At 72.2% G+C, this 57,671-nt stretch carries 49 protein-coding genes (1 of these 49 cut by a window edge); 11 read left to right on the top strand and 38 right to left on the bottom strand.

Translation table 11 applies throughout. From position 1 onward, the window contains the following. The 8 genes in view from ACZ6SA_RS33740 to ACZ6SA_RS33705 are tightly spaced (at most 8 nt apart) and all read right to left on the bottom strand, a layout consistent with a single transcriptional unit that may run on beyond the window. Positions 1–6,828, bottom strand: partial view of a non-ribosomal peptide synthase/polyketide synthase gene (locus tag ACZ6SA_RS33740; protein WP_465832751.1) — the 5' portion only. The gene continues 15,735 nt to the left of window position 1, outside the view; 6,828 of the gene's 22,563 nt are visible here — the first part of the coding sequence; the start codon lies at positions 6,826–6,828; its stop codon lies beyond the left edge, outside the window. Between the two features lie 6 nt (positions 6,829–6,834). Beyond that, positions 6,835–8,613, bottom strand: a complete 1,779-nt coding sequence (locus ACZ6SA_RS33735) for an ABC transporter ATP-binding protein (RefSeq protein WP_465832749.1) — start codon at positions 8,611–8,613, stop codon at positions 6,835–6,837. After that, on the bottom strand, positions 8,610–10,292 hold the full coding sequence (locus tag ACZ6SA_RS33730; protein ID WP_465832747.1) for an ABC transporter ATP-binding protein: 1,683 nt from the start codon (positions 10,290–10,292) through the stop codon (positions 8,610–8,612). Before ACZ6SA_RS33730 ends, ACZ6SA_RS33735 begins: the two co-directional genes overlap by 4 nt. Before the next feature lie 8 nt (positions 10,293–10,300). Continuing rightward, positions 10,301–10,528 carry an MbtH family protein gene (locus ACZ6SA_RS33725; RefSeq protein WP_347642815.1) on the bottom strand — a complete coding sequence of 76 codons (228 nt, stop codon included), beginning with the start codon at positions 10,526–10,528 and terminating at the stop codon, positions 10,301–10,303. After that, positions 10,503–11,321: an ABC transporter ATP-binding protein gene (locus ACZ6SA_RS33720; RefSeq protein WP_465832744.1), complete on the bottom strand. Its 819-nt coding sequence runs from the start codon at positions 11,319–11,321 to the stop codon at positions 10,503–10,505. Before ACZ6SA_RS33720 ends, ACZ6SA_RS33725 begins: the two co-directional genes overlap by 26 nt. After that, entirely contained in the window at positions 11,318–12,370 is a 1,053-nt protein-coding gene (locus ACZ6SA_RS33715) for a FecCD family ABC transporter permease (protein WP_347642813.1), read from the bottom strand. The genes ACZ6SA_RS33720 and ACZ6SA_RS33715 overlap by 4 nt, the downstream gene beginning before the upstream one ends. Beyond that, complete coding sequence (locus tag ACZ6SA_RS33710; protein WP_347642812.1) at positions 12,367–13,422, bottom strand: FecCD family ABC transporter permease; 1,056 nt, start codon at positions 13,420–13,422, stop codon at positions 12,367–12,369. The genes ACZ6SA_RS33715 and ACZ6SA_RS33710 overlap by 4 nt, the downstream gene beginning before the upstream one ends. Continuing rightward, positions 13,422–14,756, bottom strand: a complete 1,335-nt coding sequence (locus tag ACZ6SA_RS33705) for a lysine N(6)-hydroxylase/L-ornithine N(5)-oxygenase family protein (RefSeq protein ID WP_465832741.1) — start codon at positions 14,754–14,756, stop codon at positions 13,422–13,424. The genes ACZ6SA_RS33710 and ACZ6SA_RS33705 overlap by 1 nt, the downstream gene beginning before the upstream one ends. Positions 14,757–14,969: 213 nt before the next feature. Between ACZ6SA_RS33705 and ACZ6SA_RS33700 the strand changes: the two genes are divergently transcribed. Continuing rightward, entirely contained in the window at positions 14,970–15,392 is a 423-nt protein-coding gene (locus ACZ6SA_RS33700) for a pyridoxamine 5'-phosphate oxidase family protein (RefSeq protein WP_347642810.1), read from the top strand. Between the two features lie 22 nt (positions 15,393–15,414). After that, positions 15,415–16,377 (top strand): 2,3,4,5-tetrahydropyridine-2,6-dicarboxylate N-succinyltransferase, encoded by a 963-nt coding sequence (gene dapD / locus ACZ6SA_RS33695; protein WP_465832739.1) that lies wholly within the window; start codon positions 15,415–15,417, stop codon positions 16,375–16,377. A gap of 182 nt (positions 16,378–16,559) precedes the next feature. Here the strand turns inward: dapD and pyk are convergent, their stop codons facing one another. From pyk to gltB, 4 genes are all read right to left on the bottom strand, one after another. After that, complete coding sequence (gene pyk / locus ACZ6SA_RS33690; RefSeq protein WP_132508412.1) at positions 16,560–17,990, bottom strand: pyruvate kinase; 1,431 nt, start codon at positions 17,988–17,990, stop codon at positions 16,560–16,562. 125 nt (positions 17,991–18,115) lie between these two features. Next, on the bottom strand, positions 18,116–19,759 hold the full coding sequence (locus ACZ6SA_RS33685; RefSeq protein ID WP_347642808.1) for a S8 family peptidase: 1,644 nt from the start codon (positions 19,757–19,759) through the stop codon (positions 18,116–18,118). 243 nt (positions 19,760–20,002) lie between these two features. Next, the gene (locus ACZ6SA_RS33680) at positions 20,003–21,481 is read right to left on the bottom strand and encodes a glutamate synthase subunit beta (protein ID WP_465832736.1); all 1,479 of its coding nucleotides are present in this window, start codon (positions 21,479–21,481) and stop codon (positions 20,003–20,005) included. A gap of 77 nt (positions 21,482–21,558) precedes the next feature. Beyond that, positions 21,559–26,064, bottom strand: coding sequence for a glutamate synthase large subunit (gene gltB / locus ACZ6SA_RS33675; protein WP_465832734.1), 4,506 nt, complete (start codon positions 26,062–26,064; stop codon positions 21,559–21,561). 319 nt (positions 26,065–26,383) lie between these two features. Here gltB and ACZ6SA_RS33670 point away from each other — a divergent pair, with 319 nt between their 5' ends. After that, positions 26,384–27,958, top strand: coding sequence for a bis-aminopropyl spermidine synthase family protein (locus ACZ6SA_RS33670; protein ID WP_465832732.1), 1,575 nt, complete (start codon positions 26,384–26,386; stop codon positions 27,956–27,958). Between the two features lie 500 nt (positions 27,959–28,458). Here the strand turns inward: ACZ6SA_RS33670 and ACZ6SA_RS33665 are convergent, their stop codons facing one another. The 6 genes from ACZ6SA_RS33665 to ACZ6SA_RS33640 all read right to left on the bottom strand — a co-directional run bounded on the left by ACZ6SA_RS33665 (position 28,459) and on the right by ACZ6SA_RS33640 (position 34,141). Then, positions 28,459–29,046, bottom strand: coding sequence for a hypothetical protein (locus tag ACZ6SA_RS33665; RefSeq protein WP_465832730.1), 588 nt, complete (start codon positions 29,044–29,046; stop codon positions 28,459–28,461). Continuing rightward, the gene (locus ACZ6SA_RS33660) at positions 29,046–29,867 is read right to left on the bottom strand and encodes a hypothetical protein (RefSeq protein ID WP_347642803.1); all 822 of its coding nucleotides are present in this window, start codon (positions 29,865–29,867) and stop codon (positions 29,046–29,048) included. Before ACZ6SA_RS33660 ends, ACZ6SA_RS33665 begins: the two co-directional genes overlap by 1 nt. A 1,121-nt stretch (positions 29,868–30,988) precedes the next feature. Continuing rightward, on the bottom strand, positions 30,989–31,693 hold the full coding sequence (locus ACZ6SA_RS33655; protein WP_347642802.1) for a VIT1/CCC1 transporter family protein: 705 nt from the start codon (positions 31,691–31,693) through the stop codon (positions 30,989–30,991). Then, positions 31,690–32,880, bottom strand: a complete 1,191-nt coding sequence (lgt, locus tag ACZ6SA_RS33650; protein ID WP_465832728.1) for a prolipoprotein diacylglyceryl transferase — start codon at positions 32,878–32,880, stop codon at positions 31,690–31,692. Before lgt ends, ACZ6SA_RS33655 begins: the two co-directional genes overlap by 4 nt. Before the next feature lie 26 nt (positions 32,881–32,906). After that, positions 32,907–33,671 (bottom strand): DsbA family protein, encoded by a 765-nt coding sequence (locus ACZ6SA_RS33645; protein WP_347642800.1) that lies wholly within the window; start codon positions 33,669–33,671, stop codon positions 32,907–32,909. Further along, positions 33,668–34,141, bottom strand: a complete 474-nt coding sequence (locus ACZ6SA_RS33640; protein WP_132600894.1) for a MauE/DoxX family redox-associated membrane protein — start codon at positions 34,139–34,141, stop codon at positions 33,668–33,670. Before ACZ6SA_RS33640 ends, ACZ6SA_RS33645 begins: the two co-directional genes overlap by 4 nt. Positions 34,142–34,357: 216 nt before the next feature. Between ACZ6SA_RS33640 and ACZ6SA_RS33635 the strand changes: the two genes are divergently transcribed. Then, on the top strand, positions 34,358–34,939 hold the full coding sequence (locus tag ACZ6SA_RS33635) for a TetR/AcrR family transcriptional regulator (protein WP_347642799.1): 582 nt from the start codon (positions 34,358–34,360) through the stop codon (positions 34,937–34,939). A 53-nt stretch (positions 34,940–34,992) separates the two neighbouring features. On the opposite strand, the gene trpA is transcribed toward ACZ6SA_RS33635, so the two are convergent. The 9 genes from trpA to ACZ6SA_RS33590 form a co-directional block, all read right to left on the bottom strand. Next, the gene (gene trpA, locus ACZ6SA_RS33630) at positions 34,993–35,787 is read right to left on the bottom strand and encodes a tryptophan synthase subunit alpha (protein ID WP_347642798.1); all 795 of its coding nucleotides are present in this window, start codon (positions 35,785–35,787) and stop codon (positions 34,993–34,995) included. Positions 35,788–35,994: 207 nt separating this feature from the next. After that, complete coding sequence (trpB, locus tag ACZ6SA_RS33625) at positions 35,995–37,200, bottom strand: tryptophan synthase subunit beta (protein ID WP_347643135.1); 1,206 nt, start codon at positions 37,198–37,200, stop codon at positions 35,995–35,997. A 38-nt stretch (positions 37,201–37,238) separates the two neighbouring features. Beyond that, the gene (gene trpC / locus ACZ6SA_RS33620; protein ID WP_347642797.1) at positions 37,239–38,078 is read right to left on the bottom strand and encodes an indole-3-glycerol phosphate synthase TrpC; all 840 of its coding nucleotides are present in this window, start codon (positions 38,076–38,078) and stop codon (positions 37,239–37,241) included. Positions 38,079–38,196: 118 nt separating this feature from the next. Continuing rightward, entirely contained in the window at positions 38,197–38,628 is a 432-nt protein-coding gene (locus ACZ6SA_RS33615) for a DUF2752 domain-containing protein (RefSeq protein WP_347621498.1), read from the bottom strand. 46 nt (positions 38,629–38,674) lie between these two features. Next, a complete protein-coding gene (locus tag ACZ6SA_RS33610) occupies positions 38,675–39,301 on the bottom strand; it encodes a CD225/dispanin family protein (RefSeq protein WP_443151714.1) in 627 nt (208 codons plus the stop codon). A 154-nt stretch (positions 39,302–39,455) separates the two neighbouring features. Further along, complete coding sequence (locus tag ACZ6SA_RS33605; protein ID WP_465832723.1) at positions 39,456–40,082, bottom strand: DUF4190 domain-containing protein; 627 nt, start codon at positions 40,080–40,082, stop codon at positions 39,456–39,458. Positions 40,083–40,192: 110 nt separating this feature from the next. Next, a complete protein-coding gene (locus ACZ6SA_RS33600; RefSeq protein WP_347642794.1) occupies positions 40,193–40,762 on the bottom strand; it encodes a Trp biosynthesis-associated membrane protein in 570 nt (189 codons plus the stop codon). A gap of 8 nt (positions 40,763–40,770) precedes the next feature. Continuing rightward, complete coding sequence (gene hisI, locus ACZ6SA_RS33595; protein WP_347642793.1) at positions 40,771–41,118, bottom strand: phosphoribosyl-AMP cyclohydrolase; 348 nt, start codon at positions 41,116–41,118, stop codon at positions 40,771–40,773. Between the two features lie 50 nt (positions 41,119–41,168). After that, complete coding sequence (locus tag ACZ6SA_RS33590) at positions 41,169–41,489, bottom strand: STAS domain-containing protein (protein WP_347642792.1); 321 nt, start codon at positions 41,487–41,489, stop codon at positions 41,169–41,171. A 274-nt stretch (positions 41,490–41,763) separates the two neighbouring features. Between ACZ6SA_RS33590 and ACZ6SA_RS33585 the strand changes: the two genes are divergently transcribed. Beyond that, on the top strand, positions 41,764–42,141 hold the full coding sequence (locus ACZ6SA_RS33585) for an ATP-binding protein (protein ID WP_465832720.1): 378 nt from the start codon (positions 41,764–41,766) through the stop codon (positions 42,139–42,141). A 155-nt stretch (positions 42,142–42,296) separates the two neighbouring features. Here ACZ6SA_RS33585 and ACZ6SA_RS33580 read toward each other — a convergent pair whose 3' ends face one another. Beyond that, the gene (locus ACZ6SA_RS33580; RefSeq protein ID WP_347642790.1) at positions 42,297–44,078 is read right to left on the bottom strand and encodes an ABC transporter ATP-binding protein; all 1,782 of its coding nucleotides are present in this window, start codon (positions 44,076–44,078) and stop codon (positions 42,297–42,299) included. Further along, the gene (locus tag ACZ6SA_RS33575; protein ID WP_347643134.1) at positions 44,075–45,862 is read right to left on the bottom strand and encodes an ABC transporter ATP-binding protein; all 1,788 of its coding nucleotides are present in this window, start codon (positions 45,860–45,862) and stop codon (positions 44,075–44,077) included. Before ACZ6SA_RS33575 ends, ACZ6SA_RS33580 begins: the two co-directional genes overlap by 4 nt. 113 nt (positions 45,863–45,975) lie before the next feature. Between ACZ6SA_RS33575 and ACZ6SA_RS33570 the strand changes: the two genes are divergently transcribed. The 3 genes from ACZ6SA_RS33570 (at position 45,976) to ACZ6SA_RS33560 (ending at position 48,369) form a co-directional block, all read left to right on the top strand. Beyond that, the gene (locus tag ACZ6SA_RS33570) at positions 45,976–46,605 is read left to right on the top strand and encodes a TIGR03085 family metal-binding protein (protein ID WP_347642789.1); all 630 of its coding nucleotides are present in this window, start codon (positions 45,976–45,978) and stop codon (positions 46,603–46,605) included. A gap of 176 nt (positions 46,606–46,781) precedes the next feature. Beyond that, complete coding sequence (locus tag ACZ6SA_RS33565; RefSeq protein WP_165959967.1) at positions 46,782–46,946, top strand: hypothetical protein; 165 nt, start codon at positions 46,782–46,784, stop codon at positions 46,944–46,946. Between the two features lie 61 nt (positions 46,947–47,007). After that, positions 47,008–48,369, top strand: a complete 1,362-nt coding sequence (locus ACZ6SA_RS33560) for a glutamine synthetase family protein (protein WP_465832717.1) — start codon at positions 47,008–47,010, stop codon at positions 48,367–48,369. 4 nt (positions 48,370–48,373) lie between these two features. Here the strand turns inward: ACZ6SA_RS33560 and hisF are convergent, their stop codons facing one another. Genes hisF through hisD form a run of 9 tightly spaced genes read right to left on the bottom strand, consistent with a single transcriptional unit; the run spans position 48,374 to position 54,394 of the window. Continuing rightward, a complete protein-coding gene (gene hisF, locus ACZ6SA_RS33555; protein ID WP_132600939.1) occupies positions 48,374–49,135 on the bottom strand; it encodes an imidazole glycerol phosphate synthase subunit HisF in 762 nt (253 codons plus the stop codon). Beyond that, positions 49,132–49,542 carry a Rid family hydrolase gene (locus ACZ6SA_RS33550; RefSeq protein WP_347642787.1) on the bottom strand — a complete coding sequence of 137 codons (411 nt, stop codon included), beginning with the start codon at positions 49,540–49,542 and terminating at the stop codon, positions 49,132–49,134. The genes hisF and ACZ6SA_RS33550 overlap by 4 nt, the downstream gene beginning before the upstream one ends. 20 nt (positions 49,543–49,562) lie before the next feature. Then, complete coding sequence (gene priA, locus ACZ6SA_RS33545) at positions 49,563–50,285, bottom strand: bifunctional 1-(5-phosphoribosyl)-5-((5-phosphoribosylamino)methylideneamino)imidazole-4-carboxamide isomerase/phosphoribosylanthranilate isomerase PriA (RefSeq protein WP_347621512.1); 723 nt, start codon at positions 50,283–50,285, stop codon at positions 49,563–49,565. Further along, positions 50,285–50,614 (bottom strand): hypothetical protein, encoded by a 330-nt coding sequence (locus ACZ6SA_RS33540; RefSeq protein ID WP_347642786.1) that lies wholly within the window; start codon positions 50,612–50,614, stop codon positions 50,285–50,287. The genes priA and ACZ6SA_RS33540 overlap by 1 nt, the downstream gene beginning before the upstream one ends. Before the next feature lie 25 nt (positions 50,615–50,639). Then, positions 50,640–51,272, bottom strand: a complete 633-nt coding sequence (gene hisH, locus ACZ6SA_RS33535) for an imidazole glycerol phosphate synthase subunit HisH (protein ID WP_347642785.1) — start codon at positions 51,270–51,272, stop codon at positions 50,640–50,642. Beyond that, positions 51,269–51,424 (bottom strand): hypothetical protein, encoded by a 156-nt coding sequence (locus ACZ6SA_RS33530; protein WP_347621515.1) that lies wholly within the window; start codon positions 51,422–51,424, stop codon positions 51,269–51,271. Before ACZ6SA_RS33530 ends, hisH begins: the two co-directional genes overlap by 4 nt. Continuing rightward, positions 51,421–52,014 (bottom strand): imidazoleglycerol-phosphate dehydratase HisB, encoded by a 594-nt coding sequence (gene hisB / locus ACZ6SA_RS33525; protein ID WP_347621516.1) that lies wholly within the window; start codon positions 52,012–52,014, stop codon positions 51,421–51,423. The genes ACZ6SA_RS33530 and hisB overlap by 4 nt, the downstream gene beginning before the upstream one ends. After that, positions 52,011–53,081, bottom strand: a complete 1,071-nt coding sequence (locus tag ACZ6SA_RS33520) for a histidinol-phosphate transaminase (RefSeq protein WP_347642784.1) — start codon at positions 53,079–53,081, stop codon at positions 52,011–52,013. The genes hisB and ACZ6SA_RS33520 overlap by 4 nt, the downstream gene beginning before the upstream one ends. After that, a complete protein-coding gene (gene hisD, locus ACZ6SA_RS33515; RefSeq protein WP_465832711.1) occupies positions 53,078–54,394 on the bottom strand; it encodes a histidinol dehydrogenase in 1,317 nt (438 codons plus the stop codon). The genes ACZ6SA_RS33520 and hisD overlap by 4 nt, the downstream gene beginning before the upstream one ends. A 420-nt stretch (positions 54,395–54,814) precedes the next feature. Here hisD and ACZ6SA_RS33510 point away from each other — a divergent pair, with 420 nt between their 5' ends. The 3 genes from ACZ6SA_RS33510 (at position 54,815) to ACZ6SA_RS33500 (ending at position 57,649) form a co-directional block, all read left to right on the top strand. Then, a complete protein-coding gene (locus ACZ6SA_RS33510) occupies positions 54,815–55,009 on the top strand; it encodes a hypothetical protein (RefSeq protein ID WP_347621519.1) in 195 nt (64 codons plus the stop codon). 48 nt (positions 55,010–55,057) lie between these two features. Then, the gene (ligD, locus tag ACZ6SA_RS33505) at positions 55,058–56,062 is read left to right on the top strand and encodes a non-homologous end-joining DNA ligase (RefSeq protein WP_347642783.1); all 1,005 of its coding nucleotides are present in this window, start codon (positions 55,058–55,060) and stop codon (positions 56,060–56,062) included. A 90-nt stretch (positions 56,063–56,152) separates the two neighbouring features. Further along, complete coding sequence (locus ACZ6SA_RS33500; RefSeq protein WP_465832708.1) at positions 56,153–57,649, top strand: trypsin-like serine peptidase; 1,497 nt, start codon at positions 56,153–56,155, stop codon at positions 57,647–57,649. Positions 57,650–57,671: the final 22 nt, after the last annotated feature.

Here is a 57,671-nt window from a genome sequence, read left to right as displayed (position 1 = left end):
CAGGCGTACGACGGTCAGCCTCACCAGGGGCGGCCGGGCCAGGTCGAACGGCTCCTCCCGGTCGGCCCGCGTCACCGCGTCGAGCCGGCCGTCCTGCTCCGTCAGGTCGACGACCCGTACCTCGGCGGGCACGTCCGCGGCGACGAGCTGCGCGCCACCGTCGGCGGCGAACCCCGCGCGCAGGGTGGGGTGGCGGCGCAGCAGCGCCGCGAAGGCCTCCGTCATGGCGCGGACGTCGACGCGCCGGTCGAAGTCGAAGACGTTCTGCGCGATGTAGGTGCTGGTGCTGTCGGCGAAGGTCGCCTGGTAGTAGACGCCCTGCTGGAGCGGCGACAGCGGCCAGAGCTCGCCCTCCGCGCCCTCCTCGGCCGGCGGCTCCGCCTCCCGCAGGGACGCGGCGAGGGCGGCGGGCGTGCGCAGGCGGAACACGTCCCCGGTGGTGAGCTCGACGCCGTCCCTGGCGAGCAGGCTGACGAGGCGGATGGCGAGGATGCTGTCGCCGCCGACGGTGAAGAAGTCGTCGTGCACGCCGAGACCGTCGACGCCGAGCAGGCCGCCGGCGCGGGCGCAGATCATCGCCTCGTCGGCGGTCCGCGGCGGCCCGCCCCTGACGCCGGGTTCCGGGTCGGGCAGCGCGCGGCGGTCGCGCTTGCCGTTGGGCAGCACGGGCAGCCGGTCCAGCACCGTCACCGTCGCGGGCAGCAGGTAGTGCGGCAGGTCGGCGCGGAGCAGGGCGCGCAGCCCTTGGGGGTCCAGCTCCTCGCCCGGCGCGGCCACCACGTACGCGTGCAGCGCGCCTCCCCGGACCGCGACCGCCGCGTCGCAGACCCCGGCGCGGCGCATCAGCGCGGCTTCGAGCTCGCCCGGCTCGACCCGGTAACCGTTGATCTTCACCTGGTCGTCCGCCCGGCCGAGGAACTCGACCCGCCCGTCAGGCGTCCAGCGGCCGAGGTCTCCCGTCCGGTAGAGGCGGGCGCCGTCGCCGAACGGGTCCGCCACGAACCGGTCCGCGGTCGTCCCCGACCGGCCCAGGTAGCCGCGGGCGAGCTGCGCGCCGCCGACGTAGATCTCGCCGGGCGCGCCGGGCGGCACGAGCTGGAGCGCGGAGTCGAGCAGGTAGAGCCGCGTGCCCGGCACCGGCCTGCCCAGCGTCACCGGCTCTCCCGGGTCCACCTCGCCCTGGAGCACGTCCCCCGCGACCTCGGACGAGCCGTAGGAGTTGACGATCCTGGCCTCGGGCGACGCCCGGCGCAGGGAGCGTACGCAGGCCCGGCCGAGCGGTTCGCCGCTGCAGATCCAGCGGTTGAGCGCGGCGAGCCGCTCGGGCGCCGTGTCGGCGAGCGCCGCGGCCAGGCTCGGTACGGCGAGCAGCTGGGTCGCCCCCGACCGCTCCACGAGCCGGGCCAGCGCCGCCCCGTCGGTGGCCTCACCGTCGCCGGCGATGACCGTCGTCGCCCCGGCGACCAGCCCGCCGAGCAGCTCGGTCGTACCGTCGATGAAGCTCAGCGAGCTCTTGGCCAGCCGCACACGCGCATCCCAGGCGGCCGCCGCCCAGGCGAGCCGGTCGGCGAGCGCTCCGTGGGTGCCCACCACCGCCTTCGGCCGGCCGGTCGAGCCGGAGGTGTAGACGACGGAGACCGCGTCCGGCGGCGTCACGGGCGTGCCCGCCGCGGCCTGGCCCGCGGCGGCGGCCCGGACGGTGAAGGAGGGCAGGTCGTGCGGGGGCAGCGTCCTGGCGTTCGCCTCGTCGGTGAGCAGGCAGGCCGGACGCGCGTCGCCGAGCATGAACTCGATCCTGGCCGCCGGGTAGCCGGGGTCGACGGGCAGGTAGGCGGCCCCGGCCCGCATGACGCCGAGCAGGGCCGCCGCCATGTCCGCCGAACGGCTCGTCGCCACCGCGACGATGTCGCCGCGCCGTACGCCGGCCGCGGCCAGCGTGCCGCACACCCGCCGGGCCCGGTCGTCCAGCTCGGCGTAGGTGAGCGTGACCCCTGCGGACATGACGGCGGCGCGCGCGGGATGCTGCGCGACCTGGCGGGCGAACAGGTCCAGCACGGAGGCGCCACCGCCCGCAGCCCCGGCGCCGGTCCCGGCGTCGGCATCGGCATCGGCATCGGCTGCGGTCAGGACTGCCGCGGTGGTTCCGGTTCCGGCGGCCAGCAGGTGCCGGCGCTGCTCGCCGGACACCAGCTCCACCTGGCCGCACGTCAGCGTGGCGTCGTCGGCGAGGGCGGCAAGCAGCCTCTCGTACTGCCCGATCAGCAGGTCGGCCGAGGTCGCGGAGACCAGCCGCCGGTCGTGGGTCAGCGTGAGCACGATCCGGTCGCCGGGCTTGGCCATCAGCGTCACCGGATAGTGGGGCGCCTCGATCGTGTCGATCCCGGCGATCGCGAGGTCGCCCTGCTCTGCGGAGGGCTCCGGGTGGTTCTCGACGACCACCAGGGTGTCGAACAACTCGGTCACGCCCAGCCGGCGGTGCAGCGCGGCCAGCGGGACGTGCTCGTGCTCCATCACCTCGCGTTGCGTACGCGCGAAGCGGCGCAGCACCTCGGCCAGCGGGTCGGCCGGCTGCCAGCGTACCCTCGCCGGCACGGTGTTGATCAGCAGCCCGACCATCGCGTCGATGCCCGCCGGTTCGGAAGACGCGCGGCCCGACACGGCCGAGCCGAACGTCACGTCGTCGCGCCCGGTCAGCCGCCCGACGAGGATCCCCCAGGTCGCGGCGAGCACCGAGCCGGCGGTGAGCCCGTTTCCCTGCGCCCATGCCCGCAGGCGGTCGCCGAGATCGCCCGGCAGCTCCCGCCGGACCCGGCCGAACCCGCCACCCCCGGACCCGCCACCGGTCCGGCCACCGGTCTGGCCACTGGGCCCGCCGAACGCCCCAGCCGCCATGCCGGCCTGCGGGACGGCCTGCGCGCTGGTCTGCGCGCCGGCCAGCGCGCGGGCCAGCATGGTCGGTTCCCGAACGCCGGACAGGGCCTCGGCCCACGCCTCGATCGCGGTGTCGGTGTCCTGCGCCGCGAGCATCCTCAGGAACTCCCGGTAGGGCGGCGGCTCGGGCAGCGGCCTGTCCTCGTAGAGGGCCAGCAGGTCGCGCAGGAGCAGCGGCACCGACCAGCCGTCGGCCAGGATGTGGTGCACGGTGTGGACGAGGGCGTGCCGCCGCGGCCCGAGCTTCACCAGCGCGAAACGCATGGCCGGCGGCCGGGCGAGGTCGAACGGCGCCGACCGCTCGGCCGCGGCGATCTCCTCCAGGAGGGGCTGGGCGAGGTCGACGTCGCTGAGGTCCTCGCTGCGCCACGGCACCTGTGCACGGCCCGCGATCACCGACACCACCTGCCCGTCGCCGGTGGTGCGGAAGGCCGCGCGCAGGTTGGGGTGGCGGCCGAGCAGGCGTTCGGCCGCGGTGCGCAGGCGCTCGCCGTCCATCGGCCCGGTGAGCTCGATGACCTGCTGGACGACGTACGGATCGCTGCCGGGGTCGAGGGTGGCGTGGAAGTACAGGCCGGTCTGCAGCGGCGAGAGCGGCAGCACGTCCTGCAGCCCTGGCGTGTCCGCCTCGATGGCGGTCACGTCGGCCTGTTCCAGCTGGACGAGCGGGAAGTCGGACGGGGTGTGCCCGGTGACCGTGTCGCTGGTGGCGATGTCGGTGAGGGTCTGCGTCCACAGGGCGGCCAGCTCCCGTACGCGGCCGGCGTCGAGCACGCCCGCCGGCCAGCTGAACGTGGTCGCCAGGACCGGCCCGCCGGCCGTGTCGACGGCGACGGAGTTGATCTCGAGTACGCGCGGCAGCGGCATGCGCGGATCGCGCCGCTCGACCACGATCTCGCCGCCACCAGCAGGCGCCCAGTCACCGGTCCGATCGCCGGCGCTCTCCTCGGCCCGAGCGGAGGCAGGATCACCGGACCAGTCGCCGGCGCGACCGGAAGGCCGCTCGGAGGACCGGTCGCCGGCGCGATCAGAGGCCCGGTCGAGGGAACGGTCGAAGGGCGGGTCGCCGGCGCGGCCGGGGGGCCGGTCGCCGGCTGGGGTGCCGAAGCGGCCGAGATAGTGGACGAGCACCTGCGGCGCCACGGCCAGGTCAGGGCGCGGCCCGTCCCCGAGGTAGCGCAGCGCCCCGTAGCCGAGCCCGCGTTGCGGTACCTGGCGGAGCTGTTCCTTGACCGCCTTGACCGCCTCGCCCGGCGTCCCGGAGCCGGGGTCGATCACGGCGGGGAAGAGGGTGGTGAACCAGCCGAAGGTACGCGACAGGTCGGCGTCGCCGGCGGCCTCCTCCTCCCGCCCGTGCCCCTCCAGTTCCAGCAGCACGGCCGGGCCGGAGCCGCGCCAGCGGACCAGGGCGCGCGCCGCGGCGGCGACCAGCACGTCGTTCACCCCGCCGTGGACGGCGGCGGGGACCGGGCCGAGCAGGCGGCCGGCGATCGCGGCGGGGATCTCGACCGTGAGCGACCGCTCCGTGGCGACCACGTCGCGCCGCGGATCGAGCGGCCGCTCGCCGATCATCGGGTCGGGCGCCGCCGCGGTACGCCGCCAGTGGTCCTCGCCGGCGCTGAAGTCGCACTCCCGCAGCCGGGTCGCCCACTGCCGGAACGAGGTGGGCGCCTGGGGCAGTTCGACGGGACGGCCCGCCCGCGCCGCCTGCCAGGCCTGGGCGAGGTCCTCCAGGAGGATGCGCAGCGACACGCCGTCCACGACCACGTGGTGGACCACGATCGCGAGCCGCCCCTGGGCGCGCGCTCCGGCGTCGAGCCACACGAGGTCGAGCATGCGCCCGCCGGCCGGGTCGAGCCGTCCGGGGGCGGCGGCGACCTGCCGTTCCAGGTCGGCCGCGGTCTCGACGCGGGTGATCACCTCGGCGGCCCTGGGCTGCCCCGGTGGCCGCACCGTGAGCGTCCAGCGGCCGGCGCCGGTCGTCCGCGCCCGCAGCAGGTCGTGGGTGGCGAGCACCGCGTCGATCATGCTCTCCAGCTGGTCGCCGGTCAGCCCGGCGGGCGTGCGTACGGTCATCGACTGGAAGAAGCCGTCCATCGACGGCCCGAGGTCCTGGAGCCACTCGGTGATCGGCGTCGGCGGCACCTCGCCGACCCCGCTCACCGGGGGCGGCGAGGCGGTGCCGACGCCGGTGAGCGTGGCCGCCAGAGCGGCCGGGGTGGGGTGGGCGAACAGGTCGCGCGGGCGTACCGCGAGCCCGGCACGCCGCGCCTGCCTGACCACGCCGATCGCGACGATGCTGTCGCCGCCCAGGGCGAAGAAGTCGTCCTCGGCCCCCACCTCGGCCACACCCAGGACCTGCGCGAAGACCTCACACAGGACGCGCTCGCGCTCGGTGCGGGGCGCGCGCGTGCCGGCCGCGGGTTCGGCCGGCCGGGGCAGTGCCTGCCGGTCCACCTTCCCGTTGGCGGTGACGGGGAAGCGGTCGAGGACGACGTACGCGTCCGGCACCATGTACGCCGGCAGCCGGCCGGCGCACCAGTCACGCAGCTCGGCGGCCGGGACGGCGTCGTTCGACCTCGCGTACCCGACGAGCCGCCGCCCGTTCTCGCTCACCACGACGGCGGCCTGCCGCACGTCCGGGTGGGTGGCGAGCGCGGCCTCGACCTCCTCCAGCTCCAGCCGCATGCCGCGGATCTTCACCTGGTGGTCGGCGCGGCCGACGAACTCCAGCGAGCCGTCGGGGGCCTGCCTGGCGAGGTCGCCGGTCCGGTACATCCGGGAGCCGTCCGCGGCGAACGGGTCGGCGACGAACCGGCCGCCGGTGAGCGCGGGCGCGTTGATGTAGCCGCGGCCGAGCAGGAACCCGGCGGCGTACAGCTCGCCGGCCGTGCCCGGGGGCACCTGTTCCAGGCGTTCGTCGAGCACGTACAGCCGCGTGTGCGGATTCGGGCGGCCGATGGAGGTCGCGATGCGCTCGGCGGTGTCGCGGTAGATGACGTGCGAGACGCCGATGGTGGCCTCGGCCGGGCCGTACCCGTGGTAAAGGGTCGTCGAGAGCTGGCCGCGGAAGCGGTCGAACAGCTCCGGGGTGAGCACCTCGCCACCGCACCAGACGTGCTTCAGCCCGGACAGCAGCGAGGTCCCGCGGGCCATCTCGAGCAGGACGTCGAGCATCGACGACACGAGGTAGACGAACGTCACGCCCTCGCGGGCGATCAGGTCCAGCAGGTACTGGGGGTCGCGTTCGCCGCCGGGCTCCGCGATCACCACGTAGCCGCCGGACACGAGCGGCAGCAGGATCTCGTTGACGGAGATGTCGAACGACAGCGGCGCCTTGAACAGGGACGCGTCGCCAGGACCGAAGCCGAGGATCTCCTCCACCTGCCAGAGCAGGCGGTGGCTGATCGCCTCGTGGCGGATCATGGCGCCCTTGGGGGTGCCGGTCGAGCCGGAGGTGAACATCACGTACGCCAGCCGGCCGCCCTGGACGGACACGGGCGGCGGCTCGGCGGGCTCGTGGGCGTACCCCCAGGAGCCCAGATCCACCTCCCGCACGCCCAGCGTGCGGGCCGCCCCCGCCTCGGCGCTGACCTGGCGGCGGCGCGCCGGCGGCCAGGCCGGGTCGACGGGCACGAACGCGCCGCCCGCCACCATGATCGCCAGGACGGAGACGACCATCTCGGCGGAGCGCGGTGTCGAGACGGCGACGACCTCCTCCGGGCGCAGCCCCTGCCTGTGCAGGTGCTGCGCCAGCTGGAAGACGCTGGCGCCGAGTTCCGCGTACGTCAGCCGCACGCCGGGCGCGACGACGGCCGGCGCCTGCGGGGTCCGGCGCACCTGGTCGATGAACAGGTCCGCGATCGTGGTGATCCTGGCGGGAGAGTTCGCTTCCATGGCTGCCTAACGTGATGACGACGTGGGGGTGCGCGCCTCCCAGGCACGCCAGAGCTGCGCGTACCGGCCGCCCGCGGCGACCAGTTCCTCGTGCCGGCCCTGCTCCGCGATCCGGCCGTGCTCCAGGACGACGACCCGGTCGGCGGCGGCGGCCTGGGTCAGCCGGTGGGCGACGATCAGGGTGGTGCGTCCCCGGGTGGCCGCGGCGGCGGACTCCTCCAAGGTGCGCGCGCCGAGGCTGCCCGCCTCCGCGGTGGCCTCGTCGAGGATGGCGATCGCCGGGTCGACGAGGATCAGGCGGGCGAGGGCGAGTTGCTGGGCCTGGGCGGTGGTCAGCTCGTGGCCGCCCTCGCCGACCACCGTGTCGAGACCGTCGGGCAGGGCCGTCGCCCAGTCCAGCGCGCCGACGGCGGACAGCGCGGAGGCGATCTCGCCCGGCGACGCCTCCTGCCTGGCCAGGCGCAGGTCCTCGATGAGAGGGCCGGCGAAGACGTGCACCTCCTGGGTGATGATCGCGACGTGCGCGCGCAGCCGGTCGGGCGGCAGCGCCACGCCGCCGACGGACACGGTGCCGCTGCCGGGGCGCAGGATGCCCGCGGCGATCGCCGCGAGCGTGGACTTGCCCGCGCCCGTGGATCCGACCAGCGCGACGCGGGCGCCGGCGGGCAGGCTGATGGAGACGCCGTGCAGCACCTCCGGCCCGCCGTCGTAGCCGAAGCGCACGCCTGACAGCTCCAGCCCGGCGCCGGCCGGCCCGCCCGCGCCCCCGCCGGGGCGGTCAGGGTCGTCGCCGGGGTCCGGCGCGAGGTCCACCACGCCGACCAGCCGGGCGAGGCTCGCCGCCGCCGCCTGCAACTCGTCGAACGTGAACAGCAGCATGCCGATGGGGTTGAACAGGCGGTGGAACAGCACGGCCGCCGCGGCGCTCTGGCCGACGGTGACGGCTCCCGATCTGACGAGGAGGAAACCGACCACGAGGATCGCGGCCAGGCCGAAGAACTCCGCCCGGTTGACCCGGCCGACAAAACGGGTGAACAGCGTGAAAACCGACAGGGAGATGTCGTGCACCTGGTGCGAGGCGTCGCCGATGTCGCGCAGCCGGCGCTGCTCCAGCCGGTAGGCGTGCACCGTGCGCGCACCTTGCATGTTCTCCACCAGCAGTTGCGAGTTGCCGGCCACGGCGTGCCGCTCGGCGGCGTACTTCGGCGCCGCCCGCGGCAGGTACCACCGCAGCGCCGCCACGTAGAGCGGGACGGCGACCGCGCCGGCGAGCCCGAGCCGCCAGTCCATCCCGGCCATCGCCGCGATGCTCAGCACGCCCAGCAGGAAGGCGGAGATCATCGTGGGGACCACGCTGGTGGCGGCCTTGCCGATCGAGGCGGCGTCGGTGCTGACCCGTGACAGCAGATCTCCCTTGCCGACCCGCTCCAGGGTGGTGACGGGCAGGCTGAGCGCCCGGGCCACCGTACGTTCCCGCAGGTCCGCGAGCATGTGCCCGCACACCCGGCCGATCAGGTACGTGGCCGTGCCGGTGGCCGCGCCGCCGGCGACGGCCGCGGCCACGATGACGACCGCGATGGGCACGATCGCCGAGACCGGCGCGTGCTCCCTGACGCGGTCCACGAGGGTGCCCAGGGCGTACGCGGGCACCACCGACGCGGCGGCGCCCACGACGCCCACCAGCACGGCGAGCGTGCCGCCGATCCATCGCGCACGGAGTTCGAGCCGCAGCCACGCCCACGTCCTGCGGGCGTCGGCGACGGGCAGCCTGTCTGGTCCGGTCATCGCAGCACCGCCCGGTTGTAGTCGTCGTCGGTGACGGCCAGTTCGGCGTGGGTGCCCTCCGCGGCGACCCGGCCGCCGTCGAGGACCACGACCCGATCCGTCATGGCGAGCAGGGCCGGGCTGCTCGTCACGACCAGGGTGGTGAGCCCCCCGGAGCCGGGGTGGCGCAGGGCGCGCAGGCCGCGGGCGATCTCGTGCTCGGTCACCGCGTCCACGGCGGTGGTGGGGTCGTGCATGACGAGGATCGCGGGGCGTGCCGTGAGCGCGCGGGCCAGCGCCAGCCGTTGCCGCTGCCCGCCCGAGAGGCTGGCGCCCCGCTCCGCGACGACGTGCGTGAGGCCGTCGGGGTGGGCGGAGACGACCTGGTCGGCGGCGGAGGCGGCCAGCGTGGTCTCGTCCAGCGGGCCGCCCGCGGTGACGTTCTCCTCGATGGTCCCGGTGAACAGGTCCGTGAGGTGGGGTTCCACCAGCATCGCCCGGCGGGCGTGCTCCGGGTCGAGGCGTGCCAGGTGCGTGCCTCCGACGAGGACGCCGCCTTCGTACTCTCCGGGCGCCACCCGGCCGGACAGGATCCTGACCAGCGCCTCCCCGTCGGCGGAGCGGTGGGGCACCACGCCGACGAATTCGCCGGGGCGCACGTGCAGGTCGACCCCGTCGAGCGGGCCGTACCTGAGCGCCCGCAGCTCGAGGTCGGGTGAGCCGGCGTCGAGCGTCTCCGTGCCCTCCGGCAGCAGCGCGGGCGCGTCGAGCACGGTGGCGACACGGTCGGCGGACGCCCTGGCCTCCGCGACCCAGCCGGGCACGACGGCGAGCGTGCCGATGGGCTCCATCAGGAACTGCGCGAGGCCGATGACGGTGATGAGCTCGCCGACGGTGATCCTCCCGTTGAGCGCGAACCACCCGGCCAGGATCGCGATGCCGCCGGCCAGGAGCGCGCCGCCGGCCGTGGAGGCGGACAGGTACGCGCCCTGGGTGCGCGCCGCGCGTAGCGCGGCCCGCAGGGACCGCCTGCTGACCTCGTCGTAGCGGCCGGCCGCCGCGCGCTCCGCGCCGATGCCGCGCAGCGGGCGTACGCCGCTGACCAGGTCGCCCGCCAGCGAGGTGGCCTCCCCCGCGAGGTCCTGCTGCTCGGTGACCCGCTTGGTGATGAGCGGGGTGGCGGCCTGGAGCCCGAGGAGCACCACGGGGGTTCCGGCCAGCACGGCCAGCCCGAGTTGCACGTCGATCACCAGCAGCGCGACGGCGCTCACCACGGTCGCCGTCACCGCCCCCGCGACGCGCGGCACGTAGTCCAGCAGGTAGGAGGTGTTGTCGGTGTCGGTCGTGGCCACGGTGAGCAGGTCACCGGCACGGCGGTCGGTCCTGATCCCGCGCGGGTGCATGATCTTGGCGGCCACTTCGACGCGCAGCAGGTGCGCCTCGTCCGCGATGGCGAGCATCAGCCGGCGGGCGCCGAAACGGTAGGCCATGCTCAGCACGGTGAACAGGCCGGCCAGAGCGGCCACCCAGAGCACCAGCGCGCCGCCGTCCCCCGGGCCGATGGCCCGGTCGACGATCACCCCGATGAGGATCGGCACCAGCGACTCGCAGACTTGGTGCAGGCTGATCAGGCCGGTCCCCGTGCCGAGCTGCCACCGGTTGCGCGTCACCGCGCGCCACAACACCCGCCGGCCGGTCATGGGCCGCGTCACTGGTCGGCGGCCATGCTCTCGCGCAGGCTCCTGGGCCGCAGGTCCGTCCAGTGCTCCTCGACGTAGTCCACGCACTCCTGGCGCTTGCTCTGGCCGCCTTCACCGAAGACGACCCGCCAGCCCTGTGGCACCTCCTTGAACGTCGGCCACAGGGAGTGCTGCTCCTCGTCGTTCACCAGCACGTAGAAGGTGCCGTTCTCATCGTCGAAGGGATTGTTGGACATCGTGACTCCTGACTGCGTGGTGGGATCGGGGGATGACCAGCGGGGTGTGGGTCTCCGGGTCGTCGATGATGCGGCAGGGCAGGCCGAACACGTCCTCGATCAGTTCGGCGGTGACGATCTTCCGGGGGTCGCCCTGCGCCACGACGGCGCCCGCCTTCATCGCGATGATGTGGTCGGCGTACCGGCAGGCCTGGTTGAGGTCGTGCAGGACGGCCACCATGGTGTTGCGCTGCTCCCGGTTCAGGCGGAGGCAGAGTTCGAGCAGTTCGATCTGGTGGGCGATGTCGAGGAACGTGGTCGGCTCGTCGAGCAGCACGATCGAGGTCTCCTGGGCGAGCACCATCGCCACCCAGACCCGCTGGCGCTGGCCGCCGGACAGCGTGTCGACGAGCCGCCCGGACAGGTCGGTGACGCCGGTGGCCGCCATCGCGCTCACCACGGCCGCCTCGTCCCTGGCCGACCACTGTCTGATCAGGTTCTGGTGCGGGTGGCGCCCTCGTGCCACCAGGTCGGCCACGGTGATGCCGTCGGGCGCGATCGACGACTGCGGCAGCAGGCCGAGCCGCCTGGCGACCTCCTTGGCCGGGTAGGAGTGGATGTCCCTGCCGTCCAGCACGACCTGTCCCGCGGACGGCTTGAGCAGCCGCGACAGCGCTCTGAGCAGGGTGGACTTGCCACAGGCGTTCGGGCCGACGATCACGGTGAGCGCGCCGTCCGGGATGTCGACGCTGAGGTGCTCGCTGATCGGCCGGTGGTCGTAGCCGATAGTGAGGTCCCTGGCGCTCAGTCTCATGACCTCGCCTTCCGCATCGGCCTGGCCAGCAACCAGGCGAAGTAGAGGCCGCCGAGCGACACCGTCACCACGCCCACGGGAAGCTGGGTGGGGGCGAACGCGCGCTGGCCGAGCCAGTCGCTCGCGGTCAGCAGCAGCGCGCCCATGGCGGCCGAGGGCGCCAGCGCTATGCCGGCCGTACGCGTGAGCAGGCGGGCCAGCTGGGGGGCGGCGAGCGCGACGAACGAGACCGGTCCCGCTGCGGCGGTGGCCACGGCGGTCAGCGCCACGCCGACGACGAGATAGAGCAGCCGGGCCCGTTCGGTGCGCACGCCGAGCGCGGCGGCGGGCTCCTCGCCCATCGCCAGCAGGGACAGGCGCGGCCCGAGAGCCAGCAGGCATCCGGCGAGCAGCACGACCGCGGCGGCCACGGGCGGGACGTGCTCCCACTTCGCCGTGTTCAGGCTGCCCTGTCCCCAGATCGCCGCGGCGACCGCCAGGCGCAGGTCGGCCCTGATGACGAACCACTGGTTCACGGAGGCGAGGACCGCGCTGATCGCGATGCCCACGATGATGAGCCGGAATCCCTGCACGCCCTGCTTGTACGCCAGCAGGTACACCACCAGGGCGGCCGCGAGCCCGCCGATCAGGGCGCCCGCCGCGGTCTCGTAGTAGCCGCGGCCGGCCAGCACCATCGTGACCAGCACCCCGGTGTAGGCGCCGGTGTTGAACCCGATCACGTCGGGGCTGCCGAGCGGGTTGCGCAACAACGACTGGAAGACGGCTCCGCTCAGTCCGAGCGCCGCGCCGATGAGCAGGGCCAGCAGCACGCGCGGCAGCCGCCACTCCACGACCACGAGGCGCGTCGCGCCCGGTCCCTGCCCGGCCAGCGCCTGGATCACCTCGCCCGGCGGCACCTCGAACTCCCCGGTGCCCAGCCCGAGCACGGCGACCGCCGCGGCCGCGAGGCCGAGCGCGGCGCAGACGAGCGCCGTGCGCACGCCGAACCGGACGGACGCGCGGGGCCGGCGCACGATGACGACCCGGTGACCGAAGTCCACGCCGCTCACGGGCTCGTCACCGCCCGGCGGCGGATCAGCCAGATCAGCACCGGCGCGCCCAGGAACGCGGTGACGATGCCCGCCTGCAGTTCGGCGGGGCGGATCAGCACCCGTCCCGCGATGTCCGCGCCGAGCAGCAGGATCGGGGCGCAGATCACCGTGTACGCGAGGATCCACCGCTGGTCGGGCCCGACGATCCGGCGGACGGCGTGCGGCACCATCAGGCCGATGAACCCGATCGGGCCCACCGCCGCGGTCGCCGCGCCCGTCAGGAGCGCCACCGAGACCACGGACAGCACGCGTGTCCGGGTGACGCCGGCGCCCAGCGAGCGGGCGAGGTCGTCGCCCAGCGCGACGGCGTTGAGCGAGCGGGCGGCGGCGAACGCCAGCACCAGTCCGGCCAGGATGAACGGCGCGACCGCTTCGGCGATGGGCAGCGGCCGGCCGCCGAGCGTGCCGACGTCCCAGAAGCGCAGGTAGTCGAAGGCTCGCGGCTTCAGCAGCCGGATCGCGGCCGAGACGCCCTCCATGACGGCGCCGAGCGCCACGCCCGCGAGCGTCAGCCGGAGCGGCGTCGCCTCCCCGCGCCCGATGGAGCCGAGCGTGTAGACGAGCACGGTGGCGAAGGCCACCCCGGCGAACGCGAACCACACGTACGACCAGATGGAGGTCAGGCCCAGGACCCCGATCGCGAACACGACGAAGAGCGCCGCTCCCGCGTTCATCCCGAGGATCTGCGTGTCCGCCAGCGGGTTGCGCGTCACCGCCTGGATGACCGCTCCCGAGACGCCGAGCGCGGCTCCCGCCAGCAGCCCCAGCACGGTCCTCGGGACCCGCAACTCGCGCACGATCGCCTGGTCGTCGGTGTCCGCGGCGTGGGCGAACGCGTCCCAGACCGTGTCGAGGCCGATGTTCCTGGTGCCGACGGCGATGCTCAGGACGCACGTGGCGACCAGCGCCGCCACGAGCACGAGCAGCCAGCCGCTCCGGCCGGCGTTGCCCGCGGCGACGCCCGCCGGCCGGTCCGCCGGGGCGGCCGGCCGGCGATCGGAGAGGACCACTATGTCGCCGCCCTGGCCCGCGGCGTGTGACCGGCCAGCAGCGAGTCGCGGATCTCGCCGGCGCGGACGGCGGTGGCGGACAGGAGCGTCGAGGTGAGGCCGTGGGTGTGTTCACCCGCCCCTTGCAGGTAGATGCCCGCCGACACGTGCGCGGGCGTCTCGACGCGGTAGTCGCGGCCTATCCTGAGCCGGTCCTCGTCGTCGCGCAGGCATAACTTGGCGGCCTGGCCGAGGACGGTGCCGATGTCCTGGGGCCGGTAGCCCGTGGCGTGGACGAGGAGGTCCGCCTCGAGCACCTCGTGCTCGCCGGTGGGCAGATATTCGACCGTGACGTCGAGCCGGTCGTCCCGTTCGCCGACCTCGCGGATGCGTGAGGCGCGCAGGACGCGCAGCCGCTCGCCGCCCTGGACCTTCTCCCGGTACATGGTCCGGTAGAGGGACTCGATGAGGTCCATGTCCACCACGGAGTAGTTGGTGCCGCGGTGGTAGTCGAGCAGGGACTGCTTGACCGCTGAGGGAGCGCCGAAGAACGTGTCCACGGCCTCGGGGTCGAAGATCTGGTTGGCGAAAGGGCTGTCATCGGCGGGGGTGTAGCCGTATTTGGCGATGACGGCGCAGACTTCCGCGCCGGCGAAGGTGCGGTGCAGGTAGTCGGCGGTCTCGGCCGCGCTCTGGCCGGCCCCGAGCACCACGGCCCGCCGCACCGGGACCCCGGCCTCCTTGAGGGCGGCCACCCGGGGCAGCAGCTCGCTGTTGTGCCACACCCGGTCGGAGACGACCGTTCCCGGCGGCAGGTGCGGCTCCAGCCCGGTGGCGACGCACAGGTCACGGGCCCGCCGCACGGTGGTGTGCCCGGGACGCTCCGGGTCCGTGCTGATCACGTCGAACGCGGGGACGCCACCGCCTTCCGCGGTCACCGGCTCGACGGACACGACCTCCTCGGCGTACGCGACCAGGTCCCGCACCCGCTCGGCCGCCCACTCGAAATAGGCGTGGAACTCGATCCGCAGCGGGAAGAGCGTCTTGTGGTTGAGGAAGTCCACCAGCCTGCCGCTGTCCTTCAGGAAGCACAGAAAGCTGAAATCGCTGGCGGGATCGCGCAGGGTGACCAGGTCTTTCAGGAATGACACCTGCATGGTCGCGTCGTCGAGAAGCATCCCCTTGTGCCAGCCGAAGCCGGGTTGCTTCTCCAGGAACCGCATGTGGACCCGTTCGGGTGCCGGGACCCGGGCGTTGTGCTCCCGCAAGGCGATCGCCAGCGCGAGATTCGATGGGCCGAAGCCGATTCCCAGGATGTCGTAGGTGCCGTTGAGTCTGCTCAGCAGTGTCTCCACCGAGGCATCGCCTCCCTCTGCGGCAGATGCTAGATTAGGTTAGCCTTACCTTGCAAGGAGGGCCGTCCGCTCCGAGACGGGGACCGCGGGACCGGGGTCCGGCGAGCCAGGACCGGCGGACGACCGGCGTGGAAAGGGACAGCAAGTGGCTTTTCGGGACCGCTCCCACCGGGAATGACCGTCATCAAGATCGATGAAGACGGGGGTGGGCGCATGCCGTTGGACGTGGCGGCACGGGAGGCGTTCCTGGCGGAGCCGCACATCGCGAGCCTCGCCGTGGAGGGCGGCGAGGGACGGGGGCCGCTGAACGTACCCGTCTGGTACGACTACCACCCCGGTGGCGAGATCCGGTTCCTGACCGACGGCGATTCGGTCAAGGCCCGGCTGATCGCGAAGGCGGGCCGGTTCTCGATGCTGGTGCAGCGGGTCAGCCCCACCTACCGGTACGTGTCGGTGGAGGGGCCGCTGGTGCGCTCCGATCCCACGACGCTGGAGGATCTGAGGCGCATCGCGGCGCGTTACCTGCCGCCCGACGCCGTGTCGGGTTACGTGCAGGGCTCCGACCTGCACGCGCTCGTCACGTTCAGGATGCGGCCCGAACACTGGCTCTCCGCCGACCTCGGCGCCCTGAGCTGAGCGGAAACGGTATTTTTGGCCCGTGACTGCTATCGATCCCACCTCGACCGGCGCGTTCGGCGTCGGCCTCGCGACCATCGCCTCCGACGGCACCGTGCTCGACACCTGGTTCCCCGCACCCGAGCTGGGCGACGCGCCCGTTTCGGGCACCGAGCGGCTTCCCGCCGGCGAGGCCGGCGAACTGGCGGGGCTGACCGGGCCCGACGAGGCGCGGGGCGTGGAGGTGGTCGCGGTGCGCACCGGCATCGCCAAGCTCTCCGAGGCCCCCGTCGACGCGCACGACGTCTACCTGCGACTGCACCTGATCTCCGCGCGCCTCGTCAGGCCGCACGGCGTCAACCTCGACGGCATCTTCGGCCTGCTGGCCAACGTGGTGTGGACCGACGCGGGCCCGTGCCCGGTGCCGGACTTCGAGCGGACCCGCCTGCGGCTACGGGCCAGGGGCGCGGTGACGGTGTACGGCGTCGACAAGTTCCCGCGGATGGTCGACTACGTGATGCCGTCCGGCGTGCGGATCGCCGACGCCGACCGGGTGCGCCTGGGCGCGCACCTGGCGAGCGGCACCACCGTCATGCACGAGGGCTTCGTCAACTTCAACGCCGGCACGCTGGGCGCCTCGATGATCGAGGGCCGGGTCTCGGCCGGCGTGGTGGTCGGCGACGGCTCCGACGTGGGCGGCGGCGCGTCGATCATGGGGACGCTGTCGGGCGGCGGCAAGCAGGTCATCTCGATCGGCGAGCGCTGCCTGCTGGGCGCGAACGCCGGCATCGGCATCTCGCTGGGCGACGACTGCGTGGTGGAGGCCGGACTCTACGTGACGGCGGGCACGAAGGTCGCCCTGCCCGGCGGCCGGATCGTCAAGGCCGCCGAGCTGTCGGGTTCGAACGGCATCCTGCTGCGCCGCAACTCGCAGTCGGGCGCGGTGGAGGCGGTGCCGCGCGAGGGCGGAACCATCGAACTCAACGCCGCCCTCCACGCCAACTGACGCGACCATATAAAGGCTTTCTTCCTTTACGGCTTCGCCTGGTCCAGCCACCCACCGCAGGTGGCTGGGGACCTTCCAGGAAACGGCCGCTGACCCTTCAGCGGCCGCCCGCCGTAACGGAGCGCACGGTCGGCCCGCTTCGTGGCCCGGGGCACCCGGTCGCGAAGCGGGCAAGGAAAAAGTCAGTGCGCGTGGGACACGGCGGATCCGATGGTGTGCACGCGCAGGGCGTTGGTGGAGCCGGGGGTGCCGGGAGGTGAGCCGGCCACGATGACGACCTTGTCGCCCTTCTCCAGCCGCCCCGACGACAGCAGCGAGGCCTCGACCTGCCGCACCATGTCGTCGGTGTGGTGGACGAACGGCACGTGGAACGTCTCCACCCCCCACGTCAGCGAGAGCTGCCCCCGCACGTGGGGCGCCGACGTGAAGGCCAGCAGCGGGATCGGCGAGCGGTAGCGGGCCAGCCGCCGGGCCGTCTCGCCCGACATCGTGAACGCCACGAGCGCCTTGGCCCCGACGATCGCGCCGACCTCGGCCGCGGCCCTGGCGATGGCGCCGCCGGTCGTCTCCGGCATGCGCTCCAGCGTGTGGGTGGCGTGCAGGGAGTGCTTCTCGGCGGCGCAGGCGATGCGGTCCATCGTGGAGACGGCCTCGATCGGGTAGTTGCCGACGGAGGTCTCGCCGGACAGCATGACCGCGTCGGCGCCGTCCATGACCGCGTAGGCCACGTCGGAGGCCTCGGCGCGGGTGGGGCGCGGGGAGCTCATCATGGAGTCGAGCATCTGGGTGGCGACGATGACCGGGCGGGCCTTCTCGCGGCACAGCTCGATGATGCGCCGCTGCACGATCGGCACCTGCTCGAGCGGCAGCTCGACGCCGAGGTCGCCGCGGGCCACCATGATGCCGTCGAAGGCCTCGACGATGTCGGGGAGGCGGTCGACGGCCTGCGGCTTCTCGATCTTGGCGAGCAGCGGGAGACGCACGGCCTCCTGCTCCATGATGTTGCGCACGACGTCGGCGTCGGACGGGCGGCGGACGAACGACAGGGCGATCATGTCGCATCCGGTGCGCAGCGCCCAGCGCAGGTCGGCTTCGTCCTTGTCGGTCAGCGCGGGCGCGCTGACGTTGACGCCGGGCAGGTTGAGGCCCTTGTTGTCGGAGATCATGCCGCCGATGACGACGCGGGTGGCGATGCGGTCGCCGTCGACACGGGTGGCCTCGAGCACGAGGCGGCCGTCGTCGACGAGGATCGTGTCGCCGGGGCGGACGTCGTTGGGCAGCCCCTTGTAGGTGGTGGAGACCTGCTCGCGGTCACCTGGCACGTCTTCGGTGGTGATGGTGAAGACGTCACCGAAGCCCAGCCTGACGGGGCCTTCCTCGAACGTGCCGACACGGATCTTGGGGCCCTGCAGGTCGGCGAGCACGCCTACACCGCGGCCGAGGTCGGCCGCCACCTCCCTGACCCGGTCGTAGACCTCTCTGTGCAGGTCATGGTTGCCATGACTGAGGTTGAACCGTGCCACGTCCATGCCGGCGGCGATCAGCTCGTGCAGGCGTTCCTTGGACGATGTGGCGGGGCCGAGAGTGCAGACGATTTTCGCGCGACGAGTCACGAGTCCTACCTTAATTGGTACAGACCACTTAACAGTCACTGACGACGGAGAACGTACCCGCGGAAGGGGAACAGAACGAGAACGGCACCCCCTGGACGGGCCAAGTTCGTGTGCTGCTCACGCCGTCACGGTTCGGTGGTGGCGGCCTTCCAGGCGTCCACGATGCCGTGGCCGTAGAAGCCGTTGTCCGCCTTGTCGCCCTCGCACTCGTGCGTCTCGGTCTTGTTGTAGATCGTGTAGACGTGGCGGCGGGGCGTCGGGCACGCCTTCTGGGTCGCGGTCTTGTAGAGCAGTCGCTCGGTGGTGGCGGGATCGAGGTGGAGCCCGCCCCTGCCGGGCTTGCCGAAACGGCTGATCAGGATCGCCGCGACCCCGGTGGCGTGCGGCGAGGCCATGGAGGTGCCCTCCAGATACTGGTAGTACGAGCAGCGGCCGTCCTTGCAGTCCTTGACCACGTCCGCGCCCCTGGGGTTGCCCTTGGCGTCGATGCGCCCGGACGCGCGCAGCACGTGCTCGGGTGCGGCGGCCAGGATCCCCCGGTCGGCTCTGGCGCCCTGACCGTCGAGGATGTCACCTCCGGGCGCGGCCAGGTCGGTCTGCTCGACGCCGTAGTCGCTGTAGATCGCCTTGCGTCCGGAGGGGCCGACGGCGGATACGGAGATGACGCCGGCGGACTCCGCGGGCACGTTGACGCAGGAGTTGTCGATCTCGCGTTTCTTCTCGTCGCCCTTCGGGTAGCCGGGGCTCTGGTCGTCGACCTTGGGATGGCCGAGGTCGGTGCCGCCGTTGCCGAGGGCGGAGATGAGCGTCACGCCCTTCTTCCTGGCGTAGTCCAGGGCCCGCTGCATGCCGGTGATGACAGCCTGCTGCTCCAGCTGCTGCTTCCTGGTGTCGGCCGGGTTGGACGTGCAGTTGAACAGCCAGGGGTCGACGTAGTAGCTCATGTTCACGACGTCCACGCCGATGTCGGCGGCGTAGGCGAGCGCGTCGAGGCTGGGCTTGAGGAAGAAGAACCCCGAGTCCTGGCCGGCCCTGAGGTTCACGATCTGCACGCCCGGCGCCACCCCCGCGATGCCGATGCCGTTGATCGGGGAGGCGATCGTGCTGGCCACGTGGGTGCCGTGGCCGTCGTCGTCCACGTCGGCGGGGTCCTTGCAGCCCTCGGCCTCGCAGGGGCCGTCGAGCGTCTCGCCGTGCTCGTCCTTGGGCCTGTCGGTGACGAAGTTGCGGCTCAGCTCGCGGTTGAAGTTGGGGGCGATGTCGGGGTGCTTGCCGTCGACGCCGGTGTCGATGACGCCGACCAGGACCTTCTTCGTGCCGGGGGCCTTGGCGTTCGCGCGGTCCGCGCCGATCATGCGCATGTCCCACTGGCGGCCGGCGAGCGGCTCCGCCGCGCTCTTGGTGAACGACGACGCGTCGGGGAAGGCCGCGGGCCGGGCCGCCTGATGAGTGCCCCGGCCGGCCGTGGCGTAACCGATGCGCCGGTCGGCGGACACCCCCACGATGGCCTGGTCGGCGCCCACTCCCTCGGCGAAGCCGCCGCCCGCGCCCCTGGCCAGGAGGTAGCCGAGCCTGGCGTCCTCTCCGACCGTGGTGCCGCCGGCCCGCTCGACGGCGGTCACGGCCTGGGCGTGCCGTCCCGCCGCGTAGAAGACGAGATAGTCCTTCTGGGGCGCGGCCGGTCTCTGGGGTGCCGCGGCCGGCGGTGCGCAGGCCGTGAGGGCGGCTGCGGCGGCGAGCGCCATCGTTGCTGAGGCGACTCGCCGCATGGTTCCCCCGTTCGCTGACTGGCCGTGAATCCGCATGTTCCCGACAGTCAACCAGCGATGCGCCTTAGTAGTGAAATTTCGGTCGATGGATGGCGAAGCTAGGTCAATCCCCACCAACCCTCCCGCGCGGCCCGCGCGGCCCGCGCCGTGAACGCACGGATCCGGCGCAGGTACGAACGCATCGTGGCCGGCCGCGCAGCACCGCCCGGAGGCCGCCACGCGGGCGGCCGCCGGGCCGTACCGTCAGACCAGCGGCCGCGCGGTGGGCAGGATCGGGTACGGCAGGGCCGTCTCCCCCGTCAGGAACCGGTCCACGCCCGACGCCGTGGCGCGGCCCTCGGCGATGGCCCAGACGATGAGCGACTGCCCGCGCCCCATGTCGCCCGCCACGAAGACGCCGTCCACCTTGGACATGTACGTCTTGTCACGCGAGACGTTGCCCCGGGCGTCATAGAAGCCGTCACCGGCGACGGCGGCGAGGTCCTGCAGCAGGGCGCCCTTCTCCGGGCCGAGGAAGCCCATGGACAGGGTGACCAGCTCGGCCGGGATCTCCCGCTCGGTGCCGGGGATGGGCTTGAACCCGTTCTGCGGCCCCTCGACCTCGACCAGCCGCAGCGCCCGCACGTTGCCGTCGGCGTCGCCGGCGAACTCGGTGGTGGAGACGGCGTAGACCCGATCTCCCCCGCCGTCGGCGAGCTCCTCGTGGGCGCTCTCCATCTTGAACAGCATGGGGTACGTCGGCCACGGCTGGTTGCCCGGCCTGGTCGCCGGCGGCTGAGGCATGATCTCGAGCTGGGTGACGGACTTCGCGCCCTGCCTGATCGCCGTGCCGATGCAGTCGGCGCCGGTGTCGCCGCCGCCGATCACCACCACGTGCTTGCCCTCGGCCGAGACCGGCGACCGGTCGAGGTCGCCCTCCTGGACCTTGTTGGACAGCGGCAGGTATTCCATGGCCTGGTAGACGCCCTTGAGCTCGCGCCCGGCCACCGGCAGGTCACGCCACTGGGTGGCGCCGCCGGACAGCACCACGGCGTCGAACTGCTCGCGCAGCTCGGCGGCGGTGATGTCGACGCCGACGTTGACGCCGGTGCGGAACTCGGTGCCCTCGGCCCGCATCTGGTCGAGGCGGCGGTTGATGTGCCGCTTCTCCATCTTGAACTCGGGGATGCCGTAGCGCAGCAGGCCGCCGATCCTGTCGGCCCGTTCGAACACCACCACGTCGTGCCCGGCCCTGGTGAGCTGCTGGGCGGCGGCCAGGCCCGCGGGCCCCGAGCCGACGACGGCGACCTTCTTGCCGGTCCTGACGGCCGGGGGCTGCGGGGTCACCCAGCCCTCGGCGAACGCCCGGTCGATGATCTCGACCTCGACCCGCTTGATCGCCACCGGGTCGGAGTTGATGCCGAGCACGCACGCCGCCTCGCACGGAGCCGGGCAGAGCCTGCCGGTGAACTCCGGGAAGTTGTTCGTGGCGTGCAGCCGCTCGATCGCCTCGCGCCAGTCGGTGCGGAAGACGAGGTCGTTCCACTCGGGGATGAGGTTGCCGAGCGGGCAGCCGTTGTGGCAGAACGGGATGCCGCAGTCCATGCAGCGGGCCGCCTGCCTGGTCAGCCTGTCCTGCGGGAAGTCCTGGTAGACCTCGCGCCAGTCGCTGATGCGGACGTCCACGGGGCGGCGCGCCGGCAGCTCCCGGTCGTGCGTGAGGAAACCCTTCGGGTCAGCCATTCGGTTACGCCTCCCTTAACCCTGAACAGTGGTTGACAAGCACAGCCCGCCATGGCGGCACGGCTCATTACGGCGGGTCATGACTGCACCGCGGCCGCCATGACGGCCTCGTCGACGTCCCTGCCTTCGATGCGGGCGGCCTCGGCGGCCTCCAGCACCCTCTTGTAGTCGGTCGGCATGACCTTGCCGAACCTGCCGAGCGCGGCGTCCCAGTCGGCGAGCAGCTGCTTGGCGATCGGCGAGCCGGTCTCCGCGAAGTGCTTCTCGACGGTCTCCTTGAGGAACTCGGCGTCCCGCTCGGAGAGCGCCTCGATGGCGACCATCTCGCGGTTGACCCGCTCGGGCTTGAGATCCAGCAGGTACGCGACGCCGCCCGACATGCCGGCCGCGAAGTTGCGCCCGGTCTGGCCCAGCACCACGGCCCTGCCCCCGGTCATGTACTCGCAGCCGTGGTCGCCCACGCCCTCGACGACCGCCGTGGCGCCGGAGTTGCGCACGCAGAAGCGCTCGCCGACGACGCCGCGGACGAACACCTCGCCGGACGTGGCGCCGTACAGGGCGACGTTGCCGGCGATGATGTGGCCGTCGAGCGGGGCCGCCTCGTGCGGCCGGACGGTGATCCGCCCGCCGGACAGGCCCTTGCCGAGATAGTCGTTCGCGTCGCCGGTCAGCCGCAGCGTGATCCCGCGCGGCACGAACGCGCCGAACGAGTTGCCCGCCGAACCGGTGAACGAGATGTCGATGGTGTTGTCGGGCAGGCCCTTGCCGCCGTGGCGCTTGGTCACCTGGTAGCCGAGCATGGTGCCGACCGTGCGGTTGACGTTGCGGATGGGCAGGTCCAGCGTCACGGGGGTGCCGTTCGCGAGGGCGCCCTCGGCGAGCTGGATCAGCGTGTTGTCGAGGGCGTGCTGGAGCCCGTGGTCCTGCTCGACGACGCGCCGCAGCGCGGTGCCCGCGGGCAGCTCCGGCCGGTGCAGGATCGGCGACAGGTCGAGCCCGCCGGCCTTCCAGTGGTCCTCGGCCGCCGTCGTGTCGAGCAGCTCGACGTGCCCGATGGCCTCGTCGAGCGAGCGGAAGCCCAGCTCGGCCAGATATTCGCGGATCTCCTCGGCGATGAACTCGAAGAAGTTGACCACGAACTCGGGCTTGCCGGTGAAGCGCTTGCGCAGCTCGGGGTTCTGCGTGGCGACGCCCACGGGGCAGGTGTCGAGGTGGCAGACCCGCATCATCACGCAGCCGGAGACGACGAGGGGCGCGGTGGCGAAGCCGTACTCCTCGGCGCCGAGCAGGGCGGCGATGATGACGTCGCGGCCGGTCTTGAGCTGGCCGTCGACCTGGACGACGATGCGGTCGCGCAGGTCGTTGAGGAGCAGCGTCTGCTGGGTCTCGGCCAGGCCGAGCTCCCACGGAGCGCCCGCGTGCTTGAGCGAGGTCAGCGGCGAGGCGCCGGTGCCGCCGTCGTGCCCGGAGATGAGCACCACGTCGGCGTGCGCCTTCGACACGCCCGCGGCGACCGTGCCGACGCCTACCTCGGCGACCAGCTTCACGTGGACCCTGGACTCCGGGTTGGAGTTCTTCAGGTCGTGGATGAGCTGGGCGAGGTCCTCGATCGAGTAGATGTCGTGGTGCGGCGGCGGCGAGATGAGGCCGACGCCGGGCGTCGAGTGCCGGGTCTTGGCGATCCACGGATAGACCTTGTGGCCGGGCAGCTGGCCGCCCTCGCCGGGCTTGGCGCCCTGGGCCATCTTGATCTGCAGGTCGGCCGCGTTGACCAGATATTCGCTGGTGACGCCGAAGCGCCCGGAGGCCACCTGCTTGATGGCGCTGCGGCGCGCCGGGTCGTAGAGCCGCTCGGGGTCCTCACCGCCCTCACCGGTGTTGGACTTGCCGCCGAGCCGGTTCATCGCGATGGCGAGCGTCTCGTGCGCCTCCATCGAGATCGAGCCGTACGACATCGCGCCCGTGGAGAAGCGCTTGACGATCTCCGAGGCGGGCTCGACCTCCTCGATGGGGATCGGCGTGCCCTTGCGCAGCTTGAACAGGCCGCGCAGGGTCATCAGCCGCTCCGCCTGGGAGTCGACGAGGTTCGTGTACTCCTTGAAGATCTCGTAGCGGCGGGTCCTGGTGGCGTGCTGCAGCTTGAAGACGGTCTCGGGGTTGAACAGGTGGGGCTCGCCCTCGCGCCGCCACTGGTATTCGCCGCCGACCTGAAGGTTGCGGTGGGCGTTCGGCACGCGCGGGTAGGCGTGGCGGTGCCGGAGCTCGATCTCCTTGGCCAGGACGTCGAAGCCGACGCCTCCCAGGCGCGAGGTGGTGCCGGTGAAGCAGGAGTCGATGACCTCCTGGCTCAGGCCGAGCGCCTCGAAGATCTGGGCGCCGGTGTAGGAGGCCACCGTGGACACACCCATCTTGGACATGACCTTGATGACGCCCTTGCCGTAGGCCTTGATCAGGTTGCGTACGGCCTTGTGCTTGTCGAGCTGGAGCGCGCCCGAGTCGACGAGGTCCTCGACGGTCTCGACGGCGAGGTAGGGGTTGACCGCGCCGGCGCCGTAGCCGATGAGCAGCGCCATGTGGTGGCACTCGCGGGCCTCGCCGGTCTCGATGACCAGCCCGATCTTGGTGCGGGTCTTCTCCTGGATCAGGTGGTGGTGCACCGCGCCGGTCAGCAGGAGCGCCGGGATCGGCGCCAGCGTCTCGGACGAGCCCCGGTCGGACAGCACGATGACGCGCGCGCCGGCGGCGATCGCCTGGGACGCCTCCGTCCTGATCTCCTCCAGGCGCCGCAGCAGCGCCTGGCCGCCGCCCGCCACGTCGTAGAGCCCGCTGATGACGTACGGGTGGAAGCCGGGCAGGTCACCCTCGTCGTTGATGTGGATGATCTTGGCGAGCTCTTCGTTGTCGAGCACCGGGTACGGCAGCACGAGCTGGCGGCACGACGTGGGGCCGGGGTCGAGCAGGTTGCCCTCGGGCCCGAGCGTGCTGGCCAGCGAGGTGACCAGCTCTTCACGGATGGCGTCCAGCGGCGGGTTCGTGACCTGCGCGAACAGCTGCGTGAAGTAGTCGTACAGCAGGCGCGGCTTCTCGCTCAGCACGGCCACGGGCGTGTCGGTGCCCATGGAGCCGATCGGCTCGGCACCGGCCCTGGCCATCGGCGACAGGATGACGCGCAGCTCTTCCTCGGTGTAGCCGAAGGTCTGCTGCCGCCTGATGAGCGCCTCGTGCGTCGGGATCTCGCGCTGTCGCGCGGGCAGCTCCTCGAAGCGGACCAGGCCCGCGTGGAGCCAGTCGGCGTACGGCAGCTCGGCCGCGAGCTCGGCCTTGATCTCGTCGTCCTCGATGATCTTGCCGCGGGCGGTGTCGATGAGGAACATGCGGCCCGGCTGCAGGCGGCCCTTCCTGACGATGTCGTCGGGCCTGAAGTCGAGCACGCCGGCCTCGGAGGCCAGCACGACCAGGCCGTCGGCGGTCACCCAGAAGCGGCCGGGGCGCAGGCCGTTGCGGTCGAGCACCGCGCCGGCCATGGTGCCGTCGGTGAACGTGATCGAGGCGGGGCCGTCCCAGGCCTCCATCAACGTGGAGTGGAACTCGTAGAAGGCCCGCCGCGCGGGGTCCATCTCGGTGTGGTTCTCCCACGCCTCGGGGATCATCATGAGCACGGCGTGGGGCAGGCTCCGGCCGCCGATGTGCAACAGCTCAAGGGCCTCGTCGAAGCTGGCGGTGTCGCTGCCATCCGGGTCACAGATGGGGAAAAGTCGTGAAATATCGCCAGGAATGTCGGCGGACTTCAGCATCGCCTCGCGCGCCCGCATCCAGTTGCGGTTGCCCTTGACCGTGTTGATCTCGCCGTTGTGGGCGACGTAACGGTAGGGGTGGGCCAGCGGCCAGCTGGGGAACGTGTTGGTGGAGAACCGCGAGTGCACCAGCGCGATCGCGGTCGCGTAACGCTCGTCGCTCAGGTCGGGGAAGAACGGCTCGACCTGGTCGGGCGTGAGCATGCCCTTGTAGACGATCGTCCTGGCCGACAGCGAAGGGAAGTACACGTCGGCCTCGTGCTCGGCCCGCTTGCGCAGGCAGAACGCGAGCCGGTCGAGCTCCAGCCCCTCCAGCCCGCCGGGTCCCGACACGAACAGCTGGGCGAAGTGCGGCATGACGGCCCGGGCGCTGGGCCCGGGAAGAGCGCGGTCGACGGGCAGTTCCCGCCAGCCGAGCACGGTGAGGCCCTCCTCGGCCGCGATCTCCTCGATCAGGCCGACGGCGACGCGCCTGGCCTCCTCGTCGATCGGCAGGAAGGCGATGCCGGACGCGTAGGCGCCGGCGCCGGGCAGCGCGAACGGCACGGTCGCGCGGTAGAACTCGTCGGGAATCTGCGTCAGGATCCCGGCTCCGTCGCCGGTGTCCGGCTCGCTACCCTTGGCCCCCCGGTGATCGAGGTTGCACAACGCCGTCAGCGCCTTGACCACGATGCCGTGACCACGGCGTCCCGCGACGTCGGCGACCATGGCGACACCGCAGGCGTCGTGCTCGCTGGCGGGGTGGTAGAGGCCCTGAGGCTCGGGGAACCCGAGGTGGGCAGCAGGCATGTAGTCCCTCCCGTCGTCATCGTCTGTCTCGAACTGCTCTACAGGCGGGGACGACGTTGGCCCTGCTGCGTATCGTGGGTAGAGGTTACAACACCATGCCGGAATGGTGCCCGCCACGTCCGCATTGCGAACATTCGGGCAGGTCCAGCATCCGAACTCTCTATCCCAAACTCTGCGCGAGGCCCGTGTCATTCCCGCTTGGGCGCACCTGTATGCGGCAGAGATGACGATTTTTCGCCGGCCCCGCCCGGCGGGCGGCTCGCCGGCCGCGCTGCGCGAGCGTTCCGGCGCAACCCTGGCACCTCGATAGGGTTTGCCCATGGACCGTGACGGGGTCGAGCGCCTGCTCCGAGAGGCCGGGGCCGACAGCAGGCGGCTGAGGCACGCGCTGACGCTGGTGTGCGACGGCCAGTGGTGGAGGCTCGCCGGCCTGGTCCGCGAGACCGCCACGTCGAGGCGCGCCATCGAGGCGCTGCTCCGCGAGCTGCCCCTGGAGCGATCCGGCGACGCCTTCCGCGTGCCGCTCACCAGGACCCCCGCCTACCAGGACCTCTTCGCCGTCGCACCGCCACCGGAGGACCCGGTCGCCCACCTGCTCCCCCACTACTCCGACGCGCTCGACCGCCTGAGCGACCTCATCGCCGGCGCCCCGCGCGCCCGCCACGTCCTCGACCACGTCGCCGCCACGCCCGAGACCGTGCTGCGGCGGGCACTGCTGCTCGGCGCCCGCTTCTGGCTGCCGGGCACGCGCCTGCTGTGCGTGGGCGACCACGACCTGACCTCGCTGGCCGTCAAGCTCGTCCACCCGGAGACCGAGGTCACGGTGGCCGACATCGACGAGCGCATCCTGGCCTACATCGACGCCCAGGAGCTCGGCGTCCGCACCCGCTGGGCCGACCTGCGGCTCGGCCTGCCCGCCTCGGCCAGGGGCCACGACCTGGCGCTCACCGACCCGCCGTACACACCGGAGGGCGTCGGCCTGTTCGTGGCTCGCGCCGTGGAAGGGCTGAAGGACGACGGGCGGGTGCTGCTGGCCTACGGCGCCGGCGAGCGCATGCCCATGCTGGCGTTCAAGGTCCAGCAGGCGCTGGCCGACCTCAACCTCGCCTACGAAGCCATCTACCCCGACTTCAACCGCTATTTCGGCGCGGAGGCCATCGGCTCGGCGGCCGACCTGTACATCCTCCGGCCCACCAGCAAGACCCGCCCGGCCGTGACGTCCCGCCTGAGCCGCCAGTCCACCGCCATCTACACCCAAGGCCCACAAGCCGTAGAAAACGCCCACAAGGGCATCTCAGCCCCAGAGAGGGGCATTTTGGGCTTCGAGCCCGACCTGCTGGTGGGCGAATGGCCCAAGGAGCTCACCCAACCACGGGTCAAGGTGTCGACCTGGCTCGCCAAGCCGTACGCGGCCGCCTCCGACCGCGTGGCCGTCGCCCTGCCGCCCGGCCTGGAGGCAGCGCTCCCCCGCCTGCTCCTGGCGACGCGCGCCTCTCACGTTCGCGTCCTGGGCGCCGGTCTGCCGCCCCTGCCCGGCGTGCTGTCCGCCGTCTACACGTCGAGCACCGGCGAGGACATGCTCGACGCCGTGCGCCTCCCGCAGCCCGGCGACCCGGCGGCCCGCGTGCTGCGCAGGATCCTGGACAACGGTCACGCCAAGCTGGCCAACACGTGGCGCGAGGCCCTCATCGCGGCGGCCCGGGAGCAGGGCGCCACGCTCACCAAGAACGACGCCAGGGCCCTCATCCGCGAGGCGGCCCTCTGGGCGGAAGACCTGACCCCGCTGGAGGCGCCGCTGCACCGCCTGTCCGGCCTCCCCGAGGCGGTGTCCGCAACCGTCACGTCCCTGACCTCGACCTCCCCCGCCCCGACGTCCCCCGGCGCCGCCTCCTGACCGGCTTTCCCAGCGCTCAGCCTCCCCCGGCGCCACTTCCCGCAGACCAGTACACGTCCCTGGCGCCGCTCGCCGCGCTGACCGGGTCCGGGCGGAGCCGCTCCCGGCCCCGCCTTCCCTGGCCCCGCTTTCCCTGGCCGCCTCCCCGACACCACGTCGTCCAGGCCCGTCACCCCGGCCGTCTCTCCCACCTCACCCCCAGCGCCTCCCCCGGCACCACCTTCTTCGGACCCCGCCGATCGCCCACGCGCAGGTCCGTACCGGCCAGAGGGCCGGCACCCGCCACCCGGACACGCGCGGCATCCCTGACCGGCGCCCGCCGGACACCATCGGGCTCGCACCCACCGGCTGAGCCCGCGGCTTCCAGGGTCGCCAGGCGACAGCACGGCGTCCTGCCGGAGGCGGAGCACCGAACCACCCTGAACCGAGGCCCGCCCCTTCCGCAGTCCGGCTGCACACCCGAATTCCGGCACCGGACCGGGTCCGGCGCCGTTTCGAGGTCAGGTGGCGTCGACGACGCGGTCCTGGACGACACGGCCCAGGCCGTCGAGTGCCACCAGCGCCGCGAGGAGTTCCTGCGCGGGCGCGGTGCCGCCGACCCAGCTCACCGTCACGTAGTGGCCCATGGCACGCACCTGCGCGCGACTGCCGGCGGCCTCGAAGGCGATGCCCTGGCGTACGAACCCGTCCTTGCCCAGGGCCGACACCAGCGCGTCGGAGGCTCGCCCGTCACCCATGTTGAAGATGACGAACTGGCCCGCGGTCAGGTTGCCCCTGTAGACGCCCTGGAGCGCCTGCGTGCAACCGGAGGCCGACGCCCCCCACAGGACCTCGTCGCAGTCGCTGAACTGCTGGGTGCTCTCCAGCCGCATGGCCCCCAGGGTCTTGACCGCGGAGGTGAAGACCTCCTGCCGGGTGAGCGGGGCGGCGTCGTTCTTGCGGTCGTCGATGGCCGCGTAGAAGGCGGAAGTGGGCTCGGCGTGGAAGGCCGACGGGCGGGGTTCGTCGCGGCGCGACCACCACCAGCCGCCCGCGGCGACGGCCACCAGGGCGGCGATCACCACGGGGATGAGGAGACGACGTGACATCAGGCCGACGGCCCCGTGAGCGAGACGACCCTGCGGTAGACGGGCTTCTCCGCGCCGCGCAACGCCAAGGTCAGGGAGACGAAGTCGTCCTTGGCGGTCGGTTCTGCGCCGTCGGTTCTGCCGAGCCAGACAAGGCCGACATAGTGCCCCAGCGCGTAGCCGCCCGCCTCGGAGTAGCCCCCCGAGGGGAAGGACGCCTTGGAGGAGGGCAGGGGGATCGTCCACCCGCCCCGGTAGTCGGTCTTCAACGACTCCACCAGGGCGGCGGCCGACTTGCCGTCCTTCAGGTTGAGCAGCGTGTACTGGCCGACATAGCGGCCGTCGGAGCTGACGTACAGGCCACGGGCGGCCTGGCTGCATCCGGCGTCGGAGACCTGTTCCACCACGGTCTCCCCCCACAGAGCCGCCGCACAGTCGGCGTCGAGTTGCTTGGCGACCAGCTTGAGCTTGAGCTTCTTGGTGACGGAGAGCTGTTTGTGGCCGAACATTTCCTTCTTCGTCAGCGCGCGCTTGTCCTTGGTCCTGTCGGTCAGCGGGGCGAACAGTTTGGGCGAGCTCCAGCCGTGGAAGATCCGCGGCAACGTCGAGCCGGGCGCGACCACGGCGGCACTCGTTCGCTGCTGAGGCGTGTACTCGCCGATGGAGCCCACGGCGAACACCAGCCCCGTGCCACCGGCCAGCACGCCCACGACCACGGCGATGATCACGAGCAACCGCTGCTGATCAGGACGCAGGCCCCAGGCGGTGAGCAGCGGGAACTGCCAGTCGGACGGAGGGGTACGCCGCCGCTTGCGCGAGGGCGTGCCCGCCCTCCGCCCCACCGCCGCGGCCTCGCCCGTGCCACCGTCCTCCTGCAGCGGCCACCCGGCGCTGCCCCGGAGCTTGACCCTGCCCCCGGAGCGCTCGGCACGGCCACTTGCCCGCCTGCCGCCTTCCGACGTACCGGCCTCGCGCTGCCCGGTGCCACCTCCGTCTTCCGGCCAGGCCGCACCGCCCTGACCATCGGATCGCCCGGCACCGCCCCTGCCATCGGACCATCCGGTCTCCCCGCCTACAGGCCGCCCAGCGCCCCGCCGATCCTCCGGCCGGCCACCCTCCCCAGCGCCGCCGGACCGCCCCAGACCCCTACGGCCGGTCCGACCCGCATCCTCAGGCCCGCCGGACCGGCCCGCACCCCTACGGCCTTCCGGCCAGCCGACATCCTCAGCACCGCCGGACCGCCCGCCATCCCTACGGCCCCCGGTGCGGCCGGCACCCTCGCCACCGGGCCGGCCGGGACCGCGACCGTCTTCGCGGAACCAGCCGGCACCGCCGCCTTCTGGTCCGGGCTGCCCGGTGCCGCCGTGGAAGCTCCCGCCCGCCGGCTCTGCGCCGAACGGCCCGGTGATGGTGCCGGATCCGAAGGGACCGGTGCTGGTGCCGGGTCCGAACGGCCCGGTGCTGGTGCCGGGTCCGAAGGGACCGGTGCCCGGATCACCTGAGGGTGGGTCGGCGGCGGCCCGGCGGGCCGACCTGCGCCCTCCACGCGTACGGGCCGACCGGCCGCCGTCGCCCTCCCCGCTCGCCGTAGCGGGCCAACCGCCGCCGGATCGGCCCCCGGTCCGGTCATCACCGTCCGCTGACCGGCCACGGGAGCTCGTGCCATCGACGTCGGGGGGCACCTGCTGCCTGCGGCCACGTACGCGCGCCCTCCGGCCGCCACGGGAGCCCGCGGACCGGTCCGCGCCGTCCGCGTGCGCGCCCTCGACCCCCGAGAACGGCCCCTGGCCCTGCGCACCCGCCGCAGGCCAGCCGTCACCACGACCCTCCGCCGCAGGCCACTCACCACTACGCCCACCCGCGGCGTGCTGGCCGCCGCCCTGGGGGTCGGATGCGGGGCGGGCACCGTCGTGAGGGCTTCGTGAGGGGTTGCCGGAACCGGGCGCGGCTCTTCTGCGGGCCATCACAGCACCGCCGCCCCGATCAGGTTGCCCAGCGCGAACGTGACCGCGGCGGCCACCCCGCCCACCACGAGCTGCCGCACCCCGGAATACCACCAGTTACGGGCGGTCACCGTCGAGACGAGCGCGCCCGCCGCGAACAGGGCCACGCAGGAGATCACCGCCGACACCGTCAGGCTCCGCATCCCGACGAGGTACGGCAGCAGCGGCAGCACCGCCCCCAGGCTGAACGACAGGAACGACGACACCGCGGCCAGCGACGGCGACGGCAGGTCGCCGGGGGCCACGCCGAGCTCGTTACGGGTGTGAACCTCCAGCGCCTGCTCGGGGTTCTGCGAGATCTGCCGGGCGACCTCGGCCGCCAGTTCCGGGGACACGCCCTTCTCGACGAACGTCTGCGCCAGCTCGACGCGTTCGTCGTCGGGGTGACGGGCGAGCTCGCGGCGTTCGACGGCGATCTCAGCCTGGGCCAGCTCGCGCTGGCTCGCCACCGAGACGTATTCGCCACCCGCCATGGACAGCGCGCCCGCGGCGAGCCCGGCGACGCCGGCGAGGGAGATGACCTTGGTGTCGGCGGTGCCGCCCGCGACACCCGCGATCAGCGCGAAGTTCGACACCAGACCGTCCATCGCCCCGAACACCGATGGCCGCAACCAGCCTCCGGTGACGTCGCGGTGCTGGTGGTGCGCCTCCGCGCGACCGCTCATCGCGAGTTCTTCCCCTTCGTCGCGGCCTCACCCTCGGGGATCTCCGCCGGCTCGCCGGGCGCCGGATCATCGCCCTTCGGCCCGCGATCGGCCTCGCCGCCGTCGGCCGCGTCGGCCCCCGCCGCATCGGCCCCGGCCGCGTCGCTCCGGGCCGCGTCGGCCCCGGGCGCGTCGTCCCCCGCCAGGGAGGTTTCGTCGGAGGGCGTCGTCGCTTCCGCGCCGGGCTCACCCGGCGTGCCGCCGCCGGACCCATCCGCCGGCGGGTCAGCAGCGTCGCCCGACGACGCCGGGGAAGGGGCGTCGGGCGAGCCTGGGTCGGCCTGGCCGGACACGTGCGCCGGGTCCGGAAGCTCGGACAGGGGCACGACGATCTCTTCGCTGTCCTTCTTCCTCATCGCCCAGAGGTAGACCAGCGCGCCCGCGAACAGCACGATCGACGTCCACTGGTTGATCCGGAGCCCGAGGAAGGTCACCGCGTGGTCGACCCCGCCGACCGGGTCGATGCGCAGGCCCTCGATCCAGAACCTGCCGAGGGTGTAGCCGGCGACGTAGAGGGCGAACAGCCGGCCATGGTGCAACATGAACCGCCGCCCGGCGAACAGCAGCGCGAAGCCGAGCGCGATGTCCCAGACCGACTCGTACAGGAACGTCGGGTGGTAGAGGACCCCGGGCTCTCCCCCGTGGGCGGCGTCGATCTCCAGGCCCCACGGCAGCGTGGTCGGCGAGCCGTACAGCTCCTGGTTGAACCAGTTGCCCCAGCGGCCGATGCCCTGGGCGAAGGCGATGCCGGGGGCGACCGTGTCGGCGACGGCGCCCATGGAGATGCCGCGCTTGCGCACGGACCACCAGACGCCGACGCCGCCGAGCGCGACCGCGCCCCAGATGCCGAGACCGCCCTCCCAGATGAACAGCGCCTGGATGGGCTCCTTGATCGCGCGGCTGCCGAAATAGGTCTGCCAGTCGGTGATGACGTGGTAGAGGCGGCCGCCGATCAGACCGAAGATGACCGCGGGGACCGCGATATCGATGATCGTCCCCTGCTGACCTCCACGAGCGCGCCAACGCCGCTCGCTCAGCCAGACGGCGACGATGACGCCGAGCACGATGCAGAGCGCATAAGCCCGGATCGGGATGATTCCGAGATACCAGACCCCTTGGGAAGGGCTGGGAATCGAGGCAAGGGGCATGTCACGTGAGGGTAGCGGAAGCGCGGCTACTTGGCCGCCTTCGTAATCTCTTCGCGCAACTCTCGTGGGCTGAAGAGTACCCCGTTGTCTATTTCTATGCCGTTCAGTTTCACGGTCGGCGTATGGTCGAGCTTCTGCTCATCGCTGACCTTCTTGCTGTACGACAGCTGCGCCTGGGCGTGCTTGCCCGAAGTGACGCACTGCTCGAACCCCGGCGAGGTGACCCCGGCGTCCTTGCCCCACTGCACGAGCTGCTCGGGCTTGAAACCGGGCTCGGTCTCCGGCGGCTGGTTCTCGAAGAGCAGGTCGTGGAAGGCCATCCACTGCTTGCCGTCGGCCACGCAGCGGGAGGCACTGCCCGCGCGTACGGAATTGGACTTGGTCGGCTCCTGCGAGAAGATCGTGATGGGGTGGTAGACCACCTTCGCCAGACCCTCGGCGGCGAGGTTCTTGAACGTCTGCCCGCTGACCCGCTCGAGCTCCTTGCAGGCGGGGCACTGGAAGTCCTCATAGATGTCGACCACGGGCGCGGTGACACCCTGCTTGGCCATCACGGCGGCGCCGTCGGGCTGCACCGTGATGGGTGCGAGCGCGCCGGAGGCCTCCTCCGACTGAGAGGTGCTGGCCGCATACCACCAGCCGGCTCCGACCGCGGCCACCGCCACCACTCCGGCGGTCACGTAGGTCACGATCTTCCTGCGCCGCTCCTGGGCCCGAGCGGCGGCCTGCTGTTCCTTGATCTTGTCACGCGCTGACTTCGACATGGTCTTCGTCCGCTGCCCCTTGCTCATCCTTCGTCCTCCACATCACGAGTATCGCCCCCCAGGCCGAGTGCTCCGTCGAGAGCGAAACGGCCCGGCGGGAAACGCGTGATCCAGGCGCCGAGAAGCACGAGGCCGAAGTCACGCAGGATGTCGAGCAGGTAGGTGGGCTCCTGCCCCTTTCCCAACTGGCCGCCGCCGCCGAAGCAGCCGCAGTCGATCCGCAGGCCGTTCGCCCAGGCCCAGGCGATGCCGAAGACGAACGCGAACATGAGCAGCCCCGCGACCACCGCGGCCACCCTGGTCAGCAGACCGACGACCAGCAGCACGCCGACCACGATCTCCAGCATCGGCAGGGCGTAGCCCACCGGGACGGCGATCGACTCGGGCAGCAACTGGTAAGCCTTGACCGCCACCACGGAGTCCGTCGGGTTGCCGATCTTGAGCGCACCCGCCGCGATCAGCACTCCGCCCAGGACCAGCCGGGCGACGACCGTCACCCAGGGTATCGCTGACGTAGCTCGATGTGACGGTTGTGACGCGACCACGGGCCATCTCCTCTTTCCCTGTGCCGAGATGGGCACAGTACCGGGTTCCCATCCGATCACGTTCACGATAAGCGTCGACTAAGCCGCTTCCTCGTTCAGGCTCTCCGAGTTGCGCGTTTTACTTGGATGAGTTAAAAATTACTCATGCAAGTAAGGCGGGAGGATTCGGTGACGAGCTCCGCGCGGCGCGCACAGATCGTCGCCGCGACCATCGCCACGATCGCCGAGCTCGGCTATCGGCAGGCGTCCTTCTCCAGGATCGCCGAGCGGGCCGGGCTCAGCAGCACCCGGCTGATCTCCTACCACTTCGACAGCAAGGACGAGCTGATAGGCAAGGCGATCGGCACGATCTACAGCGAGCTGGGGGCGTTCATGACCGCGCGGGTGAGCACCGCGACCACGCCGGGCGCCGCGCTCGAGACCTACATCCGGTCGCTGGTGGAGTACATCGCCGGCCACCGCGCCGAGATGCGCGCCGCCACGGAGATCTTCCTCAACTTCAGGCCGGAAGGCGGTTCTGCGGCACAGGACGCGGCCACCGACCTGTCGGTGCTGGCCCACGTCGAGCGCATCCTCGTCCGGGGCCAGGAGAGCGGCGAGTTCGGCGCGTTCAACACCCGCGTGATGGCGATGGCGATCCAGCGGGCGCTCGACGGGCTGCCGTTCCTGCTGGAGGCCGACCCGGACGCCGATCTGGCGGAATATGCCGACGAGCTGGCCGGGCTGTTCGCCAGGGCCGTGCGGCCGTGAGCGCCGGAGCAGGGGCTGCTCACCCTGGCGGTGGACGTGCCTGCCGGCCGGGGTCAGCGGCGCACGCCCTTGGCCATGTCTTTCGCGAGGACGGCGATCGACTCCCGGCCCGCTGCCTCGTCGGGGGCGTCGAGCATGCGGCGGATGAACGCCGACCCGACGATGACGCCGTCGGCGTAGGCCGCCACCTCGGCCGCCTGATCGCCGGTGCCGACCCCCAGGCCCACGCACACCGGCAGGTCGGTGTGGGCGCGGGTGCGCTGCACGAGGCCCTCGGCGGCGACGTTGACGCTCTCTCTGGCGCCCGTGACGCCCATGAGCGAGGCCGCGTAGACGAAACCCGTGCAGCAGTCGACGACGGCCTTGATGCGCTGCTCCGTCGAGCTGGGCGCCACCAGGAACACGGTGTCGATGCCGGCGCCCGCCGAGGCGGCCCGCCACGGCTCCGACTCCTCGGGCGTCAGGTCGGGCGTGATCGTGCCCGCGCCGCCCGCGTTGGCCAGGTCGCGGGCGAAGCGCTCGGCGCCGTACTTGTCGATGGGGTTCCAGTAGGTCATGACGAGCGTGGCGGCACCGGTCGCGGCGACCCCCTCGACCGTGCGCATCACGTCGGCGATGCGCGTGCCGTTGACCAGTGACCTGTGCACGGCGTCCTGGATGGTGGGCCCGTCCATGAGCGGGTCGGAGTAGGGGAGGCCGATCTCGATGACGTCGCAGCCGGCCTCCACCAGGGTCGTGGCGGCGGCGATGGCGCCGTCCTTGGACGGGAAGCCCGCCGGCAGGTAGCCGACGAGCGCGGCCCGGTTGTCCGCCTTCGCCTTGGCGAAAACCGTCTGAAGAGTCGTCATGTCTGTCCGTTTCGAAGGTCGAGTCTCACCATGATGCCCTGCCGCGCGCCCCGCCCAGAATCCTCCGCGCCGACGAAGGCCCTGGGTGTCGCGGGAGGCCGCGCGGCGAGCGGCCCGGCGCGGGCCGTCAGCGGCCCGCGTGGTCCCGGCCTCTCAGCGGTCTCGAAGGTCTCCGAGGGCTCGGAGGTCCTGAGGCCTCGGCGGGTCTCAGAGGTTGAAGTATTTCATCGCCGTGCCCATGTCCTTGTCTCCGCGGCCGGAGAGGTTGACCAGGATGGTGACCTCCGGGCCGAGCTCGCGGCCGAGCTCCAGCGCGCCCGCCAGGGCGTGGGAGGACTCGATGGCGGGGATGATGCCCTCGGTCCTGGCCAGCAGGGAGAACGCGGCCATCGCCTGGTCGTCGGTGACGCCGTGGTAGGTGGCGCGGCCGGAGTCTCTCAGCCAGGCGTGCTCGGGACCGACGCCCGGATAGTCGAGCCCGGCGGAGATCGAGTGGGACTCGATGGTCTGGCCCTCGTCGTCCTGCAGGACGTAGGTGCGCGCGCCGTGCAGCACTCCGACCGAGCCCGCGGTGAGGGTGAGCGCGTGCTCGCCGCTCTCCAGGCCGCGACCGGCGGCTTCGTAGCCGTGCAGTTGCACGCCCTCGTCGCCGATGAACGCGTGGAAGGCGCCGATCGCGTTGCTGCCGCCGCCGACCGCGGCGCACACCGCGTCGGGCAGCCGGCCGGTCAGCTCGAGGATCTGGCGGCGGGCCTCCACGCCGATGATGCGGGCGAAGTCGCGCACGATCTCGGGGAACGGGTGCGGGCCCGCGACCGTGCCGAAGAGGTAGTGGGTGGTGTCGACGTTGGTCACCCAGTCGCGGAACGCCTCGTTGATGGCGTCCTTCAGCGTCTGCGAGCCGTTGGTCACCGGCACCACGGTCGCGCCGAGCAGCTTCATCCTGGCGACGTTGAGTGCCTGGCGCTCGCAGTCGACCGCGCCCATGTAGATGACGCACTCCAGGCCGAGCAGGGCCGCGGCGGTCGCCGTGGCCACGCCGTGCTGGCCCGCGCCGGTCTCGGCGATCACCCGCTTCTTGCCCAGCCGCTTGGTCAGCAGCGCCTGGCCCAGCACATTGTTGATCTTGTGGGCGCCGGTGTGGGTGAGGTCCTCCCGCTTGAGCACGACCCGGGCGCCACCGGCCTGCTCGCTGAAGCGCGGCACGTCGGTCAGCGTGGTCGGCCGGCCGGCGTAGGTGCGCAGCAGGTGGTCGAACTCGCGCAGGAACTGCGCGTCGTTCTTGGCCTTCTCGTAGACCGCGGCCACCTCGTCGAGCGCCGGGATGAGGGCCTCCGGCACGTATCTGCCGCCGAAGATGCCGAACTTGCCGTGCACGTCGGGATCGTCGCCGTGCGCGCCGTTGCCCGCCAGGTCGGCGGCGGTCAGGATGGAACCTTCGTGTGCCACTGCTATCCCTCTGCTGAGTGGTCGGGGCGCGTCGACGGATGAGCGCCGGCCGTCACCAGCGCCTCCACGGCCTTGCGCGGGTCCTTGCCGGTGACCAGGCTCTCCCCCACCAGGACGGCGTCGGCGCCACCTCTAGCGTAAGCGAGCAGGTCATGCGGGCCACGCACACCCGACTCGGCGATTTTGATCACATTATCGGGGATCTTCGGCGCCAGCTTCGCGAACACGTCGCGATCGACCTCGAGTGTCTTCAGATTGCGGGCGTTGACCCCGATGACCCGGGCCCCAGCGGCGACCGCCCGCTCGAGCTCGTCCTCGGTGTGCACCTCGACCAGCGGGGTGAGCCCGATCGACTCGGCCCGCTCGATCAGCGACACCAGCGCCTCCTGCTCCAGGCAGACGACCATCAGCAGCGCCAGGTCGGCGCCGTAGGCCCTGGCCTCCCACAACTGGTAGGAGGTGAGGATGAAGTCCTTGCGCAGGATCGGGATGTCGACCCTGGTGCGGACCGCGGCCAGGTCGTCGAGGCTGCCCCCGAACTTGCGGCGCTCGGTCAGCACGCTGATGACGTGGGCGCCGCCCGCTTCGTAGTCGGCGGCCAGCGCCGCCGGGTCGGCGATCGCGGCGAGCGCGCCCTTGGACGGGCTGGACCGCTTGACCTCGGCGATCACCGAGATCCTGTCACCCCCGAGCGCGGCCATCGCGTCTCTGGCCGGCCGGGCCCGCTCGGCTCGTTGCTTGAGCTCGTCCATGGACACGGCCTGCTGGCGTGCGGCGAGGTCGGCGCGCACCCCGTCGAGGATGCCGTCGAGGACACTCGGCCCTTCCGTCCGCTCACTCACGCGCTTGGGGTCCCTCCGGTCGACAGTGGGGGTGGCGGAGAGTTCGCCTCGCGTACGCTCTCCGCCTTGTCCTGCGATGGTATCGGCCCCAGCGGGGGCACCTCACCACCGGCCCTGCCTAGGGGGCGAGGAACGCGCCGACAGGCAGATTACGGACGACCCAGTAGACCATGACGACCCCGATGAAGGCCCACAGCCACGCCGGATGCGCCAGCGTCGTGCGTCTGGGCCGGCCCTGCCAGGCACGCAGCACCCATCGCCCCCACCAGAACAGCAGGAACGGGATCATGGCCACGGCGAGCGGGTTGAGCCCCAGCGCGGCGACCGGGTCTAGATGCGCGAGGGCGTGCATGGTGCGCATGGTGCCGCAGCCTGGGCAGTAGAGGCCGGTGAGCCACAGGAACGGGCACGTCGGATAGTGGCCGGGTTCGTTGGGGTCGACCACGCCGACGAAGGCGAACGCGGCGCCCACGCCCGCCGCAACACCGAGCGGCGCGAGCAGGCGCCTCGCGCGACCCGTGTCACGCCGCCCGGCTGTTGCGATGCTCATGCTTTCAGTATCCGCCTTCCAGCGCGCTGCCCGCCGTCACGCCGGCTCAGTACGTCGAGTACGAGTACGTGGACACGCTCGCGGCCAGGATGAAGAAGATCACGATGTACGCGATGATGCCGAGGACGATGCCGATGGCACCGAAGATCAGGCTGCGCTTCCACCACGTCTTGGCCTCTTCCGCGGCCTGCATCGCACCCTGGTAGTCGCCGACCTGCCACTTCGAGTTGACCTGCGACGACTTGACGAGCGCCACGATGCCGAGCGGCAGGCAGCAGAACAGGGTGGTGAGGATGGCCGGGACGAGCTGGTTGTCGGGCGGGTTGCCACCGCCGCCGTAGCCACCGCCGGGGGGCTGGCCGTAACCGCCGTCGCCGTAGCCGCCGCCGCTCGGCGGCTGCTGCCCGTAGCCACCCCCGTAACCTCCGCCGCTGGGCGGCTGCTGGCCGTAGCCACCCCCGCTCGGCGGCTGCTGGCCATAGCCACCGCCATAGCCTCCGCCGCTGGGCGGCTGCTGGCCGTAGCCACCACCGCTCGGCGGCTGCTGGCCGTAACCACCGCCGCTCGGGGGCTGCTGGCCATAGCCACCGCCGCCGCTGGGAGGCTGCTGGCCGTAGCCGCCGCCGGGCGGTTGGGCGCCGTAGCCACCGTCGCCCTGGTTTCCGTAACTCATGCTAATGACCCCTCATGTCGTCATCTCGAGTCCAGTTCGCGCGGCAGCCTAGCGAGAAACCATCTTCTACGTGGATCAACGTCGATTTTGCGGACAATTCGTAATCGGACCGCAAGCACGTCGTCACGGTCCGGCTACACGTGCAGCGGGCGACCTACTGGTACTCCACCGTGCTGCTGGCGGTGCTGGCGAACCCGATGAGGGAAAGGAGCATACCGCCGAAGATCAGCCAGCACAGGAGCCAGATCACCACCGTGATGTACGACGTGACGAGGCCGCCGATGGCCATGCCCGAGCCCTCCTCTCCTGTGCGCTTGATCCGGCTGAGCGCGACATGCCCGAGGATGACGCCGGGGATGCTGGTGAGGCCGCAGAAGACCAGGCCGATGATGCCGAGGACGAGCGAGGCCACCGCCATCCCGTTGGTGGACCTGGGCTGCTGGTAGCCGTAGCCCTGCTGCGGGTGGCCCCCGTAGCTCGGAGGTTGCTGGGCGTATCCGCCGCCGTAGCTCGGCGGCTGCTGACCGTAGCCGTAGGGCTGGTCCCCGTAGCTCGGCGGCTGCTGGCCGTAACCACCCCCGCTCGGCGGCTGCTGGCCGTAACCACCCCCGCTCGGCGGCTGCTGACCGTAACCACCGCCGCTCGGCGGCTGCTGGCCGTAGCCACCCCCGCTCGGCGGCTGCTGACCGTAGCCACCCCCGCTCGGCGGCTGCTGACCGTAGCCACCCCCGGGAGGCTGTGCGCCATAACCTCCGCTACCGCCCTGATCCCCGTAGCTCATGAGCCGGCTCCCTCAACGTCCGTGGCGAGTTGCAACGGCAGCTTATTGAGGAAACGTTTGCCGGGCGCACACAGGTTCAGAACAGTGGAGGTTTCGTAACCGTCACCGGCTCAGCGGTCGTCGGTCGGGTCGTCTCCGCGGTCGAGCGCGTCCCACAGCGTCCTGTCGTGGGCCCGCGCCGAGGGGGCGCCCGCCGTGCGGTCGTAGCGGGCGGACATGCCCGCCCACCGGCCGCCGCGCACGACCGCCAGCACGCCCCCGGCCATCACCAGGACCGCTCCGACAACCGTCACGGCGGGCCAGAGCGGCGCGATCTCCCAGGAGAGCCCGGTGGCGCCGGACAACACGTTCTCCTCGCGCAGGCGCGCGGTCACGGTGCCGCCCGACAGCGCCGCCCACGTCGCCGCAGCGGCGCCGGCCCCGCACAGGGCGAGCAGCACCCCGACGACCCGGCGGCCCGCGCCCTTGGTGGCCAGCACCGCCACCACGCCGGCCAGCCCGGCCAGCGCCACGGGGGTCAGCACGGGGCTCAGCCCGCCGCCGCTCGGCGCCTCGCCGTCTCCCAGGACCGTCACCCATGCCTGGCCCGCGCCCCACAACACGAGCACGCAGCCCAGGGCCGTCATGACCACCCAGCCCCACAACTCCCCGCGCCGGGAAGTCCGCGCTTCGGGCTCCATCCGCTCTCCTAGCTCGGCGCGAGCTCTAGCGGGTCGGCGTCGAAGCAGGTGCGATCACCCGTGTGGCACGCCCCGTCGACCTGGTCGACCTTGACCAGGATGGTGTCGCCGTCACAGTCGAGCGCCACGGACTTGACCTGCTGGACATGGCCGGAGGTGGCGCCCTTGACCCAGAGCTCCGCCCGGCTGCGGGACCAGTAGGTGGCCCTGCCGGTGGTGAGCGTCCGATGCAGCGCCTCGTCGTTCATCCAGGCCAGCATGAGCACCTCACCGGTGTCGTACTGCTGCGCGATCGCGGGGACCAGGCCGTCGGGATTGCGCTTCAACCGTGCGGCGATCTTGGCGTCGAGGGACATGCAGCCCATTCAACCAGCTCGTGTCCCCGCCCCCGCCACCGGCGCGAGCCTCAGGCCAGGGCTTGGGGAAGGGTGTCGTAGATGGGGAAGAGCGGGGCCAGGTTGGTCCTGCGCAGCCGCCGGAGCACCTGCCCGGGGGGTGCGACCAGAGCCATCGTGCCGTCCCTGTCGCGCAGCGTGGCGAGCGCGCGCACCAGGACGCCCAGCCCTGTCGTGTCGATGAAGCCCAGGCCGGTCAGATCCACGACCAGTCGGGGGACGTGCTCCGCCACGGCTTCATCGAGACATTTCCTGACTTCGGAAACGTTGTCGACGTCGACCTCCCCCGCCAGGCTCACCACCACAAGATCTCCGTGTCGGCGTCGCGTCATCTCCAGCACATCCGCGCCCATGCTCCTCATGACCCCTCCCGTGGGCGGCCCCGCCGAAAAGGTACACCTGCCCGCGACGCGTCACGGTGGGTTTTACCGAGAATGCGGTACGTGATGGCGCGGAGCGGAGTAATTTCGGTTTCCCGAGCCTGCCGTGGGAGGGCCGTCGTGGTGCACGTCGTAGGCTCCGCTCCCCGTTCCCGCCGGGTCTACCTCGGGCCGGCCTGGGCGGTCAGGTCCGCCGTCGTCCTGCGGGTGCGCGGTGGATAGGCAGGTGCTCCGCGTCAGCTTCGCGCGGGGGCAGATCACGGGGCTGCGCAGGACCGTGACCGAGCACGCCGCCGGCGAGGGGATGGCAGGCGGGCGGCTCGAGGACTTCGTGCTGGCGGTCAACGAGGTCGCCACCAACGCGGTGGTGCACGGCGGAGGCCACGGGCGGTTGCGGCTGTGGACGCGGGACGGGCGCCTGTGGTGCGAGGTCGCCGACGACGGCCCCGGGCTGCCACCCGGGTGGATGGGCGACACGCGGCCGCCCAGGGGGTACGACTTCCGGGGTCGGGGCCTGTGGCTGACGCGCATGGTGTGCGAGCACCTCATGATCGTTTCAGGGCCACGTGGCACGACCGTGACGTTCGCCTCGGCGAAACCGTGACAGGAGCGCCTCCCGGGGCCCGGTGGACGGCCCGGTGGACGGCACGGCGGACGGCCCGGTGGACGGCACGGCGGACGGCACGGCGGACGGCACGGCGGACGGCACGGCGGACGGCACGGCGGGAGCCCGGAAGGACGAGCCGGCGCGGCCGCGGGTCACGAGTGGGCGGCCGAGATCCACGAGGCGTGCAGGTCGGCGTACACGCCCGGCCGGCCCGCCAGCTCCGTGTGGTGGCCGCGCTGCACCAGCCGGCCGCCGTCGAAGACCAGCACCTCGTCGGCGTTCTCAGCCGTGGACAGGCGGTGCGCGATCGAGATGGCGGTGCGGCCGCGGGTGACGCCCTCCAGCGCCCGCGCCAGCCGTACCTCGGTGGCCGGGTCGACCGCCGAGGTGGCCTCGTCGAGCAGGAGCAGGTCGGGGTCGGCGAGGTAGGCGCGGGCCAGGGCGACGAGCTGGCGCTCGCCCGCCGACAGTGACTCGCCGCGCTGGCCGACGGCCGTGTCCAGGCCCGCGGGCAGGCCTTCGAGCCAGTCGGTCAGGCCCAGCTCGGTCATCGCGAGCCGGATCTCGTCGGTGGTGGCGGACGGCTTGCCGTAGCGGATGTTCGCCTCCAGCGTCCCGTCGAACAGGAAGCCGTCCTGGGGGACCATGACGATGCGCTCGCGCAGCGAGGAGAAGCGGATGTGGCGCAGGTCGTGGCCGTCCACGGTGACGCGGCCCGCGCCCGGGTCCATGAGACGCGTCAGGAGCTTGGCGAACGTGGTCTTGCCCGACCCCGTCTCCCCCACGACCGCGACACGCGAGCGCGGCGGGATCTCGACGGTGACCTCGCGCAGCACGGGCACGCCGCCCGGGTAGGAGAAGTGCACGTCCTCGAAGGCGACCGAGATGGGGCCGCGGGGCAGTTCCACGCCCTGGTCGCCGGGGTCGGCCACGTCCGGCGGGGTGTCGATGACGCCGAGGACGCGCCGCCAGCCCGCGACGGCGTTCTGGGCCTCGTTCAGCACCTCGGTGGCGGTCTGGAGCGGCGAGACGAACAGGGTGATCAGGAACAGGAACGCCACCAGCTCGCCCTGCGTGATCTCGCCCGACATCCCGAGCCGCACGCCCAGCAGCACGATGCCGGCGATGGCGACGGCCGCCACGATCTCGGTGAGCGGGAAGACGAAGCCGACGATGGTCTGCGCCCTGGTCTGGGCGCGCCTGTTGGCGTCGACCGCCTGGTCGATGCGCTCGGCCGTACGGCGCTCCGAGGCGTAGGCCCTGATGACGGCGGCGCCGACGACGGACTCGCTGACCGCGGCCAGCATGTCGCCGGTGCGCTCGCGCACGGTCGTGTACGCCCGCGACAGCAGCCTCTGGAAGCGCGGCAGGGCGATCATCAGGGGGATGAAGCACAACCAGACGAGCAGGGTGAGCTGCCAGGAGTAGACGAACATCAGCACCGTGGCCACGAACAGCTGGCCGAACGCCACGATGATCATCAGCCCGCCCCACTGCATGAACGTGCTGATCTGGTCGATGTCGTTGGTGACGCGCGAGACCAGGGAGCCGCGGCGCTCGGTGTTCTGGGTGAGCACGGACAGGTCGTGCACGTGCCGGAACCCGCGCACGCGCAGCGTGGCGAGGGACGACTCCGTCGCCTTGTAGAGGCGGACGTTCATGACGTAGCCGGCGGCGGCTGTGAGCAGCACCGCGCCCGCGCAGACCAGGATGGCCCGGGTGATGTACGCGGTGTCCGGAGTGCCGGTCTTGAGTCCCGTGTCGATCGTCTGCTGGACGGCGACCGGCACGATGATCTTGCCGATGGTCGCGACGACCGCCAGCAGCAGCGTGACCACCAGCCCCTTGCGGAACTCCGGCGTGAGCGAGAGCCCATGCCGGATGGTGGCCAGCGCCGAACGTTCGGAGTTGCCTCGGATGACCTCGGCCGTCATGCGCTGACTTCCTCTTCTTCTCCGGCCGGCACGTCGATGGCGGCGCGCTCGGCCTCCTCACGCTCGTAGGCGGTCACCAGGTTGCGGTAGCCTGCGCAGCGGCTGATCAGCTCGTCGTGCGGGCCGCGGTCGACGACCCGGCCGTGGTCGAGGTAGACGACCTCGTCGGCGAGGGCGATGGTCGCCATCCGGTAGGCGACGACCACGACGGTGGACGCCTCGGCGGCGTCCCGCAGCCCGTACAGGATCTTGGCCTCGACCTGGGGGTCCACGCTGGAGGTGGCGTCGTCGAGGATGAGCAGGCGCGGCCGGCGCACGACCGCGCGGGCCAGCGCGAGGCGCTGGCGCTGGCCGCCGGACAGCGAGGTGCCGCGCTCACCGACGCGCGTGTCGAGCCCGTCGGCCAGCCGGTCGACGAACCCGTCGGCCTGCGCCAGCCGCAGGGCCGCCCGCACGTCCTCGTCGCCGGTGTCGAGGCCGAGCGTGATGTTGCCGCGCACGGTGTCGTCGAACAGGAACGTCTGCTGCGGCACCAGGGCGACCGATGCGGCGATGCCGCCGTGGGCCAGCTCCCGGACGTCCACGCCGTCGAGCAGGACCTGCCCCTTGCCGGGGTCGACGAGCCGGACGAGCAGCTGCACGAGCGTGGACTTGCCCGACCCCGTGGGGCCGACCAGCGCGACGGTACGGCCGGCGGGCACGTCGAAGGTCACCTCGTGCAGCACCTCGGCCTCGCCGTAGGAGTAGGAGACGTCGCGGACCTCGAGCGCGGCGGGCGCGGTCGAGGTCGCGGCGGCCTGCCCGTACTCCATGGAGCCGCTCGCGTCCAGCACGGCCTGGACCCGCTGCCAGCCGACGACGCTGCGCGGCAGCTCGGCCAGCACCCAGCCGAGCGCCCTGATCGGGAAGGCCAGCAGCGTGAACAGGTAGGCGACCTGCACCAGGTCGCCGGAGTCGATCAAGCCGCCGGACAGCCGGGCCGAGCCGACGCCCAGCACCGCGAGCACGCCGATCGTGGGCAGGGCCTCCAGCATCGGGTCGAACAGCCCGCGCACGCGCCCGACCGCGATGTTGGCGTCGCGCAGCTCGTGGGCGCGCCGCTGGAACCGCTCGGTCTCCAGGTCCTCCCTGCCGAGGGTCTTGATGACGAGCGCGCCGTCGAAGCTCTCGTGCGCGATCTCGCTGACCTCGGCGCGCAGTTGCTGGGCGCGGGTGGCGAGCGGGCTGAGCTTGCGCTGATAGACAAGGTTGAGTACGGCGATCGCCGGAAATATCAGGAAGCCGACCAGCGCCAGCACGAGATCCGTGAACACCATCGCGACCGCCGCGGTGACCAGCATGACGATCACGCCCACGGCCATCGGCAGCGGCGCCAGCGGCGCCCAGGCGGCCTCGGCGTCGGCGCTGGCGTTCGACAGCAGCTGCCCCGTCGGGTGCCGGTGGTGCCACGACAGCGGCAGCCGCAGGTACTGCTTGGTCACGTCCCTGCGCGACCTGGCCTGCATGCGGTACTGCAGGATGCCGGCCAGGATCCGCCGGCCCGCCACGCCCAGCGCCTTGAGCAGCGCCGTGCCCAGGATCAGGAACGTTCCCGTCCACAACGCGCCCGCGACGGCGCGGCCCTCGCCGAAGGCCGGCAGCACGACGTTCTGGGTGGCCCACCCGAGGGCCCATGCGGAGGCGACGGTCATGCCCCCGTAGACGGCGCTGGCCAGCACCGCCAGCGTGAACACCGCCTTCTCCGTGCGAATGGCCACCCCAAGGACCCGCAGTCCTTGGCGCATCACGGCCGAGGTGACCTTGCTCGCCACTCGGTGGGTCCTCTCATCGCGGCATTTCTACGTATGTCACTATCACCCCTGATCATCTCGTTATTCCCGCGGGTAGGGTTGCCCGTGTGACTCACGCTCGTGGCGAACGCACCGCGCTCTGCGACCTGCTCGACCGGATCGGCCCCGACGCCCCGACGTTGTGCGCGGGCTGGAGCACCTACGACCTGGCCGCGCACCTCGTGCTGCGCGAGCGCAGGCCCGACGCGATGGGCGGCATCGCGCTCAGGCCGCTCGCCGGCTACACCGCCTCGGTCCAGAACGCGCTCAAGGCCAGGCATCCCTATCCCGAGCTGGTCGCCAAGGTGCGCGAGCCCGGCGGCGTGTTCCGGCTCGTGAAGGCCCTCGACCAGGCCGTCAACACCATCGAGCTCTTCGTGCACCACGAGGACGTCCGCCGCGCGCAGCCGTCGTGGGAGCCGCGCGAGCTGCCCGCGGAGCTGGAGGAGGTCTTCTGGAAGCGGCTGTCGTCCGGCGCCAGGCTGATGTTGCGCAGGGCCCCGGTGGGCGTGGTGCTGCACCGGCTGGGTGGCGGAGTGCTGCTGGCCGGCCCGCGCGGAGGCCCCAAGGTCGAGGTCACCGGCAGGGCCGGCGAGCTGCTGATGTTCTGCTTCGGACGGCAGGCGCACGCGAAGGTGGAGCTCACCGGCACGCCCGAGAACGCCGAACGGCTGCGCGAGGCGCCCCTCGGCATGTAGCCGCGCGCCGATGGCGCAATTCCCGGCACCACAGGCGCTCGCAGCCCGTCTCTAGCCCTTACCATGGCAGAGGAAAGAAGCCCCCCGGTTAGGATCATGAACATCTTCATAGAAGATGCCAGTGATCGCCCAGATCCGGGTATATACGGCTGGGAATGGACTGCAGGAGGCCCCCCATGCAGGTCAAGAAGGTGATCACCTACGTCGCTGTCGCGTTCGTGGTCTTCTACCTGTTCACCCGGCCGGCCGAAGCCGCCGCCGCGGTCAACGGTGTGTTCGACGGAATTCTTCAGGGAGCCAATCAGTTGGCCACGTTCTTCTCAAGTGTTCTGACCCCCTGACCAACGGTTCTGTCTGCGTCAGGTGCTTCCAAGCGCTGCCGGATCGTGTTACGCAGGCAGGATGAGAGATCGCCCGAGCGGCACCACGATCCATCAGCTCGGCGCCACCGCGCGGCGCGTCCTCGAGCGAGCAGAGCTCGAGGGCATCGAGCTGATCCGTTTCCTGTACGCCGACCACGGAGGCGTGATCCGTGGCAAAGCGGCGTCCCGGTCACGGCTGGCCGAACGGCTCAACACCGGCATCGGGCACACCGTCGCCATGATGGCGATGAACATGCTCGACCAGCTCCAGGACGTCGAGCACATGGGTCCGGTGGGCGAGGTGCGCATCGTTCCCGACCCCGCGACCTACGTCACGTTGCCGCACGCGCCGGGTGCGGCGACGATGCTGTCCGACCTGCGCCTGCCCGACGGCTCCCCATGGGGCGCGTGCCCCCGGACCTTCCTCAAAGACGCCATCGCCGAGCTGGCCGCCGAGGGTTACACGCTGGTCGCCGCGTTCGAGCCCGAGTTCACGCTCGGCCGCCGCCTGCCCGACCCGTACGGCGGCCCCGACCGGCTGGTGCCCATCGACGACTCGCTCTGCTACGCGGGCACCGGCTTCGACACGGCCCACGACTACACGATCACGCTCATCCGCGCCCTGGAGACGCAGGGCCTGCGCGTCGAGCACTGCCATCCCGAGCTGGGCCCCGGCCAGCAGGAGCTGTCGGTCCACCACGCGCCCGCGCTGCGGGCCGCCGACAACCACGTCCTCTACCGCGAGACCGTGCGCGGCGTCGCCATGCGCATGCAGCTGTGGGCCTCGCTGGCGCCCAAACCGCTGGCCGACCAGGCCGGCAACGGCGCCCACCTGCACCTTTCGCTGTGGCGCGACGGCCGAAACGTCTTCGCCGGCGACGGCGAGACGCGCGACGGCTTCATCGGCGGCCTGCTCGCCCACCTGCCCGCGCTCACCGCGCTGACCTGCGGCAGTGTCAACAGCTTCCGCCGCCTCGCACCCCGCATGTGGTCGAGCGCGTACGCCGTCTACGGCCCCGACAACCGGGAGGCCGCGGTCCGCGTCTGCTCGCCCCTCGGGGAGACCGGGGAGCCCAACCTGGAGCTGAAGCCGTCCGACTCCTCCGCCAACCCCTACCTGTCGCTGGGCGCCGTCATCCACGCGGGTCTCGACGGCATGCGGCGCAAGCTCGATCCGGGCGAGGCCGTGGACGTCGACCCCGACACGCGGCCCGGCCGGTATCCGCGGCTGCCGTCGTCACTGGACAAGGCGCTCGACGCGCTGGAGGGCGACGAGATGCTCATGGAGGCGCTCGGGCCGCTGCGGCGCGACGCGTACCTCGCCGTCAAGCGGTCGGAGGCGGCCGCGTTCGCCGCCGAGGACGCCTCCTACGAGCTGTTCCACCACCTCCGGGCGTTCTGACGCGCTAGCGGACCGGGTGGCCCGCCATCCGGAGCGTCTCCTTGACCTCGGAGATCTTCAACGTGCCGAAGTGGAACACGCTGGCCGCCAGCACCGCGTCGGCGCCCGCCGCCACCGCCGGAGGAAAGTCCTCCAGGCGTCCGGCGCCGCCGCTGGCGATCACCGGCACGCGCACGACGGCCCGGACCGCGCGCAACATCTCCAGGTCGTAGCCGTCGAGCGTGCCGTCGCCGTCCATCGAGTTGAGCAGGATCTCGCCCACGCCTAGCTCCTCGCCGCGCGCGGCCCACTCCACCGCGTCGATGCCGGTGCCGCGGCGGCCGCCGTGCGTCGTCACCTCGAAGCCGCTCGGGGTGCCGGGCGCGCGGCGGGCGTCCACGGACAGCACGACGCACTGGGCGCCGAACCGCCGGGACGCCTCGGTGAGCAGCTCGGGCCGGGCGATGGCCGCGGTGTTGAGCGACACCTTGTCGGCGCCGGCGCGCAGCAGCCGGTTGACGTCGTCGACCGCGCGCACGCCGCCGCCCACGGTGAGCGGGATGAACACCTGCTCGGCGGTCCTGCGCACCACGTCCAGCATGGTCTCGCGCTCGCCGGACGACGCGGTGATGTCGAGGAAGGTCAGCTCGTCGGCGCCCTCCTCGTCGTAGCGCCTGGCCAGCTCGACCGGGTCGCCCGCGTCGCGCAGGTTCTCGAAGTTGACGCCCTTGACGACGCGTCCGGCGTCCACGTCGAGACAGGGAATGACTCTTACCGCCACGGTCATGCTCGCAGTGCCTCGATTTCGATCTCGACCAGCATCCTCGGGTCGACCAGTCCGGCCACCCGCACCCCGGTGCAGGCGGGGCGCACCTCGCGGAAGACGTCGTGGATGGCCCGGCCCACGGGGTCGAAGTGGCGCTGCTCCACGACGTAATAGCGGACCATGACGACGTCCTCGCGGGTCAGGCCGCCGGTCGCGACCGCCGCCAGGGCGATGTCGATCGCGGTCAGGGCCTGCTCGTAGGCGTCGCCGATGTGGCGCACCTCTCCTTCGACGGTGGCCGTGCAACCGGACACGATCACCCGGTCACCCGCGATGACCGCGCGGGCGTAGCCGTACCTCTCCTCCCAGACGCCACCCGAGAACACCCTCCGCCCGGTGTTCTCCATGCCGATGCTGCTGACGCTCATCCCGCCCCCTCCCGGCGAAGCTACACGCGTACCGCGGCAAGCGCTTCTTCCAGCGTGAACGCGTGAGCGTACAGGGCCCTGCCCACGATGGCACCCTCCACTCCGTCGGGAACGAGAGAGGAGAGCGCGATCAGGTCGTCGAGGCTCGACACGCCGCCGCTGGCCACGACCGGCCGGTCGGTGCGGGCGCAGATCCGGCGGTAGAGCTCGAGGTTGGGGCCCTGCAGCATGCCGTCCTTGGTCACGTCGGTGACGACGTAGCGAGGGCAGCCGTCGGCCTCGAGCCGGTCGAGCGCCTCCCACAGGTCGCCGGCGTCCTTGGTCCAGCCGCGGGCGGCCAGCGTGGTGCCGCGCACGTCGAGGCCCACCGCGATCCGGTCGCCGTGCTCGGCGATGATCTTCCGGCACCAGCCGGGGTTCTCCAGCGCGGCGGTCCCGATGTTGACCCGGCGGCAGCCGGTGGCCAGCGCGGCGGCCAGCGAGTCGTCGTCGCGGATGCCGCCGGACAGCTCGACGTTCACGTCCAGCTTGCCGATCACCTCGGCGATCAGCTCGCGGTTGCCGCCCCGGCCGAACGCGGCGTCGAGGTCGACCATGTGGATCCACTCGGCGCCGGCGTCCTGCCAGGCGAGCGCGGCGGCCAGCGGCTCGCCGTGGCGGGTCTCGGTGCCGGCCTCGCCCTGCGTCAGGCGTACGGCCTGGCCACCGGCCACGTCGACGGCGGGCAACAACTGCAACGACATCAGATCCTCCGGTCGAAGGCGAGGGTCACGACAACGGGTGTGAGCAGCAGGGACAGGACGAGGACGCCGAAGCTGAGCGGCGGCGAGCCCCAGACCAGCCAGACGATCAGCTGCACGAGCAGGAGCCCGAGCGCCACCACGGCGTTCTGGGCGCGGCGGCGGCGGGCGAGCAGGCCGCCCTGGCGGGCGATGCGCGCCGGGCGCGGGACCACCCGGCCCAGGAGCGCGCGGCGGCGGGCCCGGCGTGCCTGCCGCAGCTCGTTGGCCCGGATGGCGCGGGCCCGCTCCGCCTCGCGCTCGGCCCGCCGCCGGGCGCGTTCCTTGCTCACCGGACCTCCAGGCCCGCTCGCCCGCTCACAGCGTGCCGAGCCAGTTGCGGAGCAGGGCGGCGCCGGCGTCGCCGGACTTCTCGGGGTGGAACTGGGTGGCCATGAGCGGGCCGTTCTCCACGGCGGCCACGAACGGCACGCCGTGCTCGGCCCACGTGACGAGCGGATCGGAGAAACCGTCGCCCGCCTGCAGCTCCCACTCGCGCACGCCGTAGGAGTGGACGAAGTAGAAGCGGGTGGCGGGGTCGAGCCCGGCGAACAGCACGCTGCCGGCCGGCGCCTTGACGGTGTTCCAGCCCATGTGGGGCAGCACGGGAGCGTCGAGCCGGCCCACCGTGCCCGGCCACTCGCCGCAGCCCTCGGTCTCCACGCCGTGCTCGACCCCCCGGGCGAACAGGATCTGCATGCCGACGCAGATGCCCAGCACCGGGCGCCCTCCGGACAGGCGGCGGCCGATGATCTGCTCGCCGCGCACGCCCTTGAGACCCGACATGCACGCCTCGAACGCGCCGACGCCCGGCACCACCAGCCCGTCGCAGGAGAGCGCGGCCTCGAAGTCGGACGTCACGGTCACGTCGGCGCCGGCCCTGGCCAGCGCGCGCTCGGCCGAGCGCAGGTTGCCCGACCCGTAGTCGAGCACCACCACGTTCTTGCTCACCACCACAGCACCCCCGCCGTGATCGCCATCGCCGCGCCGAACGCGCACACCGCCGCACCGAGCTTAAGCCCCTGCTTGGCGAGGGAGAACACCCCGCCGATGAGGAAAAGCCCGAGGAAGACCAGCACGCCGGCGATGAGGTTCTCGGTCATAGGACGCCCTTGGTGCTGGGCACCCCCGTGGCGCGGGGGTCGGGCTCGGACGCCTCGCGCAGGGCCCTGGCCAGGGCCTTGAACTGGGACTCCACGATGTGGTGGGCGTTGCGGCCGTAGGGGACGTGGACGTGCAGGCAGATGGCGGCCTGCGCGACGAACGACTCCAGGATGTGGCGGGTCATCGTCGTGTCGTATTCGGGGCCGATCATCGGCGCCATGCCCTCGGGCTCGGAGTGCACGAGGTAGGGGCGGCCGGACAGGTCGACGGTGACCTGGGCCAGCGACTCGTCCAGCGGGCACGACGCGCTGCCGAACCGCCTGATGCCCGACTTGTCGCCCAACGCCTCGCGGAACGCCGCGCCCAGGGCGAGCGCGGTGTCCTCGATCGTGTGGTGCGAGTCGATGTGCAGGTCGCCCTCGGTCTTGACCGTCAGGTCGAACAGGCCGTGCTTGCCCAGCTGGGCCAGCATGTGGTCGTAGAAGCCGACCCCGGTCGACACCTCGACCCGGCCGGTGCCGTCGAGGCCGACCTCCACCAGGACCGAGGTCTCCTTCGTAACACGCTCGACGCGGCCGACGCGACTCACAGCACTCCTTCCAGGGCGGCGCGGAACGCCGCCATCTCCTCGCCGGTGCCGATCGACACCCGCAGCCATTCTGGGGGGCCCACCTCGCGGATGAGCACCCCGCGCTCCAGCAGCCCCTCCCACACCGCGCGCCGGTCGGGGAAGCGCCCGAACAGCACGAAGTTCGCGTCGGAGTCGGCCACCCGCAGGCCCTTGGACCGCAGCCACGCCACCGTGTCGTCGCGTTCGCGCCGCAGCGCGTCGACCGTGCCCAGCAGTTCGGCGCGGTGCCGCAGCGCCACGCGCGCCGCCGTCTGGGTGAGCGTGGACAGGTGGTACGGCAGGCGCACCAGCAGCAGCGCCTGCACCACGGCGGGGTGCGCGGCGAGATAGCCGAGCCGGGTGCCGGCCATGGCGAACGCCTTGGACATCGTCCTGGTGACGATCAGCCGCGGGTGGGCCGGCAGCAGGGTGAGCGCCGACGGGGTGCCCTCGCGGGCGAACTCCGCGTAGGCCTCGTCGACCACGACCACGCCGTGCGCGGCGGCGAGGACCGCCTCGATCGTGGCCAGCGGCTGGGCCGTGCCGGTCGGGTTGTTGGGCGAGGCCAGGAACACGATGTCGGGCCGGTGCTCCTCGATCGCCGCCACGGCCTTGCCGGGGTCGATCGAGAAGTCGGACTCGCGGCTGGCCTGGATCCACTCGGTGCTGGTGCCGCTGGTGATGATCGGGTGCATCGAGTAGGAGGGCTCGAACCCGATGGCGGTGCGGCCGTGGCCGCCGAACGCCTGCAGGATCTGCTGGAGCACCTCGTTGGAGCCGTTGGCGGCCCACACCTGCTCGGCCGTCAGGCCGTGGCCGAGGTAGGCGGCCAGGTCGGCGCGCAGGGCGGTGGCGTCCCTGTCGGGGTAGCGGTTGAGCTCGCCCGCCTGGGCCCGCACCGCCTCGGCCAGGTCGTCGACCAGCCGGGGCGAGGGCGGGTAGGGGTTCTCGTTGGTGTTGAGCCGGACCGGGACGTCGATCTGGGGCGCGCCGTACGGCGTCTTGCCCCTCAGGTCGTCGCGGATGGGCAGGTCGTCGAGGTTCACTCGGTCTCCGTGGGCACTCGCCAGTCGAAACGGGCGCGGATCGCGGCACCGTGCGCGGGCAGGTCTTCGGCGTCGGCCAGCACCGACACATGGGCCGCCGCTCCCGCGAGCGCCTCCCGGGAGTAGTCGACGACGTGAACGCCGCGCAGGAAGGACTGCACCGACAGGCCGCTGGAGTGGCAGGCGCAGCCGCCCGTGGGCAGCACGTGGTTGGACCCGGCGAGGTAGTCGCCGAGCGAGACGGGCGCGTAGGGGCCGACGAAGATCGCTCCGGCGTTCCTGACGCGGGCGGCGACGGCCGCGGCGTTCGCGGTGTGGATCTCCAGGTGCTCGGCGGCGTAGGCGTCGACGACCTTGAGGCCGTCGTCGAGAGAGCTCACCAGCACGATGCCCGACTGCCTGCCGCTCAGCGCCTCGGTGATGCGCTCGGAGTGCCTGGTCGCGGAGACCTGTCCCGGCAGCTCCTTCTCGACCGCGTCGGCCAGCTCGGCGCTGGTGGTGACCAGCACGGCGGCCGCGATCACGTCGTGCTCGGCCTGGCTGATCAGGTCGGCGGCGACGTGGACGGGGTCGGCCGTCTCGTCGGCGAGGATGGCGATCTCGGTGGGACCGGCCTCGGAGTCGATGCCGATGCGGCCCTTGAGCAGCCGCTTGGCCGCCGCCACATAGATGTTGCCCGGGCCGGTGACCATCGTGGCCGCCGGGCACTCCTCGGTTCCGTAGGCGAACATGGCCACCGCCTGCGCCCCGCCGGCCGCGTGGACCTCGTCGACGCCGAGCAGCGCGCACGCGGCCAGGATCGTGGGGTGCGGGAGCCCGCCGTGCTCCTTCTGGGCCGGGCTGGTCACGGCCAGCGAGCCGACGCCGGCCTCCTGGGCGGGCACGACGTTCATCACCACACTGGACGGATAGACCGCCCGGCCGCCGGGGACGTAGAGGCCCACGCGCTCGACGGGCAGCCACCGCTCGGTCACCGTGCCCCCGGGCACGACCTGGGTGGTGACGTCGGCGCGCCGCTGGTCGCGGTGGACGAGCCTGGCCCGCCTGATCGACTCTTCCAGCGCCGCCCTGACCCTGGGGTCGAGCTCGCGGAGCGCCCTGTCGAGGGCCTCGGCGGGGACGCGGGTGGCGGCGATCTCGACTCCGTCGAACCTGGCGGTCAGCTCCCGTACGGCTGCCGCCCCACGATGGCGCACGTCCTCGCAGATGGGCCGCACCTTCTCCAGGGCGGCCTCGACGTCGAGCTCGGCGCGGGGCAGCACGTCGCGCAGGTCCGCGGGAAGCGAACCGCGCATGTCGATACGGGAAATCACCATCACAGTTTACGGAGTCCGGGCGGCGAGTCCCCATCGGTCCACCATGCGGACCTCCTCGGGTGGACTTTCCTGGCGTAACGTGTGACGGCCGCGGGGCGGCGCTCGCCGAAGCCGCGCCCGCGGCCGCCGTCACCCCGGACCGGGCCTGCCGGGGCGGGGGCCATGGCCGTCACGGGGGCACGGCCATGGCCGGGGAAAGCCAGAGCTCTCCCTAGCTGCCCCAGTCGGGCCATCATTAACGCGCCATGCCCGGAAATCTCATGACAGGGGAAACATAACGTTACGGACCTTTACGCCGTCCGCGTGTCACGGACCCCGCACGGAACGGCAGGGCCACCCGCCACCTTCCCACCACGAACAGAGCGAGATGTTTCATATCGCTTGTCCTGTATGTCCGGTTCATTTACTCTCTCCGGCATGGGACAGTGGCACGGCCCCGGCGGCATCCTGGTCGAGGCGATCATCCTCGATGATCGCCCGCTGTTGCGCGTCTCCCACCAGGTCAACGGCAGAAGCTACCTGCGCGGCTACTGCGCCACCGTCGCCGAGCTCGGCGAGCACGGCGTCGACCTGGCCGACCTGGTGGAGAACGCGCCTCTTGACCATCTGTAGACCCCCGTCGGCCACTGCCGGCCCGCCGGAGGGGGTACGGCCTGCACCATGGTCCGGCTGCCTGCCTACAGGCCCATGCTGGCCCAGCTCGGCACCCTGAACGCCGTCCAGGGCGCGGGCTGGGCCGTGGAGATGAAGTGGGACGGCGTACGCGCGCTCGCCTACATCGAGGACGGCCACGTACGCCTGATGTCGCGCAACGCCAAGGACATCACCCCCGCCTACCCCGAACTGCAGCTCATGGGAGGCGCCACCGGCCGGCGCGCGGCCGTCGTCGACGGCGAGATCGTCGCGTTCGACGAGGCGGGACGGCCCAGCTTCGAGGCGCTGCAACCCCGGATGCACCAGCGCAATCCGCGGATCGTGGCCGAGCTGGCCAGGACGGCGCCGGTGACGTTCATGGCGTTCGACATCCTGCACCTCGGCGACGACACCGTCATCGCGCGCCCGTACACCGAACGCAGGGACCTGCTGGAGAGCACGCTCACGCCCGGCTACCGGTGGCAGGTGCCCGTCTGGTTCGCCGGCGAGGCCGGGCAGGCGGTCGACTCCTCCCGCCGGCTCGGGCTCGAAGGGGTCGTGTGCAAGCGGATGAGCTCGCCGTACCGGCCGGGCCGGCGCAGCGCCGAATGGACGAAGGTCAAGAACGTCAGCACCGCCGAGGTCGTGATCTGCGGGTGGAAGCCGGGCGGCGGGCGGCGTTCCGGCACGATCGGCTCGCTGCTGCTCGGCGCGTACGACCCGCGCGGGCGGCTGCGGTTCGTGGGGCACGTCGGCACCGGGTTCACCGAGGCCATGCTCCGCGACCTGCGCGATCGCCTGACGCCGCTGGAGCGGCGTGATCCGCCGTTCGACGAGCCGCTGCCGCGCGAGGACGCCCGGGACGCGCGCTGGGTGGATCCACGGGTGGTCGGCGAGGTGCAGTACGCCGAGGTCACCGGCGACGGCAGGCTGCGCCACCCGTCCTGGCGCGGCCTGCGCCCCGACCGCGAGCCGTCCGAGGCCCGTACGGCCGGAATGGCCCCGCCGGGGACGGACGCGGCCGCGGGCTGACAGGGTGACAGGCAAACCCGCAAACTACACTTTGTTTACAAATAGTGACTTAGAGTGATCTGAGGTATCGACGTGTCCGGGAGGGGCGCTGTGCCGAAGACACTGGTCATCGTGGTGGCCACGCTGGTGTGGCTGTCCCTCACGCCGGCCCCGCCCGCCGTCCGCACGGTCACCCCCATCCGCCCGCCCGCCCAGGCGCAGGCCCGTTCCGGCGCCGTGTCGTCACCGCCGATGCGCCCGGAACACGCCGTGCGCTACTGGACCGCCGAACGGCAGGCCGCCGCCGACGCCGCCGGCCCGCCGGACGGCTCCGCAGGAAGGCGCGGCGCACCACCGGCGGCGACGGCGAACCTCGCGGGGGCGCGGCGGCACAGCGTGCCCGCGTCCAAGCGCCTCACCCCGGGCAGCGACGCCAACGGGTACGCCCGCGTACGGCGCCCGTACACGCGCGCGGCCACCAGCCGGATCACCGGCAGGCTCTTCTTCGTCAACTCCGGCGGGCACGGCGACTCCTGCAGCGCCTCCGTCGTCCGCTCCGCCGCGCAGCAGCTCGTGGTCACCGCCGCCCACTGCGTCTACAGCGTTCCCGCGGGCGCCACGACCGGCCGCTGGCACCGGCGCTTCGCGTTCGTCCCCGCCTACGACGGGCGGGCGGCCACGGTGAAGAAGCGCGAGCCGTACGGGCGGTGGGGCGGCCGGCGGGCGTGGAAACCCGACGGCTACACCGGCCTGACCGGCGGCGACTGGAACTCCGTCCACGACATCGCCCTCATCGAGGTCGGCACCCGCAAGCGCACCCTCCAGAAGGCCGTCGGCGCCTTCACCCCGATGCGCAGCCAGGGCGGCAGGCACACCATCGCCACCATGGGCTACCCCGGCGTGCTCGGCAGGCGGCCGTACGACGGCCGCGACCAGCTCTGGTGCCTCGGCCGCACCCGCCAGGCCACCGGCATGGTCCTCGGCGCCACCCTGCCCGCTTCCCTGCCGGCCGCTCTGCCCGCCGCCACGACCTCGCGGCCGGGCCGGCTGGAGACGCACAACTGCCACCTGCACAAGGGCCACAGCGGCGGGCCGTGGCTCGTCCAGGGCACCAGAGACCTGGTCGGGGTGCTGTCGGCGGGCAAGGAGGACGGCTACGCGGCAGGGAACGCCGTCGCCAACGCGCTCAACGCCGAAGGCTACGGCGCCATCGTGCGCCAGGCCGACCCGCGTGGAGTGTACGACGCCCTGTCGGTCAAGCTCAGCGCGCCCGACCGGCCGGTCAGGCGCGGCTCCGACGTCACCGTCACGGCCACCGTCGAACTGCGCGGCCTGATGGCCGCCGCCCGGGTCCCCGTCACGCTCACCCTGCCGGCCGGTGCGACCCTCACGGCGACCCGCGGGGCCACCTGCGTACGCGAGCCCGCCAAGGCCTCCTGCACGATCGCCGAGATCCACCCGCGCCGGCCGGTGCGCATCACGGCCACGATCGCCGTCGCCCGGGACGCCCGCGCACCCCTGCGCGTCGTCGGGCACGTCACGTCGACCGCCCTCGACCCCTCGCAGAAGGACAACACCGGCACCGTACGGCTCAAGACCCGCCCCTGAGGCGAACGCGCCGCCCGGCGGG

The organism is Nonomuraea sp. NPDC049378 (assembly GCF_055586745.1).
This window is presented reverse-complemented; position numbering and strand designations above follow the sequence as displayed.

Bases quoted from the DNA above. Each gene is read 5' to 3' on its own strand.
- trpA (WP_347642798.1), bottom strand. From the start codon at position 35,787: ATGACGACTCTTCAGACGGTTTTCGCCAAGGCGAAGGCGGACAACCGG.
- ACZ6SA_RS33530 (WP_347621515.1), bottom strand. From the start codon at position 51,424: ATGACCGAGAACCTCATCGCCGGCGTGCTGGTCTTCCTCGGGCTTTTC.
- ACZ6SA_RS33670 (WP_465832732.1), top strand. From the start codon at position 26,384: ATGGACCGTGACGGGGTCGAGCGCCTGCTCCGAGAGGCCGGGGCCGAC.
- ligD (WP_347642783.1), top strand. From the start codon at position 55,058: ATGGTCCGGCTGCCTGCCTACAGGCCCATGCTGGCCCAGCTCGGCACC.
- ACZ6SA_RS33685 (WP_347642808.1), bottom strand. From the start codon at position 19,759: ATGCGGCGAGTCGCCTCAGCAACGATGGCGCTCGCCGCCGCAGCCGCC.
- ACZ6SA_RS33665 (WP_465832730.1), bottom strand. From the start codon at position 29,046: ATGTCACGTCGTCTCCTCATCCCCGTGGTGATCGCCGCCCTGGTGGCC.
- lgt (WP_465832728.1), bottom strand. From the start codon at position 32,880: ATGCCCCTTGCCTCGATTCCCAGCCCTTCCCAAGGGGTCTGGTATCTC.
- ACZ6SA_RS33610 (WP_443151714.1), bottom strand. From the start codon at position 39,301: ATGAGTTACGGAAACCAGGGCGACGGTGGCTACGGCGCCCAACCGCCC.
- ACZ6SA_RS33510 (WP_347621519.1), top strand. From the start codon at position 54,815: ATGGGACAGTGGCACGGCCCCGGCGGCATCCTGGTCGAGGCGATCATC.
- ACZ6SA_RS33565 (WP_165959967.1), top strand. From the start codon at position 46,782: ATGCAGGTCAAGAAGGTGATCACCTACGTCGCTGTCGCGTTCGTGGTC.
- hisI (WP_347642793.1), bottom strand. From the start codon at position 41,118: ATGTCCCTCGACGCCAAGATCGCCGCACGGTTGAAGCGCAATCCCGAC.
- ACZ6SA_RS33720 (WP_465832744.1), bottom strand. From the start codon at position 11,321: ATGAGACTGAGCGCCAGGGACCTCACTATCGGCTACGACCACCGGCCG.
- ACZ6SA_RS33600 (WP_347642794.1), bottom strand. From the start codon at position 40,762: ATGGAGCCCGAAGCGCGGACTTCCCGGCGCGGGGAGTTGTGGGGCTGG.
- ACZ6SA_RS33725 (WP_347642815.1), bottom strand. From the start codon at position 10,528: ATGTCCAACAATCCCTTCGACGATGAGAACGGCACCTTCTACGTGCTG.
- priA (WP_347621512.1), bottom strand. From the start codon at position 50,285: ATGTCGTTGCAGTTGTTGCCCGCCGTCGACGTGGCCGGTGGCCAGGCC.
- gltB (WP_465832734.1), bottom strand. From the start codon at position 26,064: ATGCCTGCTGCCCACCTCGGGTTCCCCGAGCCTCAGGGCCTCTACCAC.
- ACZ6SA_RS33700 (WP_347642810.1), top strand. From the start codon at position 14,970: ATGCCGTTGGACGTGGCGGCACGGGAGGCGTTCCTGGCGGAGCCGCAC.
- ACZ6SA_RS33605 (WP_465832723.1), bottom strand. From the start codon at position 40,082: ATGAGCTACGGGGATCAGGGCGGTAGCGGAGGTTATGGCGCACAGCCT.
- ACZ6SA_RS33645 (WP_347642800.1), bottom strand. From the start codon at position 33,671: ATGAGCAAGGGGCAGCGGACGAAGACCATGTCGAAGTCAGCGCGTGAC.
- ACZ6SA_RS33615 (WP_347621498.1), bottom strand. From the start codon at position 38,628: ATGAGCATCGCAACAGCCGGGCGGCGTGACACGGGTCGCGCGAGGCGC.
- ACZ6SA_RS33680 (WP_465832736.1), bottom strand. From the start codon at position 21,481: ATGGCTGACCCGAAGGGTTTCCTCACGCACGACCGGGAGCTGCCGGCG.
- ACZ6SA_RS33655 (WP_347642802.1), bottom strand. From the start codon at position 31,693: ATGAGCGGTCGCGCGGAGGCGCACCACCAGCACCGCGACGTCACCGGA.
- ACZ6SA_RS33735 (WP_465832749.1), bottom strand. From the start codon at position 8,613: ATGACCGGACCAGACAGGCTGCCCGTCGCCGACGCCCGCAGGACGTGG.
- ACZ6SA_RS33730 (WP_465832747.1), bottom strand. From the start codon at position 10,292: ATGACCGGCCGGCGGGTGTTGTGGCGCGCGGTGACGCGCAACCGGTGG.
- ACZ6SA_RS33560 (WP_465832717.1), top strand. From the start codon at position 47,008: ATGAGAGATCGCCCGAGCGGCACCACGATCCATCAGCTCGGCGCCACC.
- ACZ6SA_RS33550 (WP_347642787.1), bottom strand. From the start codon at position 49,542: ATGAGCGTCAGCAGCATCGGCATGGAGAACACCGGGCGGAGGGTGTTC.
- ACZ6SA_RS33580 (WP_347642790.1), bottom strand. From the start codon at position 44,078: ATGACGGCCGAGGTCATCCGAGGCAACTCCGAACGTTCGGCGCTGGCC.
- ACZ6SA_RS33575 (WP_347643134.1), bottom strand. From the start codon at position 45,862: ATGCGCCAAGGACTGCGGGTCCTTGGGGTGGCCATTCGCACGGAGAAG.
- ACZ6SA_RS33590 (WP_347642792.1), bottom strand. From the start codon at position 41,489: ATGACGCGACGCCGACACGGAGATCTTGTGGTGGTGAGCCTGGCGGGG.
- hisF (WP_132600939.1), bottom strand. From the start codon at position 49,135: ATGACCGTGGCGGTAAGAGTCATTCCCTGTCTCGACGTGGACGCCGGA.